Origin of the sequence: Aquimarina litoralis (assembly GCF_019295435.1) — a bacterium.
GTDB classification, from domain to species: domain Bacteria; phylum Bacteroidota; class Bacteroidia; order Flavobacteriales; family Flavobacteriaceae; genus Aquimarina; species Aquimarina litoralis_A.
On the sequence record NZ_WEKL01000043.1, the window covers coordinates 1 to 44,078 of the forward strand.

42 protein-coding genes and 1 tRNA gene are annotated in these 44,078 nt (G+C 32.5%); 20 read left to right on the plus strand and 23 right to left on the minus strand.

The genetic code is table 11. The features are described 5' to 3' along the window. Nucleotides 1–726: M56 family metallopeptidase (locus GBO31_RS18400; RefSeq protein WP_281422472.1), on the minus strand; the 726-nt coding region annotated here is incomplete at its 3' end. Nucleotides 727–1,053: 327 nt separating this feature from the next. After that, nucleotides 1,054–1,545 carry a hypothetical protein gene (locus GBO31_RS18405; protein WP_219009936.1) on the minus strand — a complete coding sequence of 164 codons (492 nt, stop codon included), beginning with the start codon at nt 1,543–1,545 and terminating at the stop codon, nt 1,054–1,056. A 71-nt stretch (nt 1,546–1,616) separates the two neighbouring features. Here GBO31_RS18405 and GBO31_RS18410 point away from each other — a divergent pair, with 71 nt between their 5' ends. Further along, nucleotides 1,617–2,117 carry a DUF456 domain-containing protein gene (locus GBO31_RS18410; RefSeq protein ID WP_219009937.1) on the plus strand — a complete coding sequence of 167 codons (501 nt, stop codon included), beginning with the start codon at nt 1,617–1,619 and terminating at the stop codon, nt 2,115–2,117. 516 nt (nt 2,118–2,633) lie between these two features. Here the strand turns inward: GBO31_RS18410 and GBO31_RS18415 are convergent. The 3 genes from GBO31_RS18415 to trxA form a co-directional block, all read right to left on the minus strand. Then, nucleotides 2,634–2,707, minus strand: a tRNA-Asp gene (locus tag GBO31_RS18415). 86 nt (nt 2,708–2,793) lie between these two features. After that, entirely contained in the window at nt 2,794–3,723 is a 930-nt protein-coding gene (locus tag GBO31_RS18420) for a DUF58 domain-containing protein (RefSeq protein ID WP_219009938.1), read from the minus strand. A 121-nt stretch (nt 3,724–3,844) separates the two neighbouring features. Next, nucleotides 3,845–4,162 (minus strand): thioredoxin, encoded by a 318-nt coding sequence (gene trxA, locus GBO31_RS18425; RefSeq protein ID WP_027394894.1) that lies wholly within the window; start codon nt 4,160–4,162, stop codon nt 3,845–3,847. Nucleotides 4,163–4,425: 263 nt separating this feature from the next. Between trxA and GBO31_RS18430 the strand changes: the two genes are divergently transcribed. Beyond that, nucleotides 4,426–4,785, plus strand: coding sequence for a hypothetical protein (locus GBO31_RS18430; protein WP_219009939.1), 360 nt, complete (start codon nt 4,426–4,428; stop codon nt 4,783–4,785). A gap of 8 nt (nt 4,786–4,793) precedes the next feature. Here GBO31_RS18430 and GBO31_RS18435 read toward each other — a convergent pair whose 3' ends face one another. Both GBO31_RS18435 and GBO31_RS18440 read right to left on the minus strand, forming a co-directional pair. Then, the gene (locus tag GBO31_RS18435; protein ID WP_219009940.1) at nt 4,794–6,020 is read right to left on the minus strand and encodes a multiheme c-type cytochrome; all 1,227 of its coding nucleotides are present in this window, start codon (nt 6,018–6,020) and stop codon (nt 4,794–4,796) included. A 44-nt stretch (nt 6,021–6,064) separates the two neighbouring features. Then, nucleotides 6,065–7,960: a tetratricopeptide repeat protein gene (locus GBO31_RS18440; RefSeq protein ID WP_219009941.1), complete on the minus strand. Its 1,896-nt coding sequence runs from the start codon at nt 7,958–7,960 to the stop codon at nt 6,065–6,067. Between the two features lie 309 nt (nt 7,961–8,269). On the opposite strand from GBO31_RS18440, the gene GBO31_RS18445 reads away from it, so the two are divergent. Beyond that, nucleotides 8,270–9,817 (plus strand): thiol-activated cytolysin family protein, encoded by a 1,548-nt coding sequence (locus GBO31_RS18445; protein ID WP_219009942.1) that lies wholly within the window; start codon nt 8,270–8,272, stop codon nt 9,815–9,817. A gap of 142 nt (nt 9,818–9,959) precedes the next feature. Here GBO31_RS18445 and GBO31_RS18450 read toward each other — a convergent pair whose 3' ends face one another. The 3 genes from GBO31_RS18450 to GBO31_RS18460 form a co-directional block, all read right to left on the minus strand. After that, a complete protein-coding gene (locus tag GBO31_RS18450) occupies nt 9,960–11,345 on the minus strand; it encodes a hypothetical protein (RefSeq protein WP_246615917.1) in 1,386 nt (461 codons plus the stop codon). Nucleotides 11,346–11,771: 426 nt separating this feature from the next. Further along, nucleotides 11,772–16,157, minus strand: coding sequence for a DNA polymerase III subunit alpha (gene dnaE / locus GBO31_RS18455; protein WP_219009943.1), 4,386 nt, complete (start codon nt 16,155–16,157; stop codon nt 11,772–11,774). A gap of 230 nt (nt 16,158–16,387) precedes the next feature. Next, nucleotides 16,388–17,269 (minus strand): DUF6252 family protein, encoded by an 882-nt coding sequence (locus tag GBO31_RS18460; protein WP_219009944.1) that lies wholly within the window; start codon nt 17,267–17,269, stop codon nt 16,388–16,390. Nucleotides 17,270–17,632: 363 nt separating this feature from the next. Between GBO31_RS18460 and GBO31_RS18465 the strand changes: the two genes are divergently transcribed. From GBO31_RS18465 to GBO31_RS18475, 3 genes are read left to right on the plus strand one after another with little or no spacing between them, the layout of a single operon-like run. Then, nucleotides 17,633–18,166, plus strand: a complete 534-nt coding sequence (locus tag GBO31_RS18465; protein ID WP_219009945.1) for a 30S ribosomal protein S16 — start codon at nt 17,633–17,635, stop codon at nt 18,164–18,166. 14 nt (nt 18,167–18,180) lie between these two features. Continuing rightward, nucleotides 18,181–18,705, plus strand: coding sequence for a ribosome maturation factor RimM (rimM, locus tag GBO31_RS18470; protein WP_219009946.1), 525 nt, complete (start codon nt 18,181–18,183; stop codon nt 18,703–18,705). Between the two features lie 4 nt (nt 18,706–18,709). Further along, nucleotides 18,710–19,423, plus strand: a complete 714-nt coding sequence (locus GBO31_RS18475; protein ID WP_219009947.1) for a tRNA1(Val) (adenine(37)-N6)-methyltransferase — start codon at nt 18,710–18,712, stop codon at nt 19,421–19,423. A gap of 102 nt (nt 19,424–19,525) precedes the next feature. On the opposite strand, the gene GBO31_RS18480 is transcribed toward GBO31_RS18475, so the two are convergent. Further along, entirely contained in the window at nt 19,526–19,837 is a 312-nt protein-coding gene (locus tag GBO31_RS18480; RefSeq protein WP_219009948.1) for a hypothetical protein, read from the minus strand. 436 nt (nt 19,838–20,273) lie between these two features. Between GBO31_RS18480 and GBO31_RS18485 the strand changes: the two genes are divergently transcribed. Continuing rightward, on the plus strand, nt 20,274–21,452 hold the full coding sequence (locus GBO31_RS18485; RefSeq protein WP_219009949.1) for an acyl-CoA dehydrogenase family protein: 1,179 nt from the start codon (nt 20,274–20,276) through the stop codon (nt 21,450–21,452). 62 nt (nt 21,453–21,514) lie between these two features. Here GBO31_RS18485 and GBO31_RS18490 read toward each other — a convergent pair whose 3' ends face one another. After that, on the minus strand, nt 21,515–22,900 hold the full coding sequence (locus GBO31_RS18490; RefSeq protein WP_219009950.1) for a pyridoxal phosphate-dependent decarboxylase family protein: 1,386 nt from the start codon (nt 22,898–22,900) through the stop codon (nt 21,515–21,517). Nucleotides 22,901–22,916: 16 nt separating this feature from the next. Then, nucleotides 22,917–23,552 (minus strand): LysE family translocator, encoded by a 636-nt coding sequence (locus tag GBO31_RS18495; RefSeq protein WP_219009951.1) that lies wholly within the window; start codon nt 23,550–23,552, stop codon nt 22,917–22,919. Between the two features lie 154 nt (nt 23,553–23,706). Between GBO31_RS18495 and GBO31_RS27325 the strand changes: the two genes are divergently transcribed. The 5 genes from GBO31_RS27325 to GBO31_RS18520 all read left to right on the plus strand — a co-directional run bounded on the left by GBO31_RS27325 (nt 23,707) and on the right by GBO31_RS18520 (nt 27,490). Continuing rightward, entirely contained in the window at nt 23,707–24,129 is a 423-nt protein-coding gene (locus GBO31_RS27325) for an Lrp/AsnC family transcriptional regulator (RefSeq protein ID WP_219009952.1), read from the plus strand. Nucleotides 24,130–24,187: 58 nt separating this feature from the next. Beyond that, complete coding sequence (locus GBO31_RS18505; RefSeq protein ID WP_219009953.1) at nt 24,188–24,865, plus strand: glycerophosphodiester phosphodiesterase; 678 nt, start codon at nt 24,188–24,190, stop codon at nt 24,863–24,865. Then, entirely contained in the window at nt 24,865–26,076 is a 1,212-nt protein-coding gene (locus tag GBO31_RS18510) for an NAD(P)/FAD-dependent oxidoreductase (RefSeq protein ID WP_219009954.1), read from the plus strand. The genes GBO31_RS18505 and GBO31_RS18510 overlap by 1 nt, the downstream gene beginning before the upstream one ends. After that, a complete protein-coding gene (locus GBO31_RS18515) occupies nt 26,076–26,633 on the plus strand; it encodes a DUF1697 domain-containing protein (protein WP_219009955.1) in 558 nt (185 codons plus the stop codon). The genes GBO31_RS18510 and GBO31_RS18515 overlap by 1 nt, the downstream gene beginning before the upstream one ends. 74 nt (nt 26,634–26,707) lie before the next feature. Further along, on the plus strand, nt 26,708–27,490 hold the full coding sequence (locus tag GBO31_RS18520; RefSeq protein WP_219009956.1) for a hypothetical protein: 783 nt from the start codon (nt 26,708–26,710) through the stop codon (nt 27,488–27,490). A 72-nt stretch (nt 27,491–27,562) separates the two neighbouring features. Here GBO31_RS18520 and GBO31_RS18525 read toward each other — a convergent pair whose 3' ends face one another. Both GBO31_RS18525 and GBO31_RS18530 read right to left on the minus strand, forming a co-directional pair. After that, nucleotides 27,563–28,120, minus strand: coding sequence for a TetR/AcrR family transcriptional regulator (locus GBO31_RS18525; RefSeq protein ID WP_219009957.1), 558 nt, complete (start codon nt 28,118–28,120; stop codon nt 27,563–27,565). A 27-nt stretch (nt 28,121–28,147) separates the two neighbouring features. Then, nucleotides 28,148–28,621 (minus strand): TspO/MBR family protein, encoded by a 474-nt coding sequence (locus GBO31_RS18530; RefSeq protein WP_219009958.1) that lies wholly within the window; start codon nt 28,619–28,621, stop codon nt 28,148–28,150. A gap of 101 nt (nt 28,622–28,722) precedes the next feature. Here GBO31_RS18530 and GBO31_RS18535 point away from each other — a divergent pair, with 101 nt between their 5' ends. The 3 genes from GBO31_RS18535 to GBO31_RS18545 are packed head-to-tail and all read left to right on the plus strand — an operon-like array spanning nt 28,723 to nt 31,716. Further along, on the plus strand, nt 28,723–29,808 hold the full coding sequence (locus tag GBO31_RS18535; protein ID WP_219009959.1) for a diphosphomevalonate/mevalonate 3,5-bisphosphate decarboxylase family protein: 1,086 nt from the start codon (nt 28,723–28,725) through the stop codon (nt 29,806–29,808). A 47-nt stretch (nt 29,809–29,855) separates the two neighbouring features. Beyond that, entirely contained in the window at nt 29,856–30,791 is a 936-nt protein-coding gene (locus GBO31_RS18540; RefSeq protein ID WP_219009960.1) for a mevalonate kinase family protein, read from the plus strand. 16 nt (nt 30,792–30,807) lie between these two features. Further along, nucleotides 30,808–31,716 carry a geranylgeranylglycerol-phosphate geranylgeranyltransferase gene (locus tag GBO31_RS18545; RefSeq protein ID WP_219009961.1) on the plus strand — a complete coding sequence of 303 codons (909 nt, stop codon included), beginning with the start codon at nt 30,808–30,810 and terminating at the stop codon, nt 31,714–31,716. A gap of 74 nt (nt 31,717–31,790) precedes the next feature. On the opposite strand, the gene GBO31_RS18550 is transcribed toward GBO31_RS18545, so the two are convergent. Next, a complete protein-coding gene (locus tag GBO31_RS18550) occupies nt 31,791–32,135 on the minus strand; it encodes a hypothetical protein (RefSeq protein WP_219009962.1) in 345 nt (114 codons plus the stop codon). 444 nt (nt 32,136–32,579) lie between these two features. Here GBO31_RS18550 and GBO31_RS18555 point away from each other — a divergent pair, with 444 nt between their 5' ends. Genes GBO31_RS18555 through GBO31_RS18565 form a run of 3 tightly spaced genes read left to right on the plus strand, consistent with a single transcriptional unit; the run spans nt 32,580 to nt 35,194 of the window. Continuing rightward, nucleotides 32,580–33,536 carry a carbon-nitrogen hydrolase family protein gene (locus GBO31_RS18555; protein ID WP_219009963.1) on the plus strand — a complete coding sequence of 319 codons (957 nt, stop codon included), beginning with the start codon at nt 32,580–32,582 and terminating at the stop codon, nt 33,534–33,536. A gap of 51 nt (nt 33,537–33,587) precedes the next feature. Beyond that, nucleotides 33,588–34,427, plus strand: a complete 840-nt coding sequence (locus GBO31_RS18560; protein ID WP_219009964.1) for a pseudouridine synthase — start codon at nt 33,588–33,590, stop codon at nt 34,425–34,427. 32 nt (nt 34,428–34,459) lie between these two features. Further along, on the plus strand, nt 34,460–35,194 hold the full coding sequence (locus GBO31_RS18565) for a protein phosphatase 2C domain-containing protein (RefSeq protein ID WP_219009965.1): 735 nt from the start codon (nt 34,460–34,462) through the stop codon (nt 35,192–35,194). Between the two features lies 1 nt (nt 35,195). On the opposite strand, the gene GBO31_RS18570 is transcribed toward GBO31_RS18565, so the two are convergent. The 6 genes from GBO31_RS18570 to GBO31_RS18595 all read right to left on the minus strand — a co-directional run bounded on the left by GBO31_RS18570 (nt 35,196) and on the right by GBO31_RS18595 (nt 40,490). Then, complete coding sequence (locus tag GBO31_RS18570; RefSeq protein WP_219009966.1) at nt 35,196–36,023, minus strand: alpha/beta hydrolase; 828 nt, start codon at nt 36,021–36,023, stop codon at nt 35,196–35,198. 9 nt (nt 36,024–36,032) lie between these two features. Continuing rightward, nucleotides 36,033–36,326 carry a hypothetical protein gene (locus tag GBO31_RS18575; RefSeq protein WP_219009967.1) on the minus strand — a complete coding sequence of 98 codons (294 nt, stop codon included), beginning with the start codon at nt 36,324–36,326 and terminating at the stop codon, nt 36,033–36,035. Nucleotides 36,327–36,448: 122 nt separating this feature from the next. Then, nucleotides 36,449–37,828, minus strand: a complete 1,380-nt coding sequence (locus GBO31_RS18580) for a mannosyltransferase (RefSeq protein ID WP_219009968.1) — start codon at nt 37,826–37,828, stop codon at nt 36,449–36,451. After that, nucleotides 37,828–39,300, minus strand: coding sequence for a cellulose synthase family protein (locus GBO31_RS18585; RefSeq protein ID WP_219009969.1), 1,473 nt, complete (start codon nt 39,298–39,300; stop codon nt 37,828–37,830). Before GBO31_RS18585 ends, GBO31_RS18580 begins: the two co-directional genes overlap by 1 nt. Then, on the minus strand, nt 39,300–39,992 hold the full coding sequence (locus GBO31_RS18590; RefSeq protein ID WP_219009970.1) for a glycosyltransferase family 2 protein: 693 nt from the start codon (nt 39,990–39,992) through the stop codon (nt 39,300–39,302). The genes GBO31_RS18585 and GBO31_RS18590 overlap by 1 nt, the downstream gene beginning before the upstream one ends. After that, on the minus strand, nt 39,993–40,490 hold the full coding sequence (locus GBO31_RS18595; protein ID WP_219009971.1) for a toxin-antitoxin system YwqK family antitoxin: 498 nt from the start codon (nt 40,488–40,490) through the stop codon (nt 39,993–39,995). A 214-nt stretch (nt 40,491–40,704) separates the two neighbouring features. On the opposite strand from GBO31_RS18595, the gene GBO31_RS18600 reads away from it, so the two are divergent. Then, nucleotides 40,705–41,979, plus strand: coding sequence for a sensor histidine kinase (locus tag GBO31_RS18600; RefSeq protein ID WP_219009972.1), 1,275 nt, complete (start codon nt 40,705–40,707; stop codon nt 41,977–41,979). A 495-nt stretch (nt 41,980–42,474) separates the two neighbouring features. After that, complete coding sequence (locus tag GBO31_RS18605; protein WP_219009973.1) at nt 42,475–43,752, plus strand: sensor histidine kinase; 1,278 nt, start codon at nt 42,475–42,477, stop codon at nt 43,750–43,752. 141 nt (nt 43,753–43,893) lie between these two features. Here GBO31_RS18605 and GBO31_RS18610 read toward each other — a convergent pair. Continuing rightward, nucleotides 43,894–44,078, minus strand: a 185-nt coding sequence (locus tag GBO31_RS18610; RefSeq protein ID WP_219009974.1) for a hypothetical protein, incomplete at its 5' end; no start/stop codon positions are given.

The window sequence follows — 44,078 nt, forward strand, 5'->3', positions numbered from 1 at the left end:
GGTTATTTTCTCTGTTTGAAAAGCAGCATTTAATAACTGTTCGATGTAACTTCTTTGATTGATTTTGTGAACTGTAAGCGCATCTGCAATATATTCATGTAATAATGTAATTCTAGCTTGATAAATGTATACCAATGGATTCCACCATAATAAGATCTTTAAAATTTCTATTCCAATTTGATCAATCGTATGTTTTTGATGTACATGAACTAATTCATGAGAAATAATGTGTTCACGCTCTTCTGATGTTAAGGCATCTCCAATAAAAATAGTGTTCCAAAAGGAAAATGCATGAGAACTATTAGGCAGAACAATTACTTTATGATTGAATACCTTTGATAGATAAGATACATTTTTAAGGATACGCAATTTGTGAAACTTCAATACAAGATTGATTAGACTGAGTAATATACCAACTAGATATGCGATCAACCACCAGTTTAGTGTAATTCCATTAGTATTTGCAGTTGTTTTTTCTAAAGTAGTATCAAAAATTATCCTTTCGGTAGGAGCGATAAGGGTTCGCTCAATATTGGTTACAACAACTTCCGTAGTACTAGAACTTAAAAACTCTAATTGAATAAATGGTAGTATTAAAGACAAAAATGGAGTGATAATAAGATATAGTCTGTTCCAATTAAAAAAAGTGTCTTTTTTATGAAAAATATCATAAACAAGTAAGAATAGGAGCTGAAATATTAAGATTTGAAGTAGGTAATGAAGCATATTTTTCCTTTTACATAAATTCTGGTTTCTAATATGTCAATGTGGAGTCTACTTTAAGTGATAAAACCCTAGCATAAAGTAGACCCAAATTGACGTCCCCAAATGTGTTTATATAGATAACTATATCTATTCAACTAAAATGTTAGTTGAATGACAAATATATAGATTTTTTTGATTTAACTAATTTTTTAGTTAGAAAAAATTAAAAAAAAGTTAATTAAACATTTATATACTAGTAAAAAGGGGTGATTGCACAGAGTATTATATGTGGAAATGGGTTTAATAAAGAAATATTTACTACTTGATATTACTAAAACTTCTAATAAATTAAAGATTTGTTATGGTGTTTTTAATTTCAAATTGAATCATAATGGTATAAAAATCATTATTACTCTGAGTTATATTCTTTGCGGGAATTAGATCAGGAAACGATAATAGTGTTCTGATTGCTTCCTTTTCTATTTCAGGAGAAAACCCTTTTACCTGAATATCTTCGATGCTTCCTTTATTAGAAATCTTAAATCGAGTGTATATACGATTGAGACCAGACTCCGCATAAGAAGAAATTGACAGGATGTCGTAGTTGTTTTTTACATACTGTTCTATATCTTTACATACACAGTGTTTGCGAACACGCTCAATTGTTTTATTCTTACATTTAAGAGTTGTTGGTTTGTTTTGAGAATATGAATAGAATACGGAGAAGATAACCATAATGGTTATATAGATATGTTTTTTCATTTCGGGGGATGTATAGGTTTCTAAGGGTACTGTATTTCCTACAAATTTATGAGTTACAGTCTGTTTTTGTGTTAACATAACTTTAAGTGTTTGAGAAAAAAATAATATTAGAGTAACAATATTGATTTTTGGTAGTCTAATTAGGTATTATGGATATAGCATTAATAATCATTGGATTTATTCTATGTTTAATTGGTATTATTGGAAGTTTTCTTCCGGTTTTGCCAGGTCCTTTTACATCTTGGATAGGTCTTTTACTACTACATTTTACAGAGGTTATTCCTCAGAACTGGACGTTTCTTGGTATTACTCTTGGGATCGCTATTTTCGTTTGGGTGTTAGATTATGTTGTTCCAGCATGGGGTACAAAGCGTTTTGGAGGCACAAAATATGGTATGATTGGAAGCTCAATAGGTCTTATAGTTGGATTGCTCTTTTTGGGGCCATTTGGAATCATTGTCGGACCTTTTGCAGGTGCATTTATAGGTGAGCTTATAAAAGATAGTAAAGATTCTTCCAAAGCTTTGAAAGCAGCATTTGGTTCTTTTTTGGGATTTTTGGCAGGTACTTTTGTAAAATTTATGGTTTCAATAGCGTTTATTATTCTTTACATTAATAAAGTTTGGGAGCATTGGGAAGTGTTATTTTGAGCATTGTAATCTACAATAAGGCATAAAAAAAAGTGCGATAAACGCACTCTTTTTCTTCACACAAATCATCTTAATTTAGGGGGCTTATTCTAAAATTAAAACTCACTTTTATAAAAACTTTCATCTTTGGGGATAATGAAAGCACTAACTCATTTTCACTTTGTAAAGATAATAAAAAATATCTCACGCACAAACTTTTTGTGTAGTTTATCGTAAAAAAATACGTTTTTAACACAATAATCAATTTTATTAAATAAATTAATAAGAATATTCTTACAAATTGTATTGTTTAATACTATTTCCCGTTTGAGATGTGTTTTATAGGAAATAATTTTGGATTCTTCTTTAAAGAAAATGAATGAAGTAGATATTATAGGAATTAAAAAAAGCCTCTCCTAAAATAAGGAAAAGCTTCTCATTGGTTTACTAAACCACCCACGCAATTGGCGTGGGACAACACAACTTTGTTTATTGCAAAAAAAAGCTTCAAGATAAATTGAAGCTTTTGCAATGTTGCGGTCTGGACGGGACTCGAACCCGCGACCCCCTGCGTGACAGGCAGGTATTCTAACCAACTGAACTACCAGACCATTGCCTTATTGCGGATGCAAATATACACCTCATTTTAATACTCACAAATCTTTTTTGGACTTTTTTTACGCATTTTTTTATTGAATTATACAAATTTCTGCCTTTCAACAAGATAGGTGGTCAGAATTTTATCAAAATTTTTTGTGATATCTGCCTCAACATACTTGATTTTATATTGAGAACATTTTAGTTTAAGATCATAAAAGTAAGAACTAACAGCTTTTTGATAATTATCTTTAATATTATCAGCATATAAATTGACGAACTCTCCTGTTTCTACATCCACAAATCGAGTGGGTCGATTGCTGAAATCAAAATTTAATTCCTTAGTGCTATCAAAAGTATGAAATAACACAACCTCATGTTTATTGTATTTAAGATGTCTTAATGCTTCAAATAACTTTTCGGGACTAGAGGTTGCTTGCAGCATATCTGTAAATAAGAATATTAGTGATCTACGATGAATTTTTTCAGCGATTTGATGTAAAAATTTATAGGTATCTGTATTTTTTGTTTCCTTAGGTGTTGTAATAATCTGGCTAAGTTTACTTAGTAACATTTGATGATGTCTTTCACTACCTTTTTCTTGAGTATAATAATCGTAAGTGTTGCTATATATGCTGAGACCAATCGCATCCCTTTGTTTTTTTAAGATATTCATTAGGCAGGCAGTTGCAAGTACTGAAAAACTAATTTTATTCAGAGATGCTAAATGATGCTGTTTTATTTCAGGGTAATGCATGGAAGAAGAATTATCAATAATAATATGACATCTTAAATTTGTTTCTTCTTCATATCTTTTAGTGAATAATTTATCTGTTTTAGCATATAACTTCCAATCAATGTGTTTGGTGCTTTCCCCATTGTTATATACTTTATGCTCTGCAAATTCCGCAGAGAAGCCATGAAAAGGACTTTTATGCATCCCAGAAATAAATCCTTCGACCACTTGTTTTGCTAAAAGTTCTAGATTAGTAAAACCGCTGGTGTTATTAATTTCATTCTGAATATTCATTTTCCTCTTACACTTTAAATGATTCGATTTTTCTAGTCAACAATATACGTATACTAATCTGTTTTCTACAAAAAAAGGGTTGACAATCCGTCAACCCTTCTATATTTATAAAGCTATTTTTTTAGATAAGAGAATCTAATGCTTCTGCATAAACGTTTTTAGGAGAAACTCCTACCTGACGCCCTACTACCTCTCCATTTTGGAAAACCAAAACAGTTGGGATATTTCGCACACCATATTTTGCAGCAAATTCTTGATTAGCATCTACATCAACTTTACCTACAACGGCTTTTCCGTCATATTCTTCACTAATTTGTTCTATAATTGGACCAACCATTCTACATGGACCACACCACGCTGCCCAAAAATCAACTAATACTGGTTTATCGCTTTTAAGTACTACTTCATCAAAAGTAGCATCTGTTATTTCTAATGCCATAGTTATTTATTGTTTAATAATTCTTGTTCTATTTTAATTTCACAAAATTAGTCAATATTTCTCCCAAAGCTTACAGTCAAAATATTTGTTTTGACTATAAGGGTATTGATTTTATTGATACCAAATATACTATTAAATTGTTCCTATAGAAGATATTTTTAAGCTTTTAGATCTAAAAGAGGTTTTGTTGTCTGATTTTAGAGCTTATACTTTTAGGATGTCAACAAAAAAAATTAGCTACCTTTAGTATCGTAAATTATACAATGACAGAAACTCAACTACCATATTGTGATCTAATATTTAAAAGCTCACATGCTATTTTAGTGATGAAACCAAATACAGCTATCACTCTAGAAATAGCAAGTGAAATTACCAATCACCTTGAGACCTATTATAAGAAAAGGAATTTTATCTTTATCACGCATCGGAAGTATCCTCATGAGATTGATTTGAATGTTTATAAAGGAAGGATTTTAAAAAATATGATTGGATTTGCAATTGTATCTGAAAATCCTGAAGAGATGAAAAGAGCTTTGCAAGAGCAACCATTATGGAACGAAGCTTTTACATTTTTTAAAGAATTAAGTGAAGCAGAAATTTGGGCAAGAAGCTTTTTTGAATAGTACTTTGATTATTCTCCTTGATTATAGATTCCAATAAGATGGGTTCTAACATCCACAGAAACCTCTTCGTCTTTTGCTAGTTGTATTTTCATGGTTTTACTCTTAACCAAAGGCATATGACATTGTATACAATTATTACCCATTTTCGCAATTTTATCTTTGTCCCCAGAACAATTGATAGGTTGGGAAAAAGTAGCATGACAATCGATACATTTTTGATTAAAGGAAGTGAAATCTCCTCTTTCTTTTTTATGGGGATTGTGACAAGTAGTACAGTCCAAAGAAGCACTATGCGTAAAACATTTACTAGCTAATAATAAGCCATATTGATTTCCATGTACATCTAATTCATCTAAACTGGATTCATCATAATCAGGAAAAGAAAATTTCTTTAGCGTATCCCCAATTCCAAATGAGAATGCTCTTTCTGTAGTTTTAGTGCGCAAACCAGAATGGCAAAGGGCACAAGCGTCTAATCTTTGCTGACGTGATAATGAACTATGTTTTACAATATGTTTAGCGATCTTATCTTCAGGGTTTTGCTTATGGTGTATCACATGTTTTTTTACAGATCCATGACATCGTTGGCAATCAATTCCATATACCCAATTTTTTCGATGAAATTGATTGCTATTCGGACTTCCATTAATGCTTTGCGCATAGGTAGTGTGGCATTCTAAACAGCGTTCCAGTACAGGTCTTGCTGGACTTAACTGGTTTAATGCTCCTGGACTGTTGATCCAACTATCTGTAGGAGTAAAATAAGAAGCTTGCAACTGAAATAAATCATTATTATTCCACATTAGATATGATTGCCCTTTAGTTCCTGAACCTACAACCAGATCCATTTTAGCAGAGTAGAAAGGAGTATTCTGACCTGCAAACTTAGGCTCTTGATAAAAACCAGAATCTTTTTCTACAAAATTGAAAGTAACTTTATCGTTCAGTACTAACGTATTTTTATCATTTTCAAAACTACCTTTTATGGTTGTTTCATTAGCTAACTGTAAAGAGTTATAATGTGCTGTTTTGTAATGATCTTCTACAATCTTGGGGTGACATTCAATACAGGTGGCAGAATCAATAAATTCCATTCCATTTAAATGAGTAGCGATAGGAGATATGTCTATGTATTCACCAATGTCATTAGCTTCTTTTTTTAATACTATGAAATATCCTATTACAATAGAAATGATAATACTGACAACAATAATGTATTTAGAGTTCTTTGACATGAATTATAGAAAACTATTTTCTTACAATATAATGCAATTTAAGGTTATAAAGTATTTAAGAATTCATAGAGGTCTTCTTCTTTTCCGAGCTGAAGTTTCTTTTTTAATCGATATTTTGATTTCAATACACTATCTGGTAACACATTTAACATGGTAGCAATTTCTTTGGTTGTAAGGTTCATTCTTAGAAAAGAGGCTAATCGTATTTCCTTTTCGGTGATTTCATGATGAATTGCTTTCAATTTGTTATCGAAATTATTGTGTACATCTGCAAAGTATGACTTGAATACTTCCCAGTCTTTATCTTCGGCGCTTTCTTTTTTTAGTAACATTACCAATCGTCTAAACTCGACTTTAAAAAGTTCAGGAGAGTTTTTTATTCGTTCCAGGTTTTCTTTGAGCTCCTGAATAAAACTGCTTTTTTGAACCAGATGTAAGGTTTGTGAGGTGAGTTCTTTCTTTTTAAACTCAATTTCCTGTTTATAGATTTCTTCTTGTTTTTCTCTTTCGATGTTGTTCTTTTTGATTCGCTGTTTAAATCCAAAAAACAACAATCCAGATACTGCAATAAATGAAACCATTCCTCCTGCATATAAAGTTTTACGAAGATCACTAATCTCTACTTGTTGGTTTAGGTTTTTTATTTCTTCATTTTTTAAAGTAATGGCAGCTTCCTTTTTTTCTGTTTCGTAAATGGTTCTTAATTCTTCTATTTGTTGAGATTTTTTTACAGAGAATAAACTATCTCTTATTTTTTGAGATGCCTGTAAGTCTGAAAGCGCTTCACCATTTTTATTCTGTAATTGAAAAAGGTTAGAGCGGTTTTTATATAATTCCTGAAGATTCGACATTGTACCAATTTTTTTAGCTATGTTGATTGCTTGATTAATGTTTTTAATAGCTTCAGGAATGTTGTTCTCATTTTTAAAGGTATTGCTTAATCCTTTGTAAGCATTTATAATCCCGAGTTTTATGTCTTCGCCCTCTGTAATCTCTTTGGATTCTATAAAAGATGCTTTTGCTTTTTCGTATTTTTTTTCAGTATTGAATAATTCCCCAAGATTGTAAAGTGCATTAGCTAATGGCGATTTTGCCTGATGTTTTCTTGCTAATTTTATTGCATCTTCATAGTGTGTTTGAGCTTCATCTATGCGGTTTAATTTTTTTAAGGTATTCCCAGCTGAGTTTTTTGCGTAGGACAAATAAATCTCATCATTTTGAACTAAATAAATGGCCATTGCTTCTTTAAAATAGGTAAGCGCTTTTTTATAGTTTTCAGTTGCATATTCCAAATCACCTAAAAGTTTTAGAATATCAGCTTTTCTCATGATGTCGTTAATTTCTGTAAAAAGCTCTAATGCTTTTAAAGCTTCAATTAAAGCAAGTTTGTAATTACCTTTTTCCGTATAAATAGTAGCGAGACTATTATATTGTGCCCCCTTAAATTTTGTTTTGGCCTTATCCACTTTTTCATTTTCTTCTATAAGTTCAAGGTTTTCCAGAATTATATGAATAGCATTTTCAAAATCACCTTTGCTTCGCAAGATGTCTGCAATGGAATAATTAACAAATAAAGTACCTCTGTAAGAATTACGATTGCTAAATTCTTCTTTTGCTTGTTTGTAATAATAAAGAGAAGAATCTAGGTCGTTTCGGTTGTTATAAAAATCACCTAAGTGTAGTAAGCCTTTGCCAATCCCCATTTTGTAATTAATTTTTTTTGAAATCTTCAGTTCTTCTTCTGCGTATTTTTTAGCTTTTAAAGGCGCAGAGAACATCAATTTCTCATGGAGCTCAGTTAAAATATCAACCCTAACACTATCTTCTTCTATGTGATTGTCTAAAGCATTTTTTAAACTGTCAATCAATTTTAGATTTTGAGAAATCACCAGTTGGGTAAAAAATATGAATACTGCTACAAGAAGAGATTGAAATTTCATAAAAGTGAGTCATTTAGTTGACATCTAAGGTAATTAATAAATATTATGATTTTTAGGTTTGAGTATTTGGTAGAAAATCCACATGTGAATTTGTAGAGTGATATAGACTCTCTTTTTTCTTTGTAAATCCCTTTTACAATACTGAGAACACTATGAATTTTTAGGTTTGGTGTTTATTAATAAAAACATTGCTTATTGGGTTAATTTATTGGCTTTCAACACGTGTCCATGCTTTGTCCATGCCAAAAATTAGGTCTAAGGGGGCTTTGCAAGTAGTTTTGAGCTGTTGAATCATTAAAAAGAAAACTCATGAAAACTTCAATTTTAAAAATGCCCCAAGCATTTATTTTGATTAGTTTAATTTGTACATGCATGGCTTGTGGCTCTTGTAGTAAAGATGAAGATGCTATTCCAGCAGAACCAACCAATCCAGAAGCAAGTACTATCAATGAATTTATCAAAAATTTGGATTACGATGCAAATGAATTGTTGGGTGTGGAAGAAACAGGAGGAGAGGCATTACTAAAAACGCCAGGGGAAACTACTACAGATGAATCGTATGATTCTGGTGTAGAAACTACCTGTGTGAGCATAGATTATAACTTGAAAGCGAATTTTGAGGATGTGGCAATTCTTCGCCCAACTAGCGGAATTGTTTGGCCTGGTGCATTGGTAATAGGAAATCAAACCATGAGAGATGGTCTTCCTGAGCCTTTTCAAATCGCTAGAGCTCCGATGACCTTACGATTAGACTTGCCTGGAATTGGAGAACAAGGTAATATTTTAGTAGAAGATGTTAGAAATTCTGTTGTGGAGGCGAAAATTGATGAAGCTTTAGAATGGTGGAATGCAAATGCATATCAAGAAGGGTATGTAAATCCTTCAAACTCATCCTATGCGGCTAGTACCTCATATAGCTCTAAACAAATGAGCTTAGAAGTTGGGATGAATACCGAATGGGCAACAGGAGATGTTTCTGCACAATTTAATTATGAAACTACTTCCACAAGAAGAGTGGCAATTATGGTATTTAAGCAGGTTTTTTATACGATAAAAATGGATATTCCCTTAGATCCTTCGGATGTATTTGCAGCAGATGTTCCTTTTTCTAAGATTGAAAGTGCTTTTAATTCAAGTACACCACCTGCATACGTACATTCTGTGAACTATGGTAGGATTATCATGTTCAGAATGGAAACAACAGCAGAGGCTACAGAGTCAGAGCTTACAGGAGCTTTTAATTATGCGAGTGGAGTTACCAGTGCGTCTGGCGATGTGGAAGCAAAGTACAAAGAGATTTTAAGCGAATCTAATATTACTACAGTTACTATTGGAGGAAATGCAGCTGTAGCTTCTGAAGCGGTTTCGGCTCAGAATTTTGGAGACTTACAGACGATTATTAAAGGTCAAAATGCGGTGTATAGTAGAGATAATCCTGGTGTTCCTATTGCATATACCATTCGATTCTTAAAGGATAATAGTTTAGCAAAAATGGGATATGCTACAGATTATGTGGCGTTAAATTGTACTGCGGTAAAACGAGAGCACAATCAAATATTATTCAAAAATACTGTTGCAGATAATTTTAGAATCGGCATTGAATATAAATTAAAAAATGGGGTAAATGTTCCTTATGATGATATTGTCTGGAAAGAAAATAAAGTAGATGGAGAAACTACTTCTATTACGCCTCCAGATGGTTCGTATGATATTTTTTACCATGTAGAACGTGCTAAGTTTGGGGTTGGTTATGAAAGTAAATTAAGAGACAATATTGGAGGGTATGTGCATAGTCATGAAGACTGTTTTGAATCTTATAGAGATATTTTAGAAGTAAAAGTGAGAGCCTGTCAATAAAAGCAAGATTTTTTCGAAAGTCGGCATCCTACGTTGTGATTCAACAACTTGATGTCGGCTTTTTGTATGTTTTTATGTAAAAAAGAAAAGCTCAGTTCGCTTATGTGCGACTGAACTTTTCCATAGGTTTTAAGAGTTATTATTAGTTATTTGTAGGGATTCCGATTTGGGTACCAATAACACTATCATCAGGTTGTGTAATAACAGGGCAGTTGATAATAGCACCTGTAGCGGTTAATAAATCAGATAAGGAATTTGCTAACGGGCTTGGATTTGCATTTCCTCTAAATGGGATCAAAGTTCCATCTGCTAATAGGTCATTAATTTGATCAAAGCTCTGTAAGATTGGACGTTCAGACTCTGGAACAGTAAATTCTGTTACGTGAGCATCCCACATTGGAGCATATCTTGTGTCGCTAGGATCTATTGGGAATGTATTTGTAGGATCTTGTACTTGTCTGTTACTTAAAGAAGCAGTATTTAATCCTTGTACTCCAAGTCCATCAGTATCTGTTGTTCGTCCATTAGCTGTTGGGCTAAAAGGTAGCATTGATCCTCCTGGGAATAAACCAAAGGTTGGTAAATTCGCTAATCTTGGAGCAAATACTCCTAATTCTATAGTTGCAGGTCCTGGATCAGAAGTATCCGTTACTATATGGAAATAATAAGGTCTATCAGCATGCCATCCATCAAGTAATTGCATTACAACAGATGCTTGTTCTGGTGCAAAATTTGGATTGTTTAAATCATCTTCTTGCTCTTGCTCGTTTCCAAGAGGATTTGGTACTCTGTCATGAAGACCTGTGCTGTTTGCTACTGGCTGAGCATTAATTACTACTCCACTAGGTAAAACAACATATGAAGACCATTTACCATCTGCAATTGCTCCAGGATTTGCCTCAGCTGGAGGGAAACCAAATAATAATCCATCTGCTGGTCCAGTAACTAAAGATCTTTTTGGAGAAAAATCTACTGATCCTTCAAAAACAAGTCGTCCTCTTCGTGTGAAATATCCTTTTTGCTCTCCTCCAGAACCAATAGAAGCAGCCATTCTTGGTGCGAAAATAACACCTAGCTTTTTAGCCATTAATTTATCTGATACTTCTGTGATTACATAGTAAAGTTCTCTTTTTTGTCCATTTGGTAGGGTTTCCCAACCTTTAAACATAGGAAGCCTAACTGTTGGTCCTGCGGGAACCACGTTTCTGTCAATTCGAAAATCAATTCCCAAAACACTAGGTACAAAAACATTTTGTGCTTCTGTGAATCTTAAAGCTGGGTTGAAAACGTTGTATGGAATTCCGCCGTCTTTACGAATACTTGTTAATAATATTTTGGCTTCTCTTAATGCTCTAAATGATTGAAATAAGCCTTTTGCTTGTGCTTCTTCCTCTAATGCATCTTCAGCAATCTCATCTGTAAGAGATGATTGATTTGTTTCAACTTCTAAAAGATTGTCATCATTGTTACAAGCGAGAAATAATGAGGCAGCAAAAATACTTAAAAGTAAGGTTTTAAAATTTTTCATTTTTTGTGTTTTTAATAGTTATATTCTGAAAAAATAAGATTGAAAAACAATTGGCCAATCGTTTGAAATAATAGGGTTTTAAGATCTTACATAATTTGAGACGGTTAAATAATTAATTCTTACACCAAGGGAAATTTTAAAGTGTTAAAAGGAATTTTGTTCTAACAGGAGTAAATCTCGAAACAAGCTGATTTAAAAGAGTTTGTGTATGATTATGACAGTTTCGAGAAATTTTAAAATTGCAGTTTTTTAGGAAATAATTAACTAGATTCCATTGATTTTTAGGAATCGTTAACAGCGCGTAAATGTTAGTTAGCTAACATGTTAAGCGGTTTTTTTTGACTTTTTTATAGGAAGTTTTTGAAAAGGGTATTTTCCCTTTTCTTAAAAATTTCTAACCTATGATTGAGAATTTGGCAATAGTTTCTAGTTTAATTTATAGTATACGGAATCGCTCTCTAATGCAGTTAATAATTCTTGTGAGATATTAACTTTTTGTTTTCGACTGGGCATATGTAATTTTAATTTTTCAGCCATTTCGAAGATTACAAAATTTAAAGTATGATTTCCAGCATGTTCTGTAAGCAATTCTTTCAGTTTATCGATTCTAGAATCAGAAAGCTCATTAATATCTAATTGTATGGTTAACTTTCTGGCATAGGTTTCCATTACATCATGTAGTAATTGAAAACTATTAAATTGTATTCTAGGATCACCTTTTTTACCGGTATCTCGATTTACCCAACCTTCTTTTATAAAAGCTTTTGCGTATACAAAAGTACTCTGCACTAGGAAAGGTCTATGCTTGAGGTAATCTTCACCAAAAATTCTAAACTCATGTGCAGTATTGTAATCTTCAATGGTAAATGTAGCCCAGCCTTTCCCATTTTTAGACGTACGATGTTCTACACCAGTGATTACACCACCAAATGAGATTTCACGATTGAGGTTGTTTTCTAGATCTGCAAAATTTAGTAAGGTTCCATTGCAGAAATATTTCATTTCGTATTTAAAATCATCTAATGGGTGCCCTGATAAATAAATACCCACCACTTCTTTTTCTCTGGCAAGTTTTTCCATAGTCCCCCATTCTTCACAAGGAGGAACTACAGGTTCAGGAATTTGAACATCGCTGGATTCGCCAAATAGACTTACCTGAGATGAGTTTTCATTTTCTTGATATTTGGATCCATATTTCATGGCTTTTTCTAAGAAAGTGATTCCATCACCATCCTGATGAAAATACTGACCTCTATGCGTTTCAAAAAAAGAATCAAATCCACCAGCTAATGCTAAACTTTCGAAAGCTTTTTTGTTGGCAGCTCTCAGATCAATTCGTTTAGCCATATCGAAAATAGATTTATAAGGTCCATCTTCTTTTCTATTTTCTACAATAGTAGCAACAGCTCCAGTTCCAACTCCTTTAATGGCTCCCATACCAAATCGTACGGCTCCGTCTTTATTTACGGAGAATTTTCTATAGGATTCATTTACATCAGGACCTAATACATCCAATTTCATTCGCTTACATTCTTCCATAAAAAATGTAACCTGCTTAATATCGTTCATGTTATTGGATAGTACAGCTGCCATATATTCTGCAGGATAATGAGCCTTGAGGTAAGCAGTTTGATATGCAATCCATGCATAGCAAGTAGAGTGAGACTTATTAAAGGCATAGGCAGCAAATGCTTCCCAATCTTTCCATATTTTTTCAAGTTTATCTTCGGCATGACCTTTTGCAGCAGCTTGCTCGATGAATTTAGGTTTCATCTTATCTAGTACTGCCTTTTGCTTTTTACCCATTGCTTTACGGAGTACGTCGGCTTCACCTTTGGTGAAATCAGCTAGTTTTTGCGAAAGTAGCATCACTTGCTCCTGATATACCGTAATCCCGTAGGTTTCTTTTAAGTATTCTTCGCAAGCTTCTAAGTCATATATAATTTCTTCTGTTCCATGTTTTCTGTTAATGAAACTTGGAATATATTCTAAAGGTCCTGGACGATATAAGGCATTCATTGCAATAAGATCCGCAAAAACCGTAGGTTTTAGTTCCTTCATATATTTTTGCATTCCAGGAGATTCATATTGGAATACCCCAACGGTTTCTCCTCGTTGGAATAAAGCATAAGTCTCTTCGTCGTCCAGAGGGAAGTTTTCAGGATCTAATTCGACACCATGTTTTGCTTTTACAATTTTTACAGTGTCTTTTATTAATGTTAATGTCTTTAATCCTAAGAAATCCATTTTTAGCAGACCTGCACTTTCTACTACTGAGTTATCAAACTGCGTACAGTACATGTCAGAATCCTTAGCTAGTGCAACGGGAACAAACTTTGTAATATCATCAGGAGTAATGATCACTCCACAAGCATGAATCCCTGTGTTTCTTACAGACCCTTCTAAAACTCTAGCTTGGTTTAAGGTTTCCGCTTCCAGATCGCTACCTTCTGCTATATTAAGTAGTTCATTTACTTTTTCTAATTCGTCACTTCTAAACTTCTTTTTTAATACAGCTTCCTCAACACCAAATATTTTACCAAGTTTGGACATATTCGGAATTAACTTTGCAATTCGGTCTGCATCACCAAGTGGTAAATCAAGAACTCGAGCAGTATCTCGAATAGAAGATTTTGCAGCCATTGTACCATACGTGATGATTTGCGCTACCTGATTGGCTCCATATTTTTCAATTACATAATCCATTACCCGTCCTCGTCCTTCATCATCAAAATCAATATCAATATCAGGCATACTTACACGATCAGGATTTAAGAATCTCTCAAAAAGTAAATCGTACTTTATTGGGTCTAAATTTGTAATCCATAAACAGTAGGCTACTGCAGATCCAGCTGCAGATCCACGTCCAGGACCTACAGAAACTCCCATATCTCTTGCAGCGCGTATAAAGTCTTCTACAATCAAAAAATATCCAGGATATCCTGTGTTTTCGATTACTTTTAATTCGAAATCAAGACGTTCATCAATTTCTGGAGTAATTTCTCCGTACCTTATTTTAGCACCTCTATAAGTAATATGTCTTAGATATGCATTCTCTCCTCTTTTGCCACCATCTATCTGGTCTTCTTCTGATTGAAATTCTTCTGGAATATCAAAAGCAGGTAATAATACATCTCTAGCAAGTACAAAAGGTTCGATCTTGTCTACGATTTCCTGAATATTCATGATGGCTTCCGGAAGATCCTTAAACAAGTTTTTCATTTCTTCAGAGGATTTGAAATAATATTCTTGATTAGGTAATCCATACCTGTAACCTCTTCCTCGACCAATAGGAGTAGCTTGCTTCTCACCATCTTTTACGCATAACAAAATATCATGAGCATTGGCATCTTTTTTCTCGCAATAATAAGTGTTGTTAGTAGCTATGGTTTTGATATTGTGTTTTTTGGCGAAGTTGATCAAAACCTGGTTTACTCTGTTTTCATCCTCTTGATTATGGCGCATGATTTCGATATAGAGATCATCTCCAAATTCTTGATGCCACCATAGTAGTGCCTCTTCTGCTTGCTTTTCTCCTATGTTTAATACTTTACTCGGAACCTCTCCATAAAGGTTTCCGGTAAGTACAATGATATCTTCTTTATATTGTTTGATTACCTCCTTGTCAATTCTAGGCAGATAATAGAAACCATCTACAAAACCAATAGAAGACATTTTAGCCAAATTGTGATACCCATTTTTATTTTTAGCAAGTAATACTATTTGATATCCGTTGTCCTTTCGGGATTTGTCTTTATGGTTTTCGCATACAAAAAACTCACAACCAACAATTGGTTTTATTTCAACTCCTGTTGGCTCTTCTCCATTTTCAAGCGCTTCTTCGTTGGCAGCTTTTACACTTTTATTATGGTTAGTAATCGCTTGAACAAAATGAAAAGCACCCATCATATTGGCATGATCAGTCATTGCTACTGCTGTCATTTTATGTTTGGCAGTTTCCTTTACCAAATCAGGAATGCTAGTAGTAGATTGTAAAACCGAAAATTGTGTATGGTTATGCAAGTGCACAAAATTTACGGCATCTAGGGCTGCAATATTTTCCTTGATTTCTTGTTGAGAAATATCAGAGCCTCCTTGTTGATCTAACGCCTCTTGGATTTTTTGGGAGGCTTTTTTTAGATTAATGTGCTGTAAACCTATTAATTCTATAGGTTTAGGATTAACATGTTTGAAATTTTCGAAGTAATCTGGCTGTACATCCAGTTCTTCTTTTGTGAAAACCTGTTTTCTTATTAATTCTAAAAAACATCGAGTAGTTGCTTCTACATCGGCCGTTGCGTTGTGAGCTTCACCAAATGCAGTACCAAATAAAAACTCATGTAATTCTGTTAGAGTAGGTAGTTTGAATTTTCCTCCGCGACCACCAGGGATTTGACACAAGCTAGCTGTGGTTTCTGTACAAGTATCAAGTACTGGTAACTCTTGTAGTTGGTTATCGATGCCAAGTCTATAAAACTCAGCTCCCATAATGTTGACATCAAAACCTACATTTTGACCAACAACAAATTTAGTTTTGGATAGCGCAATATTAAATTTCTCCAGAACCTCTTTTAAAGTAATACCTTCCTGATCTGCCAAGGCAGTAGAAATACCATGAACTTTCTCAGCATCATAAGGTATATTGAATCCCTCAGGTTTGACTAAATAATCTTGATGCTCGACACAGTTTCCCATTTCGTCATGCAATTGCCAAGCGATCTGGATACATCTTGGCCAGTTGTCAGAATCACTGATGGGAGCGTCCCAACGCTTAGGTAAACCTGTTGTTTCGGTGTCAAAAATTAAATACATAAAAATAAATTTCGAGAAAGTTCAAACTTCTGGTCGAAGCGATTTTCAAAAATAATTAAAAAGAGGTGTTCAATGAGTGAAAAGTTATCCAGAATTATTAACCACTTAAAATTTCCTTTACATGTATCAATAGAAAGATTGTTTTAAGAAATAATGTAATATCCTAAAAAGTAAAAAGCGTTCACTACATTGTGTTAGTGAACGCTTTTCGAACTATAGTTGAGTTGCAATTAATATCCGTATTCAAATCTTCCTTCAGTAACTTCAACACCTGTTGTTGTGGTGAATTCGAAACTTCCACTAATGCATTTGGTGTCTGTGTCATGAGATGTTATTGTAAGTCTTCCAGAAACTGCTGAAGCCTTATCATTATATAGACTGTAGGTTGCACTAAAATCTCCTGAACCTGTTAAAGAATGCTCACCTACTTGAACACTAATAGGGAATACTATGGTGATTTCTTCATCTTCATTGCTAGCTTTTATTAATATAGAAGGATTGTTAACTCCAAACGGGATAGCGTCATGATCGTCAGTAATCATTTCATTACCATTAATCATCGCGGTAAGAGAAGCGTTTAATAAACAAGGATTAATTTCTTCCTGCTCTTCTTCTTCAGAAGTGATAATAATTTCTTCTTCTTCTGGTTCTTCTACCTCTGGAACAAAATTTTCTATTGGAAGTCTGTAGAACCATCCATTCTGAAAACTCATTGATTTTCCATTATTTCCCTTTAAATCCTGAAAATAGAAATTACCAGACACTAAATTATCTTGAATTTCTGTAATCACAATCTGTCCATTACTTACACCATCTTCAGAAATATATTTTGTGTTATCACTTTCGAAACTTACTTTATTGATTGCTTGAGCTTCCAGACGATAAGTTCCTGCTTCTGTAGATGAAGTGGTAAAACTAATAGATTCTGAGCCGGAATCTCCAACAATAACTAAAGTTCCATCATCGTGGATAATGGCTTTTCTAATATCAGGTCTGAACAATTTGCCATCAACAGTGGCTTGTAATCCGGGTGAGTTAACTTCAATGTCAGTTGTACACGAAGTAATTATAAGGCAGAAAACTGCCAATAACAGGGTAATATTTTTATTCATGACGATGGGGCTTTAAAGATTTGATTACGGCATTACCATGATCAAATATTCTATGCAAACATAAGATTAAAATTCCAAGAAAGCAATTTTTTGAATCAAAAAATCACATTTTTATACGATTAATAACAAAATAATATCGACGAAATACACAAAAAGTCAAATTATATTATAATAAAGTAAGTAATTACGTTTTTATTGAAAAGTGATTTTTTCCCGTAAATAATAAGTAGAGAGCTCTTTTGGTATAAGATTACTTTTAAAATATTTTTTTTAAGAGGAATAAGTGTCATGCTAATTTGCTAAAAATGATTACATTTGCGCACTTAATTATAAACAGGGTCGAGTACCCAAAAATTAATTTATATGCCTGTTAAAATTAGATTACAGAGACACGGTAAAAAAGGGAAGCCTTTTTACTGGATCGTAGCAGCAGATGCTAGAGCAAAAAGAGATGGTAGATTTTTAGAAAAAATCGGTACGTACAATCCAAACACTAACCCAGCAACAATCGACTTAAATGTAGATGGAGCTGTAAAATGGTTACAAAATGGAGCGCAGCCTACTGATACTGCTAGAGCTATCCTTTCTTATAAAGGAGCAATGCTTAAGAACCACCTTGTAGGAGGTATTAAGAAAGGTGCTTTAACTGAAGAGCAAGCTGAAGAAAAATTCAATGCTTGGGTTCAGGAAAAAGAAGGATCTGTTAGCGCTAAGAAAGATTCTTTAGCAAAAGCAGAAGCTGATGCAAAAGCAAAAGCACTAGCTGCAGAAAAGGAAGTAAACGCTAAGCGTGAAGCTGAAGCAGCAGAAGCTGAAGCTGCTGCAAAAGCGGAAGAAGTAGCTGCTGAGGCTGCAGAAGCAGAAGTAACTGAAGAAGCTAGCAACGAGGAAGAATAGTTGCATTATTGACGATGAAGAAAGAAGATTGCTTCTATCTAGGCAAAATCGTAAGTAAATTTAGTTTTAAGGGTGAGGTATTGATAAAACTTGATACCGATGAACCCGAAAGTTATCAGAAAATGGAATCAGTTTTTGTAAATTATAACAAAAACTTGGTTCCATTTTTTATTGAGAAAAGTTCACTTCATAAAAGTGATTTGCTTAGGGTTAAATTTGAAGATGTGGATTCTGAGGAAGACGCAGATGATTTGATGAAGGCGGAAATATACTTGCCATTAGATTTATTACCCAAGTTAGAAGGTAATAAGTTTTATTTTCACGAAGTAATAGGTTTTAGTGTTGTAGATCATAATTTTGGAGAGGTCGGGACTATTATGCACATAAATGATAGTACCGCTCAAGCTCTTTTTGAAATTGATCGAGATGGTGTTGAAGTCTTAATACCTATGAATGATGAGTTTATTGATAAGGTTGATAGAAAAAAACGAATTGTTTTTGTGAATACTCCAGAAGGATTGATTGATCTTTATTTATAAGAGTATGTCTAAGCCATTTCATTTTAAACAATTTACAGTTCATCAAGATCAGTGTGCCATGAAAATTGGTACTGATGGAGTGCTTCTAGGATCATGGATTCCTATAGAAGAAAATGTAAATTCTATTTTAGATATTGGAGCAGGTACTGGCGTTATAGCATTAATGATGGCTCAACGTTCTAATATTCAAACTATCGATGCAATTGAAATTGATGATCTTGCATATGAACAAGCAGTAGATAATTTTGAAGCTTCTGATTGGGGAGATCGATTATTTTGTTATCATGCTTCTTTCCAGGAGTTTTTTCAGGAAATTGATGACGAATATGATTTGCTCGTCAGTAATCCTCCTTTTTATAAAGAAGATTATAAATCTTCAAATTCTAGTAGAGATTTAGCTAGATTTGAAGATGCATTGCCTTTTGAACATTTATTCATAGGGGTTTCTCATTTACTTTCGGAACAGGGTAAGTTTGGAGTGATTTTACCATTCAAAGAAGAAGAGGAAACTATAAGAATTGCTAGTAAAGTTGGATTAAATCCACAAAAAATAACCAGAGTTAAAGGGAATCCTGCTTCAGAAATAAAGAGAAGTATGATGTTATTTGGTTTTCAAAAGATGGAAGTCCAAACCTCTGAACTGATTATAGAAAATGGAAGGCATCAATATACTGATGATTATATAGAGCTAACTAAAGATTTTTATCTAAAAATGTAAAAAAGAGGAGCTCAAATAACTCCTCTTTTTCCAAATTCAATCACTCTACGTAGTTTAACTTATATTACTATAAGTAAACAATCTTAAATATTTTTAATATTATTAGCTTTTGCCGATCCAATTTCCTTCAGCATCACAAAGTACTTCCACAGTTTCACCGTCTTCTTTAGTAAGTTCTAATTTAAACTCAGAAGCGTCTTCTTTTGCTGCAGCTTTATTGATAGTTGCTCCAGCAAAATCCTTAGCTACCGCATCTAATATTGGTTGAGGTAAATTTTCAACAGCTACTTCAATATATTTTTCTTGAGTAGTAATCTCAATAGCATCATCTGATGAAGTCACTTGTGCAGTGATGTTATTAGTTCCTAATAAAAGTCCAAAAGCTACTACTGGTAATACAAATAAATTTCTCATCTTGATTTCAGGTTTTAATTATTTTTATTTTGATACTTAATTAATTGGAAGAATTATGCCAGAGGATTTAGATGGTTATATTTTAATTTAATTATTTGTAAATCAATATTTTAAATAAAATATTAATATTGTTAAGAGTATCCAAAATGTGTAGAAATCAGATCTAAAATGCGGAAATTAACCACAAATTTGAGTTTGAAACTAGGTAGACAAATATTGTATGATCGCCTTTCAGTACTTATGTTATTTGCAGTAAGTTTGATTATAGGGGTATAAAAGGATTCGTTTAAAAAATCAAAAACAGATTTATTGTGAAGAATAATAATAGATTTGACATTTTTTAATGCAAAAAGAAATAATCTGAGATCTTTCTTGATTATTTTATAATTAATCTCACTATTTTTGAATATATCATAAAAAATAATCCGTTTACGCTATGAAACCTGATCTTTTTGAAGCACCAGATTACTACAATTTAGATGAACTTTTGACAGATGAACATAAGTTAGTACGTGACGCTGCTCGTAGTTGGGTAAAGAGAGATGTGTCTCCAATTATAGAAGAGTATGCACAACGTGCTGAGTTTCCTAACCAAATTATCAAAGGATTAGCAGAGATTGGTGCTTTTGGTCCTTATATTCCAGAACAATATGGAGGCGCAGGGTTGGACCAAATAAGTTATGGTTTAATTATGCAGGAAATAGAAAGAGGAGATTCTGGTGTTCGATCTACTGCTTCGGTTCAATCTTCTTTAGTAATGTACCCTATATGGAAATATGGAACGGAAGAGCAAAGGAATAAATACTTACCAAAGTTAGCATCTGGTGAATTTATGGGATGTTTCGGACTTACAGAACCGGATCATGGATCTAATCCTGGAGGAATGACTACTAATTTCAAAGATAAAGGAGATCATTACTTATTAAATGGAGCAAAACTATGGATATCAAATGCCCCTTTTGCAGATATTGCTGTAGTTTGGGCAAAGAATGAGGAAGGAAGAATCCATGGATTGGTGGTTGAAAGAGGTATGGAAGGGTTTTCTACACCAGAAACTCATAATAAGTGGTCTTTGCGCGCTTCAGCTACTGGAGAACTTATATTCGATAATGTGAAAGTTCCTAAGGAAAATCTATTGCCAGGTAAAAGTGGTTTAGGAGCACCACTTAGCTGTTTAGATTCTGCTCGTTTTGGTATTGCTTGGGGAGCTATCGGAGCTGCTATGGATTGTTATGACACTGCACTTCGTTATTCAAAAGAAAGAATTCAATTCGATAAACCAATCGGAGGAACTCAGTTACAACAGAAGAAATTAGCTGAGATGATCACTGAGATTACCAAAGCACAATTACTTGCTTGGCGATTAGGAGTCTTAAGAGAAGAAGGAAAAGCTACTTCTGCTCAGATATCTATGGCAAAACGTAATAATGTAGATATGGCAATAAAGATTGCTAGAGAAGCGAGACAAATTCTGGGTGGAATGGGAATTACAGGAGAGTATAGTATTATGAGGCATATGATGAATTTAGAAAGTGTGATTACTTATGAAGGTACCCACGATATTCATTTGCTCATTACAGGAATGGATATCACAGGGATTCCAGCTTTTAAATAAAGTGATTTAAAGGGAAAGTAAAATTATATCGAGAAGCATACATACTCTGAGTTTTTAGGAACTCAATAAAGGCTGTTTTTAGCTTCAGTAAATATGCTTATCGTTTTGTTAATATCTTCTTTTGTTGTCATCCATGAACAGATGCTGATACGAATAGCGGATTTTCCTTGCCAATTTGATCCACCACACCAGCATTGTGATGAACTTTGAATTGTGTTTAAAACAAAATTTGTTTGTTGATCATTTTCACAAGCTATCAAAACTTGATTAAATACTACTTCATTGAGAATGATAAAACCGCTTTCTGATAATCCTTCTGCTAGTTGTTTGGCTCTAGTGTGAAATTCTGTAATCATAGTGTTCATGCCTTCTTTTCCTAGATATTTCATGGTAGCCCATAATTCTATAGCTCTAGAACGCTTTGATAATTCTGGTGTGTATAGCAAAGGGTCTCTTTGTTCGCTATATGTAATATATTCACCGGATGCTTGTAATGCAGATATTAGCGCTTCAGCATCTTTACAAAGAATAATTCCTGAGTCATAAGGAGTATTTAAAGTTTTATGACCATCAACCGCCCAAGAAGATGCTTTTTCAATTCCTTTTGTAAGATAAGAAAGAGATTTAGAAGCTGCAGCCCACAATCCGAATGCTCCATCTATATGTACCCATGCTCCTGCTTTGTTAGCCTGACTGCATATGGCATCAAAATCATCAAAACTTCCAGTATTGACGTTGCCAGCCTGTAAAATCAATAAAGATCTATGATCTAATTCAGGAAGTCTGTCAAGCCTTAATTTTCCATGAGTATCTGAAGGAATCCAATGGATGTTTTCAATGCCAAAACCAAGCATTGCCAATGTTTTTTTAATACTGGCATGCACTTGCTCATGAGCGAAAATTTTAATTTCCGGAGCACCATTTATCCCTTTTACGTTAATATCCCATCCAAGATTTTTAAATAATCTGAATCTGGCTGCGACCAATCCTGAAAGATTTGCCATAGATGTTCCACTAACAAAACCAGCAACTGTTTCCATAGGTAAATTAAAAACAGTTTTTAGCCATTGCTCACAAACTTGCTCTAACTTAGAGTTTATGGGAGATGTTAAGTATAGTCCGCCACATTGATCCCAAACATCTGATAACCATTTTACTCCCAAAGCTACCGGAACAGCACCTCCATTTACAAAACCAAAATATCTTCCTCCTAACTGTGCAATGGTAGCTTTAGAGCCAAATTCATGTAACTGATCAATGATTTCTTCAGCTGAACTTGATTTGTCGCTTAACGGTTCATCAAATGTTTTTAATCGTTCAATATTTTCTTTAGAAGGAAAGACATCCATATGTTCAATACCATCTATATACTCATAAGCAAAAGAACGGGCTTGGTCGAATATCTTTTTCTTAGATAATTCTGTTCGCATTTGTTGCTGAATACTCATAATTTAATTTTGTTAATTATTGTTTGGAGAAAGCTAACTTAATACCTAAAGCTATAAAAGTAACTCCGGTAAATTTATCTAACCAGTTTTTTATTTTGTAGTTTCTACGTATCCGGTCTGATAATTTAGCAGCAAAAAAAGCAAGAAAAAGACACCATGTAGTTCCAGTGGTTACAAAGGTTAAACCTAGTATGATAAAAGGGATGTGATTTTCTGTGGCTTCAGGACTAATAAACTGTGGTAGAAAAGCAAGGAAAAACAAGGCTACTTTGGGATTCAAAATATTAGTCAATATTCCAGAAAAATAAATTTTAAGGGAACTTATATGATCWTCAGTATTCTTGTCTACTTCAAAACTTTGAGCTGTTTTGGATCTTACTAATTGAATACCTAAGTATATTAAATATATGGCTCCAGCATATTTTATGATTTGAAAAGCCAATGCAGATTTTGCCAAAAGTACCGATAAGCCTAGAGCAGTTGCTAAACAATGTACTAAAGCACCTGTTGCAATCCCTAAGGCGGATAAAACACCTGACTTTTTCCCCTGGGATATGCTTCTACCTAGAATGTACATAGTGTCAGCTCCTGGAGTTAGGTTTAAAAGAATTCCTGCAATGATAAAGGCTTCAAAGTTGATAATTCCGAACATGTGTAATGATTTTTGTGAAAATGATTTAAAGTAAAAGTAGCTCACTCATACAGTGTAAATTTAGTCTTATCTTCGCAAGTAGATAAATGGATTCGCGGGATATAATATGTGATTTCCCTTGAAAACGTTTTTTTAACTAAAAAAACAATGGATTGTGGTAAAAGACGAATTAGATCATAAGATCCTATGTTATTTAAAGGAAAACTCTAGAGCGTCTTATGCTCAAATAGGAAGAGAAATCGGTTTGTCGGCTTCTGCAGTTGGTGAACGAATACAGCGTTTAGAACAGACAGATGTCATTAAGGGGTATAGAACACTTATAGATCCTAAAAAGATGGGATTTTCTGTTTCTGCATACATTCACATGAGTTTAGAAAGTAAAAATTTTCATTCTTTTGTAGCTACTCTTGATAGTTTTTCAGAGATAGAGCATTGTAGTCGTGTTACTGGCGAAACGTGTTTAATAATGAAGATAAATGTAAAGGATAGTGATCATTTACAAAGGTTTATTGATCGCTTGGCTAAACACGGTAATCCATCTACTCAGGTAATTCTTTCAGATATTATTACAGCCTGAAAAAGATGAATTAATAGAGATTTTAATATTCTAAATATCATAATTTAAAATTGAACCAATGAAAATATTCGGGCATCGCGGTGCAGCTGGATTAGTTGCGGAAAATACATTAGAATCTATTGAAGAAGCTTTAAGTCATAAAGTAGATGGAATAGAAATAGATGTTCATAGATGTAAATCAGGAGAGCTTGTGGTAATCCACGATGAAACCTTACAAAGAACAACCAACGGGTTTGGTAAAGTATCTGAATTTACACTTCAGCAATTAAATACATATAGAACTAAAGAAGGTTTTCAAATTCCAACATTAGATCAAGTACTCAATTTGGTAGATACAAAGTGTGATCTTAATATTGAACTAAAAGGTATCGGAACGGCTATACCAGTCATTGAATTATTAGAAAGTAAGATCAAAAATTCAGAATGGAATTACGATCATTTTATACTATCTAGTTTTGATCATTCGCAATTGTTTCAGGTGAAATTAGCGACAAATAAATTTAAGCTGGGAGTTTTGACGGAGAAAAATATAGCATCTGTATTGAAAGTAGCTGAAAGTTTAGGAGCTTATGCTATTCATCCGCCAGTACGCTCATTAGAAAAAAAAGAAGTAATTGCTGCAAAGGATAAAGGCTATGAGGTGAATGTTTGGACTGTTAATGATCCTGTAGATATTAAATCTTCAAAAAAACTTAAGATAGATACTATCATAACAGATTTTCCAAATTTAGTTTAATGCAATATGATCTGATAATAATTGGTGGTGGCGCGGCTGGATTTTTTACAGCAATAAACGTGGCAGAAAACGATCCAAACCTGAATATAGCAATTCTGGAAAGAGGAAAAGAAGTGCTTTCTAAAGTTAGAATATCAGGAGGAGGAAGATGTAATGTGACGCATGCCGAGTTTGTACCTAATCTTTTAAGTAAAAATTATCCAAGGGGAGAGAAAGAACTATTGGGGCCTTTTCATACATTTATGACTGGTGATACAATGGAATGGTTTGACAAACACGGCGTATCATTAAAAATAGAAGATGATGGACGTATTTTTCCAACTTCAGATTCTTCTGAAACGATTATAGATTGCTTTTTATCAGAAGCAAGAAAATTAGGGATTCAAATTCTTAAAAATCATGTAGTGAAGGATTTTTATAATGAAAATGAACATTGGAAAATCAATACAAATCAAGGGGGTTTTGAGAGTAAGAAATTAATGATCGCTACAGGAAGTAATCCTAAAATTTGGGCTAAATTAAAATCGCTTGATATTCAAACAGTAGATGCTGTTCCTTCTTTATTCACTTTTAATATTAAAGATAAGAGAATTAAGGAACTCCCTGGTATTTCAACAAATGCTTCTGTAAAAGTGAAAAATTCCAAGTTGTTTAGTGAAGGTCCTTTGCTAATTACACATTGGGGAATGAGTGGTCCGGCTATTCTCAAGCTTTCAGCGTGGGGTGCTATAGAGTTAAATGCATTCAAGTATAATTTTGAAATTATCGTCAATTGGCTTCAGGATTATTCTACAGAAGATGCTTTAGATATGTTGAAGGTTTTAAAAAGTAAGCATCCAAAACAACAAGTTTATAAGTATGCTCAATTTGAATTACCAAAACGACTTTGGCAAAGTTTAGTGTTAGCTTCAGGAATTGATAATGATACCAGATGGGCAGACACTAATAAGTCTCAGTTATATCAACTATCGGAAGAATTAACCAAAGGTGTTTTTAAAGTGCAAGGTAAAAGTACATTTAAAGATGAATTTATTACCGCTGGAGGAATAGATCTTAGAGAGATTAATTTTAAGACTTTTGAGAGTAAGAATCATAAAAACTTGTATTTAGCTGGTGAAGTGCTAAATATTGATGCCATTACAGGAGGATTTAATTTTCAGAATGCTTGGACCGGCGCTTATATCGCCGCAAAAGCAATTACATCAAAATAATGAATACATACATCGCACTACTTAGAGGAATTAATGTAGGAGGTCATAATAAGATTAAAATGGCAGAGCTGAAGTCAGCACTCCTTTCTGTTGGATTTGAATCTGTAACAACCTATATACAAAGTGGAAATATTATTTTTAAAGACATATCTGAAGATATTGATATGTTAGAAGAAAAAATGCATAAAACAATTCAAGATACGTTTGGATTAGACGTTCCTGTACTGGTTATTCGAGATAGTTTATTACAAGAAATTCTGAATAATAACCCTTTTGCTGAGCGATTAAAAAATAATGAGATCGAAGATAAAAAAATGTACTTTATGCTTTTGTGTAATGCTCCAGATGAGGCAGCAACACTTGAGTTGCATAATCTTTCTTTTGATCCTGAAGAATTTAAAATTACTCCTTATGTAATCTATTTATTTGCAGCAAATGGCTATGGCAAAACAAAGCTTCATAATAATTTTTTCGAACGAAAGTTGAAATGTCAGGCGACCACAAGGAATTTAAAAACATTAAATAAGTTGTTGGAATTAAGCTTGTTAATGGACTAAGTTCTCAGGTTACTTCTCGGAAATTTGTGTAAAATTTCGTATCTTAAAAAGGTTTAACTATTACCTTATATACTATGAAAAAAATTACACTAATACTTATTGTTATTTTTGTTTGTAATAGCTTCAATAGTGCTCATGCAGGAGATATTGAACCTATAAAAAAGCTATTGATGGATTACATAAATAAGATCAATGATCTGGAAAGAGGAGCAAAGAAAAATAGTGTTTTGCTATTATTTGATGAAAAATATAGTGGAAATACGGTTTATGTTAATTTATCAGGTGCCTTGGTACGAAAAGATTATGATAAAAAGAATATTTCTTCTCAATTAGATGATATTATCAATGATGATAATTATAGTTTCAAATTAACTTTAGACAAGATTGTTTTTCAGAATCAGAAAGAAAATGCAGGAATTATCTCGGCTGTTGTTAATTTCGAGTCTTTTATCAATAAAAAGCTGGCAGAAAAGGGAACAATGCTTATGGATATCGTTGGTATAAAAATTAATGAAAGATGGAAAATTGTACAGAACAATATGGTTAGAGTTTCTGAGGCAAAGGATATTGGAGAATGCGTTTGCTACATGTATGGCAATGGAGATACTAAATTTGTTACAGAAGTATATTTTCCTGCTGGATTAGAATATGATCAAAAGCTAGAATCTTTTCAGATTACTAAAAAAGATGGCTTGCGAGTTATCAAGTCACACAGTGATGAGTTTTCATGGAAAGGAAATGGAGGTGTTTTTTATAAAGGAAAGTCAATAGGAAAGACCAAAGATCCAAAGAAAGCGATACAAGTTGCTGTAAAAAAAATGTATAAAGATTCGTGTATAGAAGTTGTATTTAACTAAAACATATCGAAATAATATATCCTGCTTAATCATAAAAGCAGGATATATTATAAAATCTAGGGAATCGTAATTTTATTCTCTTAGAAAACCCTTCCAGGATATTTCTATTGCCTGATTAATATGTTTATCAAGTAGTTTTACCTTCTCATTTTCATGTATTTTTACAATGGATACCACATTTCCAAAAAATAATTCTTCCATTACAAGAGTATTGTAAGACTTAAATATTTTTTGTCGAATCCCTGTTTTGAAATAATTTTCAATCTCTCCGTAATATTGTCTTGCTTTATCTTTTAAAGATTGAGGGATTTCAGGAGATCTAGCTATTTGTTCAGAAAATATGAATGCTAGAGGATTGTTAACGAAATAGTGAAATAAATTAAGCCACATAATCGAAAACTGTTTTTTAATGTCATCTTCAGGGACATTACGCATTACAACAGTTCCGAAATCCTGTGTAAGCATTAAATATAACTCAGTTATTATTTCCTCTTTGTTTTTAAAATGATGATATACGGTTCCATTGGCAACGCCGGATTCTTTAATGATTTGCGAAAGAGAAGTTGCCTGTATTCCTTGTTTGGTGATTAATTCTAAAGTTGTCTGTAAGACGATTGACTTTTTGTTCATAAAAATTTTTGTTCCTTCATTCTTGGTTTAGTTAAGTTGCCATATACTAAAATTTAATGCAGTCGCAAATGCAACCCAAATCAAGTATGGGATAAGTAGGTAAGCGGCCGTTGAGTTTACAACTTTAAACCACTTGATTGTAAACAATAATAGGATAAACAGGGCAAGTATATCCACAAGTGCAATCAATGGATTGCGCATTCCAAAGAAAAAAATGGACCACGCAGCATTGAGTAAAAGTTGAAACCCAAAATGATATAACGCAGTTTTTACCCATTTATGATAAAAACCTCTACTCCAAACAATACCAGCAGCGATTCCCATCAAAATGTACAATACTGTCCATACAGGAGCAAAAAGCCAATTCGGGGGCGTAAATGATGGTTTTTTTAATCCTACATACCAGGTGCTAATGGATGTTTGAGTGGCAATACTGCTTAAAAACCCAATTAAGAGGCATAATGAAACAGCAACGCCAATACGAAGTAATTTTTTCTTCATTTAGAATTAGTTAGTCAATCACTAAAATAACAATTTATTTTTACTAGTTTACCCTTAAAACCGCATATCCGCTTATCTTTGCCAAAATTATTTTTCGCATTATGGGAGATTTTAGTCAGTTTATCACCAAAACACCTTCAACAATACCTGATAAAGGAACTTTTTCCTGCACATCCCCAAGCAATATTGCTTTGGTAAAGTATTGGGGTAAACGGCCTATACAATTACCAGAAAACCCTTCGATTAGTTTTACATTAGACGTTTGCAAAACTGAAACAACCTTACATTTTGAAAAGTTAAACCATCCAACGGATGATTTTCAGTTTGAATTATTTTTTGAAGGCAAACCAAAACCAGATTTTAAACCTAAAATTCAAAGTTTTTTTGAGAGAATAGAAACATATGTTCCTTTTTTAAAACATTTCAAATTTATAATTGAAACAAAGAATACATTTCCTCATAGTAGCGGTATTGCATCATCGGCAAGTGGAATGAGTGCCTTAGCATATTGTTTAATGCACTTAGAAAAAGGGATCAATGGTTCGATGACAGATGAAGAGTTTGTGAATAAAGCTTCTTTTCTTTCTCGATTAGGATCGGGAAGTGCAAGTAGAAGTGTAGAAGGTCCTATCACTGTATGGGGAAATCATAACGAAGTACCTGGAAGTAGCGATGCTTATGCAATAAAGTTTCCCTATTCAATTCATGAAAACTTTACTAATTATCAGGATACGATATTGCTTGTGGACAAAGGTGAAAAACAAGTGAGTAGCTCGGTTGGTCATGACTTGATGCACGGACATCCATTTGCTGCAAAACGTTTCGAACAGGCAAATTCTAATGTTAGTAAACTTAAAAATATTCTGATCTCTGGAGATTTAGATATGTTTATTGAAGTGGTAGAAAGTGAGGCTTTAACATTGCATGCTATGATGATGACTTCGCTACCATATTTTATTTTGATGAAACCTAATACGTTATCAGTCATCCATAAAATTTGGGAGTATAGAAAAGATACTGGATCTAAAATTTGCTTTACCTTGGATGCTGGTGCTAACGTGCATGTATTATATCCGCATTCGGAAAAGGATACTGTGATGGAGTTCATTAAGAGTGAGTTAGTTGTGTATTGTCAGAAAGGACAGTATATTTGCGACAAAATAGGATTAGGTGCTAAATTGTTGTAACTTTATCCTAATTAATTAGACAAATTGGATAAAAGGAAATCAAATTGATGAAAGGACCATTATTTTACTCGAAAATACTTCTATTTGGCGAATATGGAATTATTAAAGATTCTAAAGGCCTTTCTATACCATATAATTTTTATAAGGGTGCTCTAAAAGTTTCAGACAACCCCGATGAACAAGCGATTAAATCCAATAAGAGTTTACAAGGGTTTGCAAGTTATCTGGAAGAAATTCAGAATACGGATGTTGTGACCTTCAATTTAGAAAAATTGAAAGCTGATGTTGCAGCAGGAATGTATTTTGACAGCAGTATTCCACAAGGATACGGAGTTGGTAGTAGCGGAGCTTTAGTAGCTGCAATATATGATAAGTATGCTGAGGATAAAATAACAGTTTTAGAAAACCTTACTCGTGATAAACTGCTGAAGCTGAAAGAAATTTTTGGATTAATGGAGTCCTTTTTTCATGGAAGTAGTTCTGGATTGGATCCGTTAAATAGTTATCTGAGTCTTCCTATACTAATTAATTCCAAAGATAATATCGAACCAGCAGGGATACCTTCTCAGAGTGTTGATCATAAAAAAGGAGCTGTATTCTTATTAGATAGTGGTATTGTTGGTGAAACTGCACCAATGGTAAGTATTTTTATGGAAAATATGAAGCAAGAAGGATTCCGTACGATGCTTAAAAACCAATTTGTCAAGCATACTGATGCTTGTGTAGATGATTTCCTAAAAGGAGATATAAAATCATTATTCTCTAATATCAAACAATTATCAAATGTAGTATTCGATAATTTTAAGCCGATGATTCCTCAACAATTCCATGAATTATGGAAAAATGGTATCGAAACTAATGACTACTATCTTAAATTATGTGGTTCTGGTGGTGGAGGCTATATTTTAGGTTTTACCCAGGATTTAGATAAAGCACAATCTGCACTAAAGGATTATAAATTAGAAGTGGTATATAACTTCTAAAAGCATCTCCATTACGATGTTTTCCAGAAAAAATAAACTCATTCTTCTTAAGCTATTGAGTCTATTTTCTATTGTTAGAGGTTATAATATTCTTATTATTGTTATCGCCCAATACCTTACTTCTATATTTATTTTAGCACCAGATATTCCTCTACGAGAGGTGCTCTTTGATACAGACTTGTTTGTTATTGTGTTAGCCTCTGCAGGAGTTATTGCAGCTGGATATATTATCAATAATTTTTATGACCGAGAAAAGGACTTGATTAATAGGCCTCAAAAAACAATGTTAGATCGTTTGGTAAGTCAGCAAACCAAACTAACTGGATATTTTGTGCTGAATTTTCTTTCGGTTATTTTAGCTAGTTACGTTTCATTTAAAGCTGTATTGTTCTTTTCCTTATACGTATTTGGAATTTGGTTTTATTCTCATAAGCTGAAAAGAAAACCTTTTTTAGGAAATTTTGTAGCATCTACATTATCTATTACTCCTTTTTTTGCAGTATTTATTTACTATAAGAATTTTGATGAGGTCATTTTTGTACATGCTACTTTTTTATTCTTAATGTTAGTAATGAGAGAAGTGGTAAAAGACCTCGGAAACTTAAGAGGGGATATGGCTCAAAATTACAAAACCATTCCTATTATGTATGGGGAGTCTACATCAAAAATATTAATCAGCATTCTTGTATTAGCTTCCTGTGTTCCAATTTATTTATTGCTTACTTCATATGAAATAGGGTTGATGAACCTTTATTTTTACGCATGTTTATTGTTGTTGCTTTTGTTTTTAATTGCACTATGGAAATCAGATAAAAAGACACATTATGTATGGTTGCATAATATCCTGAAATTTATTATTGTTTCAGGTGTATTTAGCATCGTTCTTATTGATGTGAATATGATACTTGATAGATTACTTTGGTAATAATAAAACAGAAAGCAGTTATGTTTTGATTACATAACTGCTTTCATTAGGTGCGCAATATGTTAGTATTTCTACTAAGCTTCTGGATTTAATACTTTTAGTTTTAATTTAAATACTTTGTTGCCGGTTTTATTGATATTATCACCAACTTTTTTATAGTTTAATCTAAATTTAACGTATTCTTCTATTGCTTCTTTTTCAGAATCAACGGTAAGGATTACAATTTCTCCATTTGTGTTTACGATAAATTCAATGTTAGCTTTGATTTCATCAGTGTCCAATTTGATCTCTGGCCTTTTAAGTAAAAGTGCAATTTCACTTCTTAATTTTTGTTCATTAGTTTCCTCAGCTTTTTTGTCGTTTGCAAAAATCTGAGTAGATGTTAAAATAGCTACGGCTAATACAATTAATTTTTTCATTTTTTACGTGTTTTTGGTTTGAGTTTTAAGATATTGTTTGCTTAAACTTTACAGGACAAATTTAGATCTGATAAATAGTTTTTTGTGAGTTTGCATTTTATTAGAATGTATTGTTAGGTTTACCATTATGTAAAAAGAAGTTGGTTTTAACATAAATTGAACTTTGAATAATAAGTACTTTTTATATGTTTACTTTAGAAGTATAAAAGCAGATTGATTTTTTTGATGTTAAATTCTCATACTTGTCAAGTGGAAGAATGCGAATAGTTTAATTTTTCGACAGCTTCTAATGTTAACTTAAGGTTACGTGATGGTTTAGCCGTAAAGTAGGATGTGTTGATTAACTTGTTGAAATACAGTTTTTTGAATGTTAATTATTCGTTAACTAAAATCATAATACTTCTAAAAAAGTATATAAACTAATTTATAAAATCAGGATTCTAGATGAATAATCAATTACTTACTGTTGCCTTAGCACAGATATCACCTATTTGGTTAGATAAAAAAGCAACTATTAAAAAAATAGAAAATTCAGTTATAGAGGCAGCTTCAAAGAATGCGGAGCTTATTGTGTTCGGAGAAACATTACTTCCTGGATATCCTTTTTGGGTTTCGCTTACGGATGGTGCACAGTTTGATAATAAGATTCAAAAAGAAATTCATGCGCATTATGCTCAGAATGCAGTAATTATAGAACAAGGAGATTTGGATTCTATCTGTAAGTTAGCAAGAGAACATTCGCTGGCTATATATCTGGGTATTATAGAGAGGCCTTTAGATAGAGGAGGGCATAGTTTATATGCTTCTTTAGTTTATATAGATCAAAAAGGAGAGATAAAATCAGTACATAGAAAATTACAACCAACATATGAAGAGCGACTTACCTGGTCTCCAGGAGATGGTAATGGACTTCGTGTTCATCCATTAAAGGCATTTACTGTAGGAGGATTAAATTGTTGGGAAAATTGGATGCCTTTGCCAAGAGTCGCATTATACGGACAAGGAGAAAACTTGCATGTAGCTGTTTGGCCAGGAAGTGATTATAATACCAAAGATATTACTCGATTCATCGCTAGAGAATCAAGGTCTTATGTGATTTCGGTTTCTAGTTTAATGCGTAAAGAAGATTTTCCATCAACTACTCCTCATTTAGAAGAGATCTTGAAAAAAGCACCAGACGTATTAGGAAATGGAGGCTCTTGTATTGCTGGCCCTGATGGAGAATGGATATTAGAACCAGTACTTCATAAAGAAGGATTACTTATAGAAACCTTAGATTTTAATCGTGTATTGCAGGAGCGTCAGAATTTTGATCCCGTAGGGCATTACTCCAGACCAGATGTAACTCAGTTAAGTGTAAATAGAGAACGTCAGAGTACTGTTTGGTTGGATGAAGACTAAATATTGTTATTCCTAAAAACGAAACAACTATCTTTGCAAAAAATGTAAGATATGAGTCGTGGAGACAATTCCAAAAAAGGAAGAGGAAGTGGAAAAAAAGGAGGGAAACCTAAAAGAAATTCTTATACGAAAGGTAATGCCTCTGCACGAAATACAAGTAATCGACCAAAGAAGATTTCAGATTCTGATGAAATCAGATTAAATAAGTTTGTTGCTAATTCTGGTGTTTGTTCTAGAAGAGATGCCGATTTATATATACAAACTGGAAGTGTTTGGGTAAATGGTAAGCCTGTAACCGAAATGGGCTACAAAGTAAAGTTAACGGATGAGGTAAAGTTTGATGGTAGATTGATTACTCCTGAAAAAAAGGAATATGTCTTACTTAATAAACCTAAAGGTTTTATTACTACTACTAGCCCTGAAAAAACAAAGACAGTAATGGATTTAGTAGCTAATGCTTCTAAGGCTAGACTAAAACCCGTAGGAAGGTTGGAGCGAAATACGACTGGATTATTACTTTTTACCAACGATGTGGATTTAGAAAAAAAACTTACCCATCACAAAACCGGTGTTCGTAAAATCTTTCATGTAGAATTGGATCGTAATTTGAAGTTTGAAGATTTTCAAAAAATAGAAAAAGGCATCAAACTCCAGGAAGGTTTTATTCAAGTAGACGAAATCTCATATATCGAAGGTGCTTCTAAAAATGAAGTTGGTATACAGTTAATGTCCTCCAAAAATGGAATCGTAACAAAATTATTCGAACATCTAAATTATGGAGTGATAAAACTAGATAGGGTTATTTTTGCCGGATTAACCAAAAAAGATCTCCCAAGAGGTCATTGGAGAATACTTACCGAACAAGAAGTGATTAATTTGAGAATGATGTAATTAAGTTTCTGTATTTTTGTGGAGTTATATATATGAAGATATACTCTACCTTAAAAATTGGGAACTTTCACACCAATTATTGCGAAGATTTTTTAGTAGTCGAGAAAATTAGTTCTGATAAGTTCATAGTTGCTGTGATGGATGGCTGCACTATGGGGAAAGAATCTGTATTTGCTTCCATTCTTATTGGAAAAATCCTTAGAAACATTGCTAAAGAAGAATTTTACAAAGAATTTTTGAATAAAACTTCCAAAAAATTAGCAGTCTTATTACAAGAAATTTTAGAAAAGCTTTTCCTGCAATTAAAAACCACTAAAAATAATTTAGGGTTGGAAACTGAAGAATTATTRTCTACTCTAATTATAGGTGTGGTAGATGAAGATACTTCTAATGGTGAGTTTTTAGCAATTGGTGATGGTTTGATTTACTTTGATGGTGATTTGTTAGAATTCGAACAAAACGATAAACCTGATTATTTGGGATATCATTTACATGAAGATTTTAATACTTGGCACTCATTGCAAGAACAAAGACTATCAATAGTAGGTTTTAAGGATTTATCCATGGCAACTGATGGAATCTTTTCTTTTAAAAATTTTAAAAATCCTAAGAAGCAGCAAACTGAAAAAGAGGTTTTAGATTTTTTATTAAGAGATCAACAAGGTATCGATAGTACCATTTTTTTGGAGAAGAAAGTTCGGGATTTGGAGTCTAAATATGATCAGGTCTTAACAGATGATTTAGCAATTATAAGAGTAGTTTCATAACTCAATATCCAGCCAACAATTCTTGTAACTCATCGTAATACTGTTTCGAAAAATAAATGCCATTATGGCCAGCACCTTTAATAAGTGAGAGTTCAATTTTATTTGGATATAACTTTTGTAATCGTTCAGAATGTTCTTCGGGTTTAATTAAAAAATCTCTAGCCCCATGAAATATGTGAATAGGACATTTTACTTTTTCTAAGAATTTATAAGAAGGAATTTCATAATTAATTAAAGATTGAGGGACAGGAGCTACATTCGCTATAAACTCATTCCAAGCATAATAGGGTGCTTCAAGAATGAGAAGTTTCGGGTTGTTTTTAGAAGCTGCATAGGAAGCAAAACCTGTTCCTAATGAAAAACCTAAAACAATAATATCTTCTTCTTTATAGCGAGTTAAAGCGTAATCATATATTTTTTGAGCATCGTTATATAATTCAGACTCCTCTTCATAAAAACTATCGCTCTTACCGTAACCTCTATAGTCTACAAATAGCACATCAAACTTGTTTTCTGTATACAAATACGCACGTTCTCCCCATTCGTGAATGGCCCCAGCATTTCCATGATAATATAATATCAACCCTTTGCTTACGGAATCTGTTTTAAATAAGAGGGCATTTAAAGTAACATCATCTTCCACATCGATACTAATTTCTTCAAAAGGTCGATCAAAAGAATATGCATAATCTTTTGCTAAAACTTTAGGATTAAAAAAGAAACGTTCTTGTTTTACATACAAGAAAATATATCCAGAAATAATTAATATTGATATAACTGCAAAGGTGCGTAGTAATCTTCTTCCTATTTTTTTGAAATTAATTTTCAAGATGATAACTTATTTTTTTAACACATATAGATCAGATGTTTGCTCTGCAAATAGAACAAAGCCTTCTTCTTTTTGATCATGAAGTCGAATTGTTGAAGTTCCCAATATACCCGAAATTTCATCTTGTAATGAAGAATCAAAATTAATGAAATATACCTGATCATACTGGTGCTCTATTTCAAAATTACCAGCATCTATTTTTTTTGAGTTCTCATAAATAATATACTGGTTTTTGGAAAATGTAATCTGATATTTGCAGTTTAAACGACTTTCATTGTTTTCACAATAATGCTTGGTGGTCATATATTTACACATATCCCAACTGTTAGATAATGACGTAAGTACAGTTTTACTATCTTGAGAAAAAAGAAAGCTACTAAACAGTAAACAAATGCAAGTTATTATATTAGTAAACTTATTGAAAATCAATTATAAATAGATTTTAATGAAACTCTTGAAGTATTTTTAATTACTTCGAAAATAAAAATAGCAAATACGGTACTATATTCTAGAGTAACAAACCATAAATTTTCTTTAAAATCAGGATTGATATAGGCTGTATAGCTACAGATAATAATAAAAGACCACCAAATTGGRAATTTATATTTTGTAAATATACATAGAACCAAAGGAACCGCTATGTACCATGGATGAACAGTAGTTGATAGAAAATAATAGCTACAGATGCCTATCATCATTACAGTAATTAACTGTGTTGTATCTTTATTTTTTCTTAGAAATGTGAGTAGTAACAGAATACCAATTGTCACTAGAGGTAAAATTTTACCAACTGTACCAATGATATTCCAACCGATAGTTTGATAACCTATCCATCTAATAATATAATAGATACTGGCATTAAACTCGAAATTTTGAAACCATAGACTGATGGTTTTACTAAAATTTGAAACAAATTCTGAGGATAAAAAAGGAGCAAAGAGAAGTATGGTTGTAATAATTACAATGCTATAAAAACCAATCAATTTCAAAAACCTATTAAATAAGGAAGAAGTATTTTTTTCTAAAATGAAATTTTGAAAGAACAAAGGCAAAAACAGTAATGGTATGAGTTTTACAGATACAGAAAATGCCAATGTAATTGCTGCCCAATACCAATATCTCTTTTGTAATAGGTATAGTGACAAGATAATAAAGAAAATCATTACTGCTTCAAAATGAAGATTTCCAGTAAGTTCTATAATGATAAAGGGGTTTAATAAATACCAAAAGATCTTATTTTCTGGAATATGAAGCCTTTGTAATAATTTACGACCAACAAAAAAGGTTCCAATATCAGCTAGGATAATTAATAGTCTCAGTACAATTGCAGAGCCCCAAATACTATTTCCAGTAAATACTGCGGCAATCAAATAACAAAACTGACTTACAGGAGGGTAATTGGTGAAATGACTGCCATTTAATGTACCCATGCCATCATATAGCTCTTGTGCTTGAGCAATTGGTGCATTGCTTTGGGAAATCCAATTTTCTGGTAAAGAGAGATATGGATTAAACCCTTCAAGTAACATTCTTCCATCCCAAATGAATCGATAAAAATCTTGTGAAAGGTTGGGAATGGCGAATAGAAAAATTACTCTAAATAATAAAGCAAGTACTGCTAAAAATTTAATGTTGTTGGGATTGATTTTGATGATTTGATAGCTGAGTAAAAATAAACCCGCCCAAAGCCCAAACATTTTTATAAAATCTGTCCGTTCTAATTGATAAGCAAAACTCCAATAGAAAAGAGTGCAAGCTATTACAAATAAGATGGAAAACTTATGGTATTTCCATAGTTGTATCATTACAGTTTAGAAGTCACTGATTTAAAAAACACAAAGCCAAAACCTAAAAATAACATGATGTGAAATAGAAATAATCCAAAGTCCTGAAGCTTAAAAGCACTATACAATGCAAAAGCAAAATAGCACATTAATAACGCTTCTATAATAGTATTACCTGATATATTCTTATTTATATATTTATTTCCTTTCCAAGAATCTTTTAATGAATTAATGTTGAATTTTGGAGTTCTAACAAATTCGCTTTTCTTTCCAAAATGCCCTTCTAATACAGCCATAGAATTGTGCACGGAGAATCCCATAGCGATCGAAAAGAAAGTAAAAAACATCTTTACATATTCAATAAAATTCCAGAAGCCACCGCTGTGGATTTTCTTGAAGGTATGCCAGTAGCAAAAGAAAAATATAACGGTACTTAGTGCAAAAAATGCAATTACATTAAAATACCAACTAAACATAGGGTTACTATTTTTAATGTACATTACTGGAACACTCAGGACTGCTACCAATAATACCAATAAAAACATACTACTATTTAGCAAATGAAAGAAGCTATGAAATTTGGTTTTAAAAGGTACAGTTTTGTCTTTTAATAATTTCCAATATAGTTTTTGAAAATTCTCAGCAGCACCTTTATTCCATCTAAATTGCTGAGAACGCGCCGCACTAATAACCACTGGTAATTCTGCAGGAGTTTCTACATCTTCCAGATATTTGAATTTCCATTTTTTTAATTGTGCTCTATAACTAAGATCTAGATCTTCAGTAAGCGTATCCCCTTGCCAGTTTCCAGAGTCTTCGATACATTTCTTTCTCCATACACCAGCAGTTCCATTAAAGTTGATGAAATGATTTTTAAAATTACGACCCACTTGTTCCATTGTAAAATGAAAGTCTAAGGCAAATGCTTGTATTTTTGTAAGCATAGAGTAGTCTCTATTAATATGCCCCCATCTTGTTTGTACAACACCGATTTTTTCATCCTTGAAATATGGAATTGTCTGAAGTAACCATTTTTTACCTGGTAGAAAATCAGCATCAAAAATCGCAATAAACTCACCTTTAGCAATTTTAAGACCTTCTTTTAATGCCCCAGCTTTAAAACCAGTTCTATCTTCTCTTCGAATATGTTGAATATCCAGTCCTGTTTCTTGTAACTTCTTAATATGTGAAGCAGTTGTATGAACAGATTCATCTGTAGAATCATCGAGCACTTGAATCTCTAATTTATCTTTTGGATACTCTAATAGAGAAATATTATCTAATAATCGCTCCATTACATACAATTCATTATACACAGGAAGTTGAACTGTTACATAAGGAGTTTCTTCTTCTTTAGAAAGATCGTAAGTAGGCGATGTATTATCCAGTTTACGCGATTTAAGATAGTTGAAAAGTAGGTTCAACTGCGCTAAACTGTATAAGAAAATGATAAGTAGTGCTAACGTGTAAACAACGATGATAGTAATATCCATTACGCAAAACTATATTTAAAAATCCAACTTAAAATCTTAATGCCTGCAAAGATAGCACCTTTTATGGTTCCTGAAACTTTTGAGACACCTATTCTCTTTTTGTACCGCACAGGAACTTCAATATAGGAATACCGTTTTTTGATTGCCTTGAGCTGCATTTCTACTGTCCATCCATACGTTTTATCTTGCATGTTCAATTCTAGAAGTTTGTCATATTTTATTGCTCTAAAAGGGCCAAGATCAGTAAATTTTGCTCCAAAAAAAAGTCGCATTAATCGGGTTGCAAGCCAGTTTCCAAAAATTTGTGGAATGGTCATCGATCCGGATTCTCTTAGTTTTTTATCTCTAGCTCCAATCACCATATCTATATCTTCATGAAGAATTGGAGCAACAATTTTTGTTAATTCTTCTGGATAATCACTATAATCTCCATCCAGAAACACGACAATTTCGGGTATTACCTCTTGCGAAGCTATATAGTCTAGTCCTTTCAAACATGCAAAACCATATCCCATTCTTTCTTCTTTTAGAACTATAGCGCCAGCTTCTTTAGCTACTGTTTCCGTAGCATCTGTAGAATTGTTACTTACTACAATAATTTCAGAAACTATATCTGGAATTTCATTAATTACATGGCCTATGGAATCTTCTTCATTGAAGGCCGGTATGATAACTTTAATTATAGGATTCATTTATAAGGAAGCATTGGGATTGTCTTTTTTAAAGCTAAAAACATCTGTCCATTCTCCCATTTTTTGGTTGTCAATGTATTTTTCTGCTTTAAAGAGCTTGTCATTTTTATATAAAAGGCAGTATCCGTTTTTCTTATTATTACGATATTGAAACTTTCTGGTAACTCGATCTTTTTTGTTAATGGTCGCAATATCGTAAATTATCCACCATTTTTCAGCTTTATTGTTTATAAAGTGCCCTTCTTTCAATAGTTTATTTTCAGAAGAATAAAAATACCAATACCCTTGTTTTTTATTGTTTTTGAAATGTCCTTTTTCTAAAACATTGCCATCTGGATAGTAGGAATACCAATAATCTGTTTTTTGATTGTTTATTTTCCAGCCTTCTGCTTTAATAGAACCATCGCTGTAATATTCTCGATGATATTCTTTCTGATAAGAGGTTTGGAAAGAAAAGAATAATAGCGTACTAACTATAAATAGCAGATGTTTCATCATTATATGCATTGGTTAGGTGCTTAGACGAAAACCAATTGACATACCTACAAAATATTTTAAAAAATTAAAATGTGTATATTTTTTGTAAGTACTGTGCTTACGTTTTTTTGCATTTTTTTAACACAATTGTGTTTTTTGTCGATGATTTTGGTATATTTGTCGATTCAATAACATTTCGATTTATATCGATTTGAAAAAAAATTAATTGAATTTTATGAAGTTGAACTTGTCAGGATTTCTAGGTGAGCAAAAATACGATAGAGTATTGGCACCGTTTTTCTTCGTAATACTTCCTGGGACATCGCTTCATGGGTACATTGAATATCTAAATACTGGATGGAGTCAATACTTTTTTAGAGATGTGACTAATGTGTCGATTTTAATTTTAGGTCTTGTTTTATTAAAATTCTCTGCAATAACCAAAAAGCAGTTAATAGTAATGTCCTTATATACTATTAGATTTGCTATAGATTATACATTTATTCTTGGTTATTTTGATCCCGATTTTGCCTTTGAATATAATTTTATTCATGTTCAGATGATCTTTGCAACTGTCATATTTGCTGCAGGAACTTTAATCCATGCAAAACATCTTTTTATATTAAACACGATAAATATTCTTTTTATTATATGTTGTGCGTTAACTATCGGTAAGGATCATTCAATATTGAGATTTATTTTTTGTGGAGTATTAGTTTCTGGTGGAGGTTTTATAGCATATGCAGGTAAGAAATTTGTTCAATCACTTTTCAAGAAAATAAAAGCAGCTAATATTTTAATAGAACAACAGAATACAGAGTTAAAAAAAATGAATGCTTCAAAAGATCAGTTGTTTAGAATTATAGGGCATGATCTAAGAACACCTTTTCATCAATTGAATTTATTAGTTGAACTTATTTCTGAAAGTAATGATGAAAAAGAAAGACAGCAATATGCTGATTTAATTAAAGAGTCAGCTACCAAAGGAAATGAGTTATTAGAAGACTTATTAAGTTGGGGAAAGCAAAACATGGATACTGCTAATGTAAATTTAGAGGAAGCTTCTATAGCAAGAGTAGTGGATAAAACTTTTGAGTTTTTTAAGTTTAAAAGTGGTGTAAAAGAGATCAAATTGATCAATGAATTGCCAGAAAATATAAAACTAAAAATAAGTCACTCTATGATGGAGACTGTTTTTAGAAACTTAATAGGGAATGCTATAAAGTTCTCACATCCCAAATCTAAGATCATTGTAAATTGTAGTATTAAAAATAACTACGTGGATATTTCTGTTGAAGATAGAGGTGTAGGAATAAGTTCTGAACAATTAAAAATACTTTTTTCAGAAGATCAAGTTGTATCTACATCTGGAACAGCGGACGAAAAAGGTACTGGTTATGGACTAGGAATAGTGAAAAAACTAGTCGAAAAACAAATGGGATCATTGTCTATAGATAGTGAACCAGAAAAAGGCACAAAAGTAATACTTACTTTCCCAATGGTAGCTTAAGGCTTAATTACCTAGTCTGATATTTCTAATATGGTTGCCCTTCTTTCTTCAATTAAATAGGGTTTTATTAAAATCTACATTTAGCAGTAATAAATTTTTTCACTTATTTAATTTACCATCAAACTAAATGATTTATCTGCTTGTGATAATAGTATCATCAATGATTTCTTTTCAACATGGTTTTACTCAATAATTTCTTTGTGAAATGATTAAAAACATTTAAAAATCAATTGTTTAGATGTGTTTGTTAAAAGTAAGTGCTTGTCTTATTAGGGGTTAGGTAACATATCGTTTCATTCATTTTACGAATATAAGTGCAATAAAAGTAGGGAAAATTTAGTAAATTTCTTACAAATATATTTTTATTTAATCGATGAAATACATATTTATAAGGATGAAATACACAAATTATTTGGTTTTTTAATATAAACGTATTATATTGGTATCGTTAAATTATCACAATCATCCAGGCTTTTCTAATAAAATTTAGAAGATATGAGTGTTTCGCCCCCAAAAACCAAAAATCTTTTCAAATTTGATAAAGTTTTATTTACTACTGTCTTCATAGTGATGCCTGGTGTTATTCTTGACGCTTTAGCTGAATACTATAACGGAGGAGTTAGTTTGTATTTTTATCGAGGAGTTGTAAATCTAGTAATAGTATCTATTGCCCTAATTTTATATATCGCTTCATATATTAAGAAGTGTACGCTGTTAGGTACATCTGTTTATTCTGTTGTGATACTTATGATGTCAACGATGATATGGGCAGTTAATGACCCCTTATTTGAGATAGAGTCTTTTTTTCTAAAAGTAGAGGTTATAGTGTCTTTATTACTTTTTGCAGTAGGAATGTTGGTTCATTTTAGACATATCATTTCATTACTGGTTTTGAATTTTTTATTTATCGGCTTTTGCGCATTCAAATACCCTGAACTTCCTTTAGTTCAGCTTGCTTTTTATGCAGTTATAGTGAGTGGAGGTGGATTAATGGCCTTTTTCTGTCAACGAATTTTAGTAAAACTATCTCGAGAAGTAAAAGAGGCAAATAGGGTAATTAGTATCAAGAATGAAAAACTTAGAGAAATGAATCAATCTAAGGATGATCTTTTTAGAATTATCGGGCACGATTTACGAACCCCCTTCTATCAATTGGAAGGATTAATTGATATGGTTGATCAAACTGATAATGAACTTGAAAAAACAAAGATTAAAGCAATGATCAAAGAATCTGCTAATAAGGGAAATCAATTATTAGAGGATTTATTAGAATGGGGGCATATGTATAAAGAACAGTCTCAAGTTTTGTTAGAGAATAAAGAAGTTGCAACTATTGTTGATAAAGTATTTAAGTTTTCTGATATGAAACGAAAACGAAAACAAATTAGTTTAATTAATAAACTTCCTGAGGATTTAAAAATTACGATAAACCCTGCTATGATGGAAACGGTAATGAGAAACTTGATCGCCAATGCTATTAAGTTTTCTCATAGAGGTTCTTATATTATAGTAAAGTCTGAAAAAATGGAAGGTAAAATTCGAATAGCTATAGAGGATAAAGGAGTTGGTATGGATACGGATAGTTTATTTCGTCTATTCAGAACAGAAAAGAATTCTTCTACAATGGGTACCGAAAATGAAAAAGGAACAGGATTTGGTTTGAGTATAGCAAAAAAACTTGTAGAAAAACAGAACGGAGTTCTAGAGATAGAAAGTGAGTATAACAAAGGAACCACAATTAACCTTTATTTTCCACATACAATGAGTGCTTGAAGGCCTTAAATCGAGATAATATTAAAAAACAGCCCAATAACAGGCTGTTTTTTTTAGATCAGGTGAGAGGATAAATATTCATTAATAAGGATAACGAATCAAAATTTATACTTATTAAATTTTGAAAATCTTCTCAATATTTTAAAAATTAGGGTAGATGTCGATAGTTTCTCCTCCATATACCCACCAATTATTATTGGTTGCCCATTGAGCATCATTAATTAGTACTTTACATTCAAACTTTTGACCTTCAGGTATTGCATCCGTTTCCCAAACCCAGGTATCAGCATCTACATTTGTCATTTGAATCCCTGAATTCCAATTTA

What these genes read in the sequence shown, in the direction of transcription:
- GBO31_RS18420 (WP_219009938.1), bottom strand. Translation starts at nt 3,723, where the DNA reads ATGAATATTCAGAATGAAATTAATAACACCAGCGGTTTTACTAATCTA.
- GBO31_RS18445 (WP_219009942.1), top strand. Translation starts at nt 8,270, where the DNA reads ATGAAAACTTCAATTTTAAAAATGCCCCAAGCATTTATTTTGATTAGT.
- GBO31_RS18480 (WP_219009948.1), bottom strand. Translation starts at nt 19,837, where the DNA reads ATGAGAAATTTATTTGTATTACCAGTAGTAGCTTTTGGACTTTTATTA.
- GBO31_RS18525 (WP_219009957.1), bottom strand. Translation starts at nt 28,120, where the DNA reads ATGAACAAAAAGTCAATCGTCTTACAGACAACTTTAGAATTAATCACC.
- GBO31_RS18555 (WP_219009963.1), top strand. Translation starts at nt 32,580, where the DNA reads ATGAATAATCAATTACTTACTGTTGCCTTAGCACAGATATCACCTATT.
- GBO31_RS18540 (WP_219009960.1), top strand. Translation starts at nt 29,856, where the DNA reads ATGAAAGGACCATTATTTTACTCGAAAATACTTCTATTTGGCGAATAT.
- GBO31_RS18550 (WP_219009962.1), bottom strand. Translation starts at nt 32,135, where the DNA reads ATGAAAAAATTAATTGTATTAGCCGTAGCTATTTTAACATCTACTCAG.
- GBO31_RS18530 (WP_219009958.1), bottom strand. Translation starts at nt 28,621, where the DNA reads ATGAAGAAAAAATTACTTCGTATTGGCGTTGCTGTTTCATTATGCCTC.
- GBO31_RS18515 (WP_219009955.1), top strand. Translation starts at nt 26,076, where the DNA reads ATGAATACATACATCGCACTACTTAGAGGAATTAATGTAGGAGGTCAT.
- GBO31_RS18505 (WP_219009953.1), top strand. Translation starts at nt 24,188, where the DNA reads ATGAAAATATTCGGGCATCGCGGTGCAGCTGGATTAGTTGCGGAAAAT.
- GBO31_RS18595 (WP_219009971.1), bottom strand. Translation starts at nt 40,490, where the DNA reads ATGATGAAACATCTGCTATTTATAGTTAGTACGCTATTATTCTTTTCT.
- GBO31_RS18440 (WP_219009941.1), bottom strand. Translation starts at nt 7,960, where the DNA reads ATGAAATTTCAATCTCTTCTTGTAGCAGTATTCATATTTTTTACCCAA.
- rimM (WP_219009946.1), top strand. Translation starts at nt 18,181, where the DNA reads ATGAAGAAAGAAGATTGCTTCTATCTAGGCAAAATCGTAAGTAAATTT.
- GBO31_RS18575 (WP_219009967.1), bottom strand. Translation starts at nt 36,326, where the DNA reads ATGACCACCAAGCATTATTGTGAAAACAATGAAAGTCGTTTAAACTGC.
- GBO31_RS18590 (WP_219009970.1), bottom strand. Translation starts at nt 39,992, where the DNA reads ATGAATCCTATAATTAAAGTTATCATACCGGCCTTCAATGAAGAAGAT.
- GBO31_RS18585 (WP_219009969.1), bottom strand. Translation starts at nt 39,300, where the DNA reads ATGGATATTACTATCATCGTTGTTTACACGTTAGCACTACTTATCATT.
- GBO31_RS18600 (WP_219009972.1), top strand. Translation starts at nt 40,705, where the DNA reads ATGAAGTTGAACTTGTCAGGATTTCTAGGTGAGCAAAAATACGATAGA.
- GBO31_RS18405 (WP_219009936.1), bottom strand. Translation starts at nt 1,545, where the DNA reads ATGTTAACACAAAAACAGACTGTAACTCATAAATTTGTAGGAAATACA.
- GBO31_RS18485 (WP_219009949.1), top strand. Translation starts at nt 20,274, where the DNA reads ATGAAACCTGATCTTTTTGAAGCACCAGATTACTACAATTTAGATGAA.
- GBO31_RS18460 (WP_219009944.1), bottom strand. Translation starts at nt 17,269, where the DNA reads ATGAATAAAAATATTACCCTGTTATTGGCAGTTTTCTGCCTTATAATT.
- GBO31_RS18435 (WP_219009940.1), bottom strand. Translation starts at nt 6,020, where the DNA reads ATGTCAAAGAACTCTAAATACATTATTGTTGTCAGTATTATCATTTCT.
- GBO31_RS18520 (WP_219009956.1), top strand. Translation starts at nt 26,708, where the DNA reads ATGAAAAAAATTACACTAATACTTATTGTTATTTTTGTTTGTAATAGC.
- GBO31_RS18535 (WP_219009959.1), top strand. Translation starts at nt 28,723, where the DNA reads ATGGGAGATTTTAGTCAGTTTATCACCAAAACACCTTCAACAATACCT.
- GBO31_RS18490 (WP_219009950.1), bottom strand. Translation starts at nt 22,900, where the DNA reads ATGAGTATTCAGCAACAAATGCGAACAGAATTATCTAAGAAAAAGATA.
- GBO31_RS18510 (WP_219009954.1), top strand. Translation starts at nt 24,865, where the DNA reads ATGCAATATGATCTGATAATAATTGGTGGTGGCGCGGCTGGATTTTTT.
- dnaE (WP_219009943.1), bottom strand. Translation starts at nt 16,157, where the DNA reads ATGTATTTAATTTTTGACACCGAAACAACAGGTTTACCTAAGCGTTGG.
- GBO31_RS18560 (WP_219009964.1), top strand. Translation starts at nt 33,588, where the DNA reads ATGAGTCGTGGAGACAATTCCAAAAAAGGAAGAGGAAGTGGAAAAAAA.
- GBO31_RS18430 (WP_219009939.1), top strand. Translation starts at nt 4,426, where the DNA reads ATGACAGAAACTCAACTACCATATTGTGATCTAATATTTAAAAGCTCA.
- GBO31_RS18475 (WP_219009947.1), top strand. Translation starts at nt 18,710, where the DNA reads ATGTCTAAGCCATTTCATTTTAAACAATTTACAGTTCATCAAGATCAG.
- GBO31_RS18450 (WP_246615917.1), bottom strand. Translation starts at nt 11,345, where the DNA reads ATGAAAAATTTTAAAACCTTACTTTTAAGTATTTTTGCTGCCTCATTA.
- trxA (WP_027394894.1), bottom strand. Translation starts at nt 4,162, where the DNA reads ATGGCATTAGAAATAACAGATGCTACTTTTGATGAAGTAGTACTTAAA.
- GBO31_RS18605 (WP_219009973.1), top strand. Translation starts at nt 42,475, where the DNA reads ATGAGTGTTTCGCCCCCAAAAACCAAAAATCTTTTCAAATTTGATAAA.
- GBO31_RS18410 (WP_219009937.1), top strand. Translation starts at nt 1,617, where the DNA reads ATGGATATAGCATTAATAATCATTGGATTTATTCTATGTTTAATTGGT.
- GBO31_RS18465 (WP_219009945.1), top strand. Translation starts at nt 17,633, where the DNA reads ATGCCTGTTAAAATTAGATTACAGAGACACGGTAAAAAAGGGAAGCCT.
- GBO31_RS18545 (WP_219009961.1), top strand. Translation starts at nt 30,808, where the DNA reads ATGTTTTCCAGAAAAAATAAACTCATTCTTCTTAAGCTATTGAGTCTA.